The organism is Ensifer sp. 38_S197 (assembly GCF_056924495.1).
This window is the reverse complement of sequence record NZ_JBXOVZ010000001.1, coordinates 2,565,985-2,623,161: the sequence shown is the minus strand read 5'-3', so window position 1 is coordinate 2,623,161 and position 57,177 is coordinate 2,565,985. Positions and strand designations below refer to the sequence as shown.

The 57,177-nt window shown below is 62.4% G+C and carries 51 protein-coding genes (2 of these 51 cut by a window edge); 25 read left to right on the top strand and 26 right to left on the bottom strand.

Annotated elements, in window-relative coordinates; genetic code table 11:
- From AC1Z3V_RS11980 to AC1Z3V_RS11970, 3 genes are all read left to right on the top strand, one after another.
- On the top strand, positions 1-760 hold the 3' portion of the coding sequence (locus AC1Z3V_RS11980; RefSeq protein ID WP_483499121.1) for a 4-aminobutyrate--2-oxoglutarate transaminase. 509 nt of this gene lie to the left of the window's left edge; only the last 760 of its 1,269 coding nucleotides appear in the window; the start codon falls outside the window, past its left edge; the stop codon is at positions 758-760.
- A gap of 260 nt (positions 761-1,020) precedes the next feature.
- Positions 1,021-2,496 (top strand): NAD-dependent succinate-semialdehyde dehydrogenase, encoded by a 1,476-nt coding sequence (locus AC1Z3V_RS11975; protein ID WP_483499120.1) that lies wholly within the window; start codon positions 1,021-1,023, stop codon positions 2,494-2,496.
- Between the two features lie 83 nt (positions 2,497-2,579).
- Entirely contained in the window at positions 2,580-3,746 is a 1,167-nt protein-coding gene (locus AC1Z3V_RS11970) for an ATP-binding protein (RefSeq protein WP_429811521.1), read from the top strand.
- 151 nt (positions 3,747-3,897) lie between these two features.
- On the opposite strand, the gene kduD is transcribed toward AC1Z3V_RS11970, so the two are convergent.
- The 8 genes from kduD to bglB form a co-directional block, all read right to left on the bottom strand.
- Positions 3,898-4,656, bottom strand: coding sequence for a 2-dehydro-3-deoxy-D-gluconate 5-dehydrogenase KduD (gene kduD / locus AC1Z3V_RS11965; protein ID WP_483499119.1), 759 nt, complete (start codon positions 4,654-4,656; stop codon positions 3,898-3,900).
- Positions 4,640-5,725: an ABC transporter ATP-binding protein gene (locus tag AC1Z3V_RS11960; protein WP_483499117.1), complete on the bottom strand. Its 1,086-nt coding sequence runs from the start codon at positions 5,723-5,725 to the stop codon at positions 4,640-4,642. Before AC1Z3V_RS11960 ends, kduD begins: the two co-directional genes overlap by 17 nt.
- 9 nt (positions 5,726-5,734) lie before the next feature.
- Complete coding sequence (locus AC1Z3V_RS11955; RefSeq protein WP_483499116.1) at positions 5,735-6,787, bottom strand: carbohydrate ABC transporter permease; 1,053 nt, start codon at positions 6,785-6,787, stop codon at positions 5,735-5,737.
- Complete coding sequence (locus tag AC1Z3V_RS11950) at positions 6,784-7,812, bottom strand: carbohydrate ABC transporter permease (protein ID WP_483499115.1); 1,029 nt, start codon at positions 7,810-7,812, stop codon at positions 6,784-6,786. Before AC1Z3V_RS11950 ends, AC1Z3V_RS11955 begins: the two co-directional genes overlap by 4 nt.
- A 209-nt stretch (positions 7,813-8,021) precedes the next feature.
- Complete coding sequence (locus AC1Z3V_RS11945; protein ID WP_483499113.1) at positions 8,022-9,290, bottom strand: ABC transporter substrate-binding protein; 1,269 nt, start codon at positions 9,288-9,290, stop codon at positions 8,022-8,024.
- 94 nt (positions 9,291-9,384) lie between these two features.
- Positions 9,385-11,871 (bottom strand): hypothetical protein, encoded by a 2,487-nt coding sequence (locus AC1Z3V_RS11940; protein ID WP_483499111.1) that lies wholly within the window; start codon positions 11,869-11,871, stop codon positions 9,385-9,387.
- Complete coding sequence (kduI, locus tag AC1Z3V_RS11935; RefSeq protein WP_483499109.1) at positions 11,868-12,704, bottom strand: 5-dehydro-4-deoxy-D-glucuronate isomerase; 837 nt, start codon at positions 12,702-12,704, stop codon at positions 11,868-11,870. Before kduI ends, AC1Z3V_RS11940 begins: the two co-directional genes overlap by 4 nt.
- Positions 12,701-13,801 carry a beta-galactosidase BglB gene (bglB, locus tag AC1Z3V_RS11930; protein ID WP_483499107.1) on the bottom strand — a complete coding sequence of 367 codons (1,101 nt, stop codon included), beginning with the start codon at positions 13,799-13,801 and terminating at the stop codon, positions 12,701-12,703. Before bglB ends, kduI begins: the two co-directional genes overlap by 4 nt.
- Positions 13,802-13,918: 117 nt before the next feature.
- On the opposite strand from bglB, the gene AC1Z3V_RS11925 reads away from it, so the two are divergent.
- The gene (locus tag AC1Z3V_RS11925) at positions 13,919-14,998 is read left to right on the top strand and encodes a LacI family DNA-binding transcriptional regulator (RefSeq protein ID WP_483499106.1); all 1,080 of its coding nucleotides are present in this window, start codon (positions 13,919-13,921) and stop codon (positions 14,996-14,998) included.
- Between the two features lie 303 nt (positions 14,999-15,301).
- On the opposite strand, the gene AC1Z3V_RS11920 is transcribed toward AC1Z3V_RS11925, so the two are convergent.
- From AC1Z3V_RS11920 to AC1Z3V_RS11905, 4 genes are all read right to left on the bottom strand, one after another.
- Complete coding sequence (locus tag AC1Z3V_RS11920; protein WP_483499104.1) at positions 15,302-15,631, bottom strand: DUF982 domain-containing protein; 330 nt, start codon at positions 15,629-15,631, stop codon at positions 15,302-15,304.
- 20 nt (positions 15,632-15,651) lie between these two features.
- A complete protein-coding gene (locus AC1Z3V_RS11915; RefSeq protein ID WP_483499103.1) occupies positions 15,652-15,963 on the bottom strand; it encodes a DUF982 domain-containing protein in 312 nt (103 codons plus the stop codon).
- A 229-nt stretch (positions 15,964-16,192) separates the two neighbouring features.
- The gene (gene groL, locus AC1Z3V_RS11910; protein WP_429811499.1) at positions 16,193-17,821 is read right to left on the bottom strand and encodes a chaperonin GroEL; all 1,629 of its coding nucleotides are present in this window, start codon (positions 17,819-17,821) and stop codon (positions 16,193-16,195) included.
- 49 nt (positions 17,822-17,870) lie between these two features.
- Positions 17,871-18,185 carry a co-chaperone GroES gene (locus AC1Z3V_RS11905; protein WP_429811497.1) on the bottom strand — a complete coding sequence of 105 codons (315 nt, stop codon included), beginning with the start codon at positions 18,183-18,185 and terminating at the stop codon, positions 17,871-17,873.
- Positions 18,186-18,549: 364 nt separating this feature from the next.
- Here AC1Z3V_RS11905 and AC1Z3V_RS11900 point away from each other — a divergent pair, with 364 nt between their 5' ends.
- Complete coding sequence (locus AC1Z3V_RS11900) at positions 18,550-19,011, top strand: Hsp20 family protein (RefSeq protein WP_429811495.1); 462 nt, start codon at positions 18,550-18,552, stop codon at positions 19,009-19,011.
- A 93-nt stretch (positions 19,012-19,104) separates the two neighbouring features.
- Entirely contained in the window at positions 19,105-19,611 is a 507-nt protein-coding gene (locus AC1Z3V_RS11895) for an Hsp20/alpha crystallin family protein (protein ID WP_483499100.1), read from the top strand.
- 474 nt (positions 19,612-20,085) lie between these two features.
- Here AC1Z3V_RS11895 and AC1Z3V_RS11890 read toward each other — a convergent pair whose 3' ends face one another.
- The 5 genes from AC1Z3V_RS11890 to AC1Z3V_RS11870 all read right to left on the bottom strand — a co-directional run bounded on the left by AC1Z3V_RS11890 (position 20,086) and on the right by AC1Z3V_RS11870 (position 25,728).
- Positions 20,086-20,388, bottom strand: a complete 303-nt coding sequence (locus AC1Z3V_RS11890) for a DUF982 domain-containing protein (RefSeq protein WP_429811491.1) — start codon at positions 20,386-20,388, stop codon at positions 20,086-20,088.
- A gap of 157 nt (positions 20,389-20,545) precedes the next feature.
- Positions 20,546-21,331 carry an enoyl-ACP reductase FabI gene (gene fabI / locus AC1Z3V_RS11885; protein ID WP_483499099.1) on the bottom strand — a complete coding sequence of 262 codons (786 nt, stop codon included), beginning with the start codon at positions 21,329-21,331 and terminating at the stop codon, positions 20,546-20,548.
- 17 nt (positions 21,332-21,348) lie between these two features.
- Entirely contained in the window at positions 21,349-22,533 is a 1,185-nt protein-coding gene (locus AC1Z3V_RS11880; RefSeq protein ID WP_483499097.1) for an acetate/propionate family kinase, read from the bottom strand.
- A 2-nt stretch (positions 22,534-22,535) separates the two neighbouring features.
- On the bottom strand, positions 22,536-23,474 hold the full coding sequence (locus tag AC1Z3V_RS11875; protein WP_483499650.1) for a phosphate acetyltransferase: 939 nt from the start codon (positions 23,472-23,474) through the stop codon (positions 22,536-22,538).
- 37 nt (positions 23,475-23,511) lie between these two features.
- Positions 23,512-25,728, bottom strand: coding sequence for a DUF3141 domain-containing protein (locus tag AC1Z3V_RS11870; protein WP_483499095.1), 2,217 nt, complete (start codon positions 25,726-25,728; stop codon positions 23,512-23,514).
- Between the two features lie 361 nt (positions 25,729-26,089).
- Between AC1Z3V_RS11870 and htpG the strand changes: the two genes are divergently transcribed.
- Positions 26,090-27,982: a molecular chaperone HtpG gene (gene htpG, locus AC1Z3V_RS11865; protein WP_483499093.1), complete on the top strand. Its 1,893-nt coding sequence runs from the start codon at positions 26,090-26,092 to the stop codon at positions 27,980-27,982.
- 92 nt (positions 27,983-28,074) lie between these two features.
- Here the strand turns inward: htpG and AC1Z3V_RS11860 are convergent, their stop codons facing one another.
- The gene (locus AC1Z3V_RS11860) at positions 28,075-29,259 is read right to left on the bottom strand and encodes a CaiB/BaiF CoA transferase family protein (RefSeq protein WP_483499091.1); all 1,185 of its coding nucleotides are present in this window, start codon (positions 29,257-29,259) and stop codon (positions 28,075-28,077) included.
- 11 nt (positions 29,260-29,270) lie between these two features.
- Entirely contained in the window at positions 29,271-30,458 is a 1,188-nt protein-coding gene (locus AC1Z3V_RS11855) for an acyl-CoA dehydrogenase (protein ID WP_483499089.1), read from the bottom strand.
- 236 nt (positions 30,459-30,694) lie between these two features.
- On the opposite strand from AC1Z3V_RS11855, the gene AC1Z3V_RS11850 reads away from it, so the two are divergent.
- The gene (locus AC1Z3V_RS11850; RefSeq protein WP_429811477.1) at positions 30,695-31,648 is read left to right on the top strand and encodes a LysR family transcriptional regulator; all 954 of its coding nucleotides are present in this window, start codon (positions 30,695-30,697) and stop codon (positions 31,646-31,648) included.
- A 95-nt stretch (positions 31,649-31,743) separates the two neighbouring features.
- Entirely contained in the window at positions 31,744-32,871 is a 1,128-nt protein-coding gene (locus AC1Z3V_RS11845) for an NAD(P)/FAD-dependent oxidoreductase (protein WP_483499087.1), read from the top strand.
- Between the two features lie 60 nt (positions 32,872-32,931).
- Here AC1Z3V_RS11845 and AC1Z3V_RS11840 read toward each other — a convergent pair whose 3' ends face one another.
- On the bottom strand, positions 32,932-33,663 hold the full coding sequence (locus AC1Z3V_RS11840) for a GntR family transcriptional regulator (protein ID WP_429811473.1): 732 nt from the start codon (positions 33,661-33,663) through the stop codon (positions 32,932-32,934).
- 252 nt (positions 33,664-33,915) lie between these two features.
- Between AC1Z3V_RS11840 and AC1Z3V_RS11835 the strand changes: the two genes are divergently transcribed.
- Entirely contained in the window at positions 33,916-34,929 is a 1,014-nt protein-coding gene (locus AC1Z3V_RS11835) for an SIS domain-containing protein (RefSeq protein ID WP_483499085.1), read from the top strand.
- 186 nt (positions 34,930-35,115) lie between these two features.
- The gene (locus AC1Z3V_RS11830) at positions 35,116-35,928 is read left to right on the top strand and encodes a PfkB family carbohydrate kinase (protein WP_483499083.1); all 813 of its coding nucleotides are present in this window, start codon (positions 35,116-35,118) and stop codon (positions 35,926-35,928) included.
- 99 nt (positions 35,929-36,027) lie between these two features.
- Here the strand turns inward: AC1Z3V_RS11830 and AC1Z3V_RS11825 are convergent, their stop codons facing one another.
- From AC1Z3V_RS11825 to AC1Z3V_RS11815, 3 genes are all read right to left on the bottom strand, one after another.
- Positions 36,028-36,999, bottom strand: a complete 972-nt coding sequence (locus AC1Z3V_RS11825) for an amino acid ABC transporter permease (protein ID WP_483499082.1) — start codon at positions 36,997-36,999, stop codon at positions 36,028-36,030.
- Between the two features lie 17 nt (positions 37,000-37,016).
- Positions 37,017-38,297, bottom strand: coding sequence for an NAD(P)/FAD-dependent oxidoreductase (locus AC1Z3V_RS11820; protein ID WP_483499080.1), 1,281 nt, complete (start codon positions 38,295-38,297; stop codon positions 37,017-37,019).
- A 71-nt stretch (positions 38,298-38,368) separates the two neighbouring features.
- A complete protein-coding gene (locus AC1Z3V_RS11815; RefSeq protein ID WP_429811463.1) occupies positions 38,369-39,196 on the bottom strand; it encodes a transporter substrate-binding domain-containing protein in 828 nt (275 codons plus the stop codon).
- 133 nt (positions 39,197-39,329) lie between these two features.
- On the opposite strand from AC1Z3V_RS11815, the gene AC1Z3V_RS11810 reads away from it, so the two are divergent.
- The 14 genes from AC1Z3V_RS11810 to AC1Z3V_RS11745 all read left to right on the top strand — a co-directional run bounded on the left by AC1Z3V_RS11810 (position 39,330) and on the right by AC1Z3V_RS11745 (position 53,865).
- Positions 39,330-39,638 (top strand): hypothetical protein, encoded by a 309-nt coding sequence (locus tag AC1Z3V_RS11810; protein ID WP_483499078.1) that lies wholly within the window; start codon positions 39,330-39,332, stop codon positions 39,636-39,638.
- A 27-nt stretch (positions 39,639-39,665) separates the two neighbouring features.
- Positions 39,666-40,049 (top strand): YciI family protein, encoded by a 384-nt coding sequence (locus AC1Z3V_RS11805; protein WP_483499076.1) that lies wholly within the window; start codon positions 39,666-39,668, stop codon positions 40,047-40,049.
- A 255-nt stretch (positions 40,050-40,304) separates the two neighbouring features.
- A complete protein-coding gene (gene phnC, locus AC1Z3V_RS11800; RefSeq protein WP_483499074.1) occupies positions 40,305-41,147 on the top strand; it encodes a phosphonate ABC transporter ATP-binding protein in 843 nt (280 codons plus the stop codon).
- Positions 41,148-41,233: 86 nt separating this feature from the next.
- A complete protein-coding gene (phnD, locus tag AC1Z3V_RS11795; protein WP_483499072.1) occupies positions 41,234-42,139 on the top strand; it encodes a phosphonate ABC transporter substrate-binding protein in 906 nt (301 codons plus the stop codon).
- Between the two features lie 200 nt (positions 42,140-42,339).
- Entirely contained in the window at positions 42,340-43,302 is a 963-nt protein-coding gene (gene phnE, locus AC1Z3V_RS11790) for a phosphonate ABC transporter, permease protein PhnE (RefSeq protein ID WP_483499070.1), read from the top strand.
- 9 nt (positions 43,303-43,311) lie between these two features.
- Positions 43,312-44,829 (top strand): phosphonate ABC transporter, permease protein PhnE, encoded by a 1,518-nt coding sequence (gene phnE, locus AC1Z3V_RS11785; protein ID WP_483499068.1) that lies wholly within the window; start codon positions 43,312-43,314, stop codon positions 44,827-44,829.
- Positions 44,830-44,956: 127 nt separating this feature from the next.
- Positions 44,957-45,664, top strand: a complete 708-nt coding sequence (locus AC1Z3V_RS11780; protein WP_483499066.1) for a DUF1045 domain-containing protein — start codon at positions 44,957-44,959, stop codon at positions 45,662-45,664.
- 1 nt (position 45,665) lies between these two features.
- The gene (locus AC1Z3V_RS11775; RefSeq protein ID WP_483499064.1) at positions 45,666-46,805 is read left to right on the top strand and encodes an alpha-D-ribose 1-methylphosphonate 5-triphosphate diphosphatase; all 1,140 of its coding nucleotides are present in this window, start codon (positions 45,666-45,668) and stop codon (positions 46,803-46,805) included.
- Positions 46,802-47,386, top strand: a complete 585-nt coding sequence (gene phnN, locus AC1Z3V_RS11770; RefSeq protein ID WP_483499062.1) for a phosphonate metabolism protein/1,5-bisphosphokinase (PRPP-forming) PhnN — start codon at positions 46,802-46,804, stop codon at positions 47,384-47,386. The genes AC1Z3V_RS11775 and phnN overlap by 4 nt, the downstream gene beginning before the upstream one ends.
- Positions 47,387-47,684: 298 nt before the next feature.
- The gene (gene hutI / locus AC1Z3V_RS11765) at positions 47,685-48,929 is read left to right on the top strand and encodes an imidazolonepropionase (protein ID WP_483499060.1); all 1,245 of its coding nucleotides are present in this window, start codon (positions 47,685-47,687) and stop codon (positions 48,927-48,929) included.
- The gene (hutH, locus tag AC1Z3V_RS11760; protein ID WP_483499058.1) at positions 48,926-50,461 is read left to right on the top strand and encodes a histidine ammonia-lyase; all 1,536 of its coding nucleotides are present in this window, start codon (positions 48,926-48,928) and stop codon (positions 50,459-50,461) included. The genes hutI and hutH overlap by 4 nt, the downstream gene beginning before the upstream one ends.
- Position 50,462: 1 nt before the next feature.
- Entirely contained in the window at positions 50,463-51,281 is an 819-nt protein-coding gene (gene hutG, locus AC1Z3V_RS11755) for an N-formylglutamate deformylase (RefSeq protein ID WP_483499057.1), read from the top strand.
- Between the two features lie 2 nt (positions 51,282-51,283).
- On the top strand, positions 51,284-52,957 hold the full coding sequence (hutU, locus tag AC1Z3V_RS11750) for a urocanate hydratase (RefSeq protein WP_483499648.1): 1,674 nt from the start codon (positions 51,284-51,286) through the stop codon (positions 52,955-52,957).
- 269 nt (positions 52,958-53,226) lie between these two features.
- A complete protein-coding gene (locus tag AC1Z3V_RS11745) occupies positions 53,227-53,865 on the top strand; it encodes a hypothetical protein (protein ID WP_483499055.1) in 639 nt (212 codons plus the stop codon).
- A gap of 4 nt (positions 53,866-53,869) precedes the next feature.
- On the opposite strand, the gene AC1Z3V_RS11740 is transcribed toward AC1Z3V_RS11745, so the two are convergent.
- The 3 genes from AC1Z3V_RS11740 to AC1Z3V_RS11730 form a co-directional block, all read right to left on the bottom strand.
- A complete protein-coding gene (locus tag AC1Z3V_RS11740; RefSeq protein WP_483499053.1) occupies positions 53,870-55,087 on the bottom strand; it encodes an MFS transporter in 1,218 nt (405 codons plus the stop codon).
- A gap of 183 nt (positions 55,088-55,270) precedes the next feature.
- A complete protein-coding gene (locus tag AC1Z3V_RS11735) occupies positions 55,271-56,713 on the bottom strand; it encodes a M81 family metallopeptidase (protein ID WP_483499051.1) in 1,443 nt (480 codons plus the stop codon).
- An 11-nt stretch (positions 56,714-56,724) separates the two neighbouring features.
- Positions 56,725-57,177, bottom strand: partial view of a beta-N-acetylhexosaminidase gene (locus AC1Z3V_RS11730; RefSeq protein WP_483499049.1) — the end only. The gene runs 1,467 nt beyond the window's last position; only the last 453 of its 1,920 coding nucleotides appear in the window; its start codon lies beyond the right edge, outside the window; its stop codon occupies positions 56,725-56,727.

Sequence of the window (57,177 nt, the reverse complement as noted above, 5' to 3'; positions counted from 1 at the left end):
CGAACTGCACGGAATCACCGTCGAACAGTCGCTAGCGGCGCTAAAGAAGCTCTTCGCCGCCGACGTCGATCCGGGCCGCGTGGCCGCCATCATCCTGGAGCCGGTACAGGGCGAAGGCGGATTCTACCCCGCTCCCACCGCCTTCCTGAAGGCACTGCGCGAGATCTGCGACCAGCACGGCATCCTGCTCATTGCCGACGAAGTGCAGACCGGCTTTGCGCGTACCGGCAAGATGTTCGCAATGGAACACCACGACGTCGCGCCTGATCTCATCACCATGGCAAAGAGCCTCGCCGGCGGCTTCCCGCTGGCCGCCGTCACCGGCCGCGCCGAGGTCATGGATGCGCCGGCACCCGGCGGCCTTGGTGGCACCTATGGTGGCAATCCGCTCGGCATCGCGGCTGCGCATGCGGTGCTTGACGTCATCGCCGAGGAGAAGCTGTGCGAACGGGCCGAGCAACTCGGCGGCCGCCTCAAGCAGCGCCTCGCCGCCATCCGCGAGCAGGCACCGGAGATCGCCGACATCCGTGGCCCCGGCTTCATGAACGCCGTCGAGTTCAACGACGTGAAGACCAACCTGCCGAGCGCCGACTTCGCCAACAAGGTGCGGCTGATCGCGTTGGAAAAGGGACTGATCCTCTTGACCTGCGGCGTGTACGGCAACGTCATTCGCTTCCTGGCGCCGATCACCATCCAGGACGAAGTCTTCGCCGAAGCACTCGACATTCTCGAAGCGTCGATCCTCGCGGCGCGTGGTTGACGCCCGACCGGGCGACCGCTAACGCGGTTGCCCGGTGCATAATTCCTTGGATCGGGATCGACTTAGGGACAAAATTATGCAGCAATTCAAAGGACTACAGCGGCGACCTTAGTGCGTCTTGAAAGACGCGCCGCGCTGTGGGTGCTGTGCGCCAATTCAGGCGCGCAAAGCTCGGGTGCCGGCGTCGATCGGCACTCGCAAGAACAAGCAAAAGCGGGCCTGCCGCCTCGCGGTGGGCCATCGCCGGAGGATGCCTGCCAATGACCTTGACTCCCGCCTTGACCAAGCACTTGCGCGCCGCCGAACTGTTCGCGCCGCTTCCCGCCATCGCGCATGCCGCCAAAGGCTGGACCGGCGCAACCTTCGACGTCTTCAACCCCTCTACCGGCGAGCTGCTGGCAAGGCTTCCGGACATGGGCATCGATGAGGCCCATGTGGCGATCGAGGCTGCCGCAAGGGCACAAATCCTCTGGGCGGCAAAACCAGCCAAGGACCGAAGCGCCGTGCTTCGGCGCTGGCATGACCTGATCGTCGAACACGCCGACGATCTCGCCGCCATCCTGACGGCCGAGATGGGCAAGCCGATCGCCGAATCGAAGGGCGAGGTGCTGCACGCAGCCGCCTATGCGGAATGGTATGCCGAAGAGGCGAAGCGCATCTATGGCGAGACCTTTCCGGCACCGGCAAACGACCGCCGCATGCTTGTCATCAAGCAGCCCGTCGGCGTCGTCGGCACCATCACGCCCTGGAACTTCCCGGCCTCGATGGTGGCACGGAAGATCTCGCCGGCCCTTGCCGCCGGCTGCACGATCGTCTTGAAGCCCGCCGAACAGACCCCCCTCGTTGCCGGCGCCATGTTCGTGCTTGCCGAAAAGGCCGGCTTCCCCGCGGGCGTCGTCAACCTTATCTATGCCTCGGAAGGTGCCGCGATCGGACGCGAACTCTGCAGCAATCCGAAGGTACGCAAGATCAGCTTCACCGGTTCGACCGAAGTCGGGCGGCTCTTGATGCGACAATGCTCCGACCAGATCAAGAAGGTCAGCCTGGAGCTCGGCGGCAACGCCCCCTTCATCGTCTTCGACGACGCCGACATCGACGAGGCGGTAGATGGCGCAATCCAGGCGAAGTTCCGCAATGCCGGCCAGACCTGCGTCTCGGCCAACCGCATCTATGTGCAATCGGGCGTGCATGACGCCTTTGCCGAGAAATTCGTCCGGCGCGTCGCCGAACTGAGCGTCGGCGACGGCTTCACCCCCGGCATTACCATCGGCCCGATGATCGACAAGCACGCGATCGAGAAGATCGAGGCCCACGTCGCCGACGCCGTTGCCAAAGGTGCCAAGGTGCGCGCCGGCGGCCATCGGATCGGCACGTCAGGCACCTTCTTCGAGCCGACCGTCCTCACCGGCATTTCAACCGACATGCGCGTTGCGCAGGAAGAGACCTTCGGTCCGATCGCCCCGATCATCCGCTTTGAAACGTCCGAGCAGGTGATCGCCGAGGCCAACGACACGATCTATGGTCTCGCAGCATACTTCTATGCCGAGAACCTGAAGCGGGTCTGGCATGTGGCCGAGGCACTGGAATACGGCATGGTCGGCATCAACACAGGCCGCATGTCCTCGGAGGCCGCCCCCTTCGGCGGCATCAAGCAATCGGGCATCGGCCGCGAAGGCTCACGCCACGGGCTCGAAGACTATCTTGAGATGAAATATCTCTGCATGGGCAATATCTGATCTACCCCGCAAATAGACGGGCAAGAGCTGAAGCACGAGATATTTACCTTGCAATTCTGGAATCAAACTCCATAAATGCAGGGATGATCGAGCGTCAGATAACCACCACGCTAATAGACCTCATCGACACCAACGCTGCGGTGGCACTTATTGGGCCGCGCCAGGTTGGGAAGACCACGCTTGCACTTGCGATCGCTAAGCAGCGTGCATCGATCTATCTTGATCTCGAATCCGAGGCAGATCGGGCCAAGCTCAGCGAACCAGAACTCTACCTTGAGCAACACATGGACAAGTTGGTCATCCTTGACGAAGTCCACCGGTTGCCGAACCTCTTTCAAAACTTGCGTGGTCTGATCGATCGCGGCCGAAGATCTGGCAGACGATCTGGACAGTATTTGCTGCTAGGCTCCGCATCAATCGATCTACTGAAGCAAACTGGCGAGACCCTCGCTGGCCGCATTGCCTATTTGGAAATGCACCCGATCGACGGCCTGGAAGTTCCGGAGACGGATATCAACGCACTTTGGGTGCGCGGGGGATTTCCTGACAGTTTCCTTGCCGCGAGCGACCGGGCCAGCCATCGCTGGAGGCAAGACTTCATCCGAACATACCTCGAGCGAGACATCCCGCAATTTGGTCCCCGCATCCCGGCCGAGACGCTTAGGCGCTTCTGGACGATGCTTGCGCATCATCAGTCGAGCCTCCTCAACGCTGCGGATTTTGCCCGCGCGTTGGGCGTCGACGGCAAGACCATTGCGAATTACCTCGACTTACTTGTGGATCTCCTATTGGTCAGACGGTTGGAACCCTGGCACTCCAATGTCGGTAAGCGCCTCGTCAAGTCACCCCGCATATACGTGCGCGACAGCGGGATTGCCCATACTCTTCTAGGACTGACAAACCAAGAACAGGTCCTTGGCCACCCCGTGGCGGGCGCCAGTTGGGAAGGCTTTGTCATAGAAACACTTTCTGGAGTCGTGCCCTACGGCACGCAAATGAACTTCTACCGTACGGCAGCAGGCGCCGAAATCGACCTCCTGATAACACCCGCGGGTCGGCGTCCGTGGGCAATCGAGATCAAACGCAGCCTCACCCCAAAACTCGAAAAGGGCTTCTACCTCGCTTGTGAGGCAATAGATCCCGAACGACGGCTTGTCATATATCCTGGCTCGGGAGTATTTCCACTAAGCCAGAACGTCGAGGCAATGCCGCTCGCTGCCGCTGGAAAGCTATTGCGTGATCTTGCTTGACTCTGTCTGAGCAAGCAGCGCCTTCCTGCGCCGAACATCAGAGCAGCCCGAAGTTCATCCAGCGATGATCTTGACTCTGCGCTTCTTCCTGCAAACCGGCAGGGCTTGGGCAGATTTTGCGCCCATCTCTCCGGCCGCCGATCCCGATTGCCTACCGGACCAACCAGCCGCCGTCGACGGGTAACACCGTTCCGGTGACATAGCGGGAGGCAGGCGCGGCAAAGAAGAGCACGGCCGTTGCCAGGTCGTCCGGTGTGCCCCAGCGCCCCATCGGAATTCGGGCGGAGATCTGGACGTTGCGGTCGGGGTCGTTGCGTAGCGCCTCGGTATTGTCGGTGGCCATGTAGCCCGGCGCTATCGCATTGACGGTAATTTCGTGCCGCGCCAACTCGTTGGCCATGGCCTTCGTGAGACCGGCAATTCCGTGCTTCGAGGCGGCATAGGCCGGCACGCGGATGCCGCCCTGGAAGGTCAGCATCGAGGCGACATTGACGATCCGGCCTTCCCGCCCGGTTTCCACCATGTGTCGCGCAACGGCCTGCGACAGCAGAAAAGCCGCCTTCAGGTTGACGTCGAGCACACTGTCCCAATCCTCCTCGCGATAATCGAGCAGGTCGGCGCGGCGGATGATGCCGGCATTGTTGACGAGGATGTCGATACCGCCGAGGGCGGCGACAATCTCGGAAATGGTTGCGGTCGCATCGAAGGGCTTGGAAAGGTCGACCGTCAGTTCGTGAAAGCGCACGCCCGCTTCGTGGACCAGCGCCGCCGTCTCGGGCATCGGCGAGGAACCGAGAGCGGCGATATCGGCGCCGGCGCGTGCCAGCGCGAGCGCCATGCCCTGGCCAAGGCCAGTTCGGGCGCCGGTAACGAGAGCGATCTTGCCGGTGAGATCAAACAGCGCGTTCAAGGCGAAGCCCCTTGTCGTTGAAGAAATGGATGGGCGCGGCGGCCAACGATAGCCTGACGTCGGCACCGGGGGCGAGATCGTGCTGCCCGGGAGCGACGACCAGCAGCTTCTGACCGGCGACATCGGCATGCAGCACGGTTTCGGAACCAAGCGCCTCGACGAGGCGTATCTTCGCTGGGATGCTGTTTTCGCCGGCATCAAGCGTGATGTGCTGAGGCCGAACGCCGAGGGTAACCGGCGCGCCGGTTGCGATCGCGGCCCCATCGATCGGCACCTGCAGTCGGTGGCCACCCTTCAGCGTCGCGACAGCCCTGCCGGAACCGGCTGCTTCGAGCGTACCTTCAAGGAAGTTCATGTGCGGCGAGCCGATGAAGCCGGCAACGAAACGGTTGGCAGGCCTGTTGTAGAGTTCGAGCGGCGTGCCGATCTGCTCGATGCGGCCGGCGCGCAAGACGACGATGCGATCGGCCAGCGTCATCGCCTCGACCTGATCATGCGTCACATAGATCATCGTCGCCGAGAGCCGCGCGTGCAGGGCCGCAAGCTCAGCGCGGGTGGAGCCGCGCAGCTCGGCGTCGAGGTTTGACAACGGCTCGTCGAGCAGGAAGGCGACCGGGCGCCGCACGATCGCGCGGCCGATTGCAACGCGCTGTCGCTGGCCGCCCGAGAGCTGGCCGGGACGGCGTTCGAGATAGGCTTCGATCTCCAGCATGCGCGCGGCTTCCGCGATGCGCTCGGCGATTTCCGCCTTTGGCATCCGGGTGTTTTCGAGGCCGAAGGCGAGGTTCTGGCGTACGCTCATATGCGGATAGAGCGCATAGGACTGGAACACCATGGCAAGGCCGCGGTCGGCGGCCGGTACGTCGTTGACGACCTTGCCATCGATCGAAAGTTGGCCACCGGTCGGCTTTTCCAGCCCGGCGATCATGCGCAGGAGCGTGGACTTGCCGCAGCCAGATGGGCCGACGAAGACCACGAACTCGCCGTCCTTGATCTCCAGGTTGATATCATGAAGCACGTCGACGGCGCCGAACGACTTGGTCACATTGGTAAGCTTGATGTGGCCCATGGTGCCCCCCTATTTCAGTCCGGTGCCGGCGATGCCGGTGGTGATGAAGCGTTGCAGGAAGATGAAGACGAGCACGACCGGGATCATGGTCACGACCGTCATGGCGAGGATGAAATGCCACTGCACGTTCAGCTCGCCGGAATAGATGCTCAAGCCGACCTGCAGCGTATAAAGCTCCTTGCGCGAGAGCACGATCAGCGGCCAGAGGAAGTCGTTCCAGCGCCAGACGACGGAGAAGATCGCCAGCACGGCGAGCGCCGGTGACGTCAGCGGCAGAATGATGCGCCAGTAGATCTGCCACTCCGACGCCTTGTCCATCCGTGCCGCGTCGATCAGTTCGTCTGGGATTGTCAGCATGTATTGCCGTAGGATGAAGACTCCGGTCGGTGTGGCGACCGTCGGCAGGATCACGCCCCAGAGATTGTTGAAGAGGCCGAGCGCCGAGACGATCGAATAGAGCGGCACCATGATCACCGAGAGCGGCACCATGAGGGTGGCGAGGATCAGCAGCATCGCGAAGGTGCGGCCGCGGAACTCGTATTTGCTGAGCGCGAAGGCGGCCATCGAGTTGACGACGAGGGTGATCAGCGTCGCCGTCACCGTCACGAAGACCGAGTTCCAGAGATAGCGGACGAAGTCGAAATGGGTGAAGGGCTCGCTATAGTTCGACGTCGCGAAGGACATGGTGCGCACCGGCGCCCGCTCGGCGATCTTGACCTTGACGATCTCGGTCGGCTTGTCGGGGGCCACCATCTGGCTGACAATGCCGATGCGACGGACTTCGGCGAGCACCTTCTTGCTGCCATCCGGCATCGTCACCTCGTAGAGGTCGAGCGGCTTGTCGTAGCCTTCGACCGTCGCCTTCTGCGTCACATAGGGCATGATCGAAGGCGGGAATTCGGCAAGGGCCGCCGGCGACTTGAAGGAAGAGCCCACGAGCCAGACGGCCGGACCGAACATGATGAAGAGACCGCCGATCAGCCAGACCCACGTGAAGATGTCGGTCCAGTGCCAGCCGTTGCGGCCGCGGCGGCGGAAGATGAATTCGGCGACACGGCTCATTTGCGGGCTCCCTTCTTCTCGCCCTTGCGGCCAAGTCCGAGCTGGACCAGCGTCAGCACCACCAGCACGGCACCCATCAGGATCGAGGCCGCTGCCGCAAGGCCTGGATTGCGCAACTGCGTCGCAAAGCCGGTCTCGTAGATGTATTGCGTGATGTAGAGGGTGCTCGTGCCCGGCCCGCCTCCGGTCAGCACATAGACCTCGTCGAAGATCTGCACGGCGCGGATCAGGACGAGCACGATGACGACGAGCAGGTTGGGCATCAGGAGCGGCAGGGTGATGCGCCAGAAGGCGCGCGCCGGACGGGTGCCGTCCATCTCGGCCGCCTCATAGAGATCCTTCGGGATCGCTTGCAGGCCGGCAAGCAGGATCAGCGTGTAGAAACCCATATGCGCCCAGATCGAAACGCCGATGGTCGCCGCGAAGGACCAATTGCGGTCGTTCAGCCAGGCGAAGGGCTCAAAGCCCAGGCCGTAGAGACCGAAGTTAAGCAGGCCCTGGCGCTGCAGGATCCACTTCCAGATCAAGCCGACGACGACGGGCGACAGCAACACGGGAAAGAAGAACACCGCCCGCCAGAAGCTGCGCGCCATCAGATCGCGATTGAGGATCAGGGCGGTCACCAGCGAAAACAGGATCATCAGGGTGACCTGCAGCACCACGAACCAGGCGGTGTTGCCGACGGCCGTCCAGAAGGTGTCTTCCGCGCAAGAGTTCGGGTCGGCGTAGTTCACGCAATCGAAGAGGCGCGCATATTGCTCGCCACCAACGAAGCTCCGGTCGGGCAGGAAAAGCGCCGTGCCGCCGGTCATGGAATAGGCGAAGTTGATAAAGAAGGGCAGCAGCACGAATATGCCGAAGATCAGCATGTTCGGCAGCAGGAAAAAGGTCGCCATACCGCCGATGCCGAACCGGCGCTGCACAAAGCGCAATGGCGCATCGATGGCGGCCATCGCCAGGCGAACGGGTACCATCGCCGTTTCCACCAGGCCGGATCCGCTTCGCTTTGGAACATCTGTCTTCATTCCTGGTTCCTCACCCACCGATCGCGCGCTACTACGTATGCAACTATCGCTGCCGGAATATGATAAATTTCGGTTTGCCGAAGGGCGGACTGTCGGGGCGTGTTGCTTGAGCGCTTACGCAAGACCGCGACGCCGCCCGCTGTGATACGCGAGGGGACCCGCCGGCACTGTGCTTCATGCCGGCGGATATCGGGTATCGATTGCTCCGGTCAGTTCCCGCTATCTTTCACCTTCGTGGCGATATCCGAGTCGATGCGGGCAAAGGCCTCGTCGACCGTCATCTCGCCGGCAGCCGCCTGGCTGACACGCGTGACCAGCGCGCCATAGACGGCGTCAGACCACAGCCAGCCGGGCAGCTTGCGCGCAACGTCGGAAAGCGACTTGCTCGCTTCGACGAAGGCATTGAGCGCGGCCTTCGCCTGGGCGTCGTCAGTCTTGAAGTCGAGCCCCTTGGCGAGAACACCCTTGTGTGCGGGCAGGAACAGGGTTCGCTCGGAAAACTCCTTCACGATCGGTTCGCTCGCAAGGTAGTCCATCACCTTGGCGACTTCCTTCGGGTTCTTGGTGTACTTGACCGCAACCAGACCGGCGCCGCCGGTCATGCCGGTGCAGTTCGCCGGGCCGCAGGGGCTACCGGTCGCGACCCAGTCGAAGTTGGTGCCGATCTTCGTCGAGAAATTCGGAACCTGCCAGGAGCCCGAATAATAATAGACCAACTGACCGTTGATGAAATCGTCGGCAGCCGCTCGATAGGTCGAGCCCGCGGCCGAAACCCAGACGTCCTTGCTCATCGTGCCGTCGGCAACCCAGCCGACAAAGGTCTTCAGGAAGTTCTTCGTGCCTTCGTCCAGCGGCGCCGGCTTGCCGTCAGTGCCGATATAGTTGCCGCCATAGGCGAGGTTCGGGCCGCTCAGGCGATGGCCAGAGCGGTCGAGCGCCATTGGGAAGGGAACCTGCTGGTTTTCGGCCACCTGCTTGGCCGCCTTCGCCCAATCGTCCCAGGTCGCGTCCTTGCCGGGGATCGCGACGCCGGCCTGTTCGAACAGCGTCTTGTTGGCAAAACCGCCAGCGATCGTGATCTGGGTCATGAAGCCGGAGATCTGGTTCGATCCGTCAGGGCGCATCCAGTCCGCCTGCTCGCCGAAATTCTCGTCCCAATAGGCGGGATCGGCGACCAGCGGCCTAAGGTCGAGCCAGTGCTGGCTCTGAGCCTTGAGGTTGGTGACGCGGGCAATATCCGGGCCGTTTCCAGCTTCGAGCTGTACCGGCAGTTGCTCCTTGACGACGCTGTAGGAGACGTTGTCGAGGATCACGTTGATCCCCGGGTTCTCCTTCATGAAGCGATCGAGCAGGTCCTTCAGCACCTCGCCCTCGACGCCATCGGAATACCACATGATGCGCACGTCGCCGGCCATCGCTGCTGTCGACGTCAGAAGCCCGACGGCGAGCGCCGCGAACATCGTTTTGGTCTTCTTCATTGTCCTTCTCCTCCACATATCCATAGACGAGCGTCCTCCCGCTCGTTTTGGGATGGCGCCGGCTTCTCCCGGCCGGCGCAATTCCTGGGTACCTTTACCGGGCGGCGAGCATGGTCGCCTCGCCGGCAACGGTGAAATCCTTGGCCGCAATCGTGCGCCCTTCCGCTTCCGTCGAACCGTCGTGGCGGAACACGACGCGGCCATAGTCGGGATCGTTGACGACGAAGGCGCCGTCGGCGGTTTCCTCGACCGCAAGAGCTGCAAATCTGGCTTCCACGCCGGCGAGATCGGTGACCTCGCAGACCCGAACAATCCAGCGCGTTTTGTGTCCGGCCTGGCGCAGCTCCGCGTTTGCCGACGGACCGTCGGTCACTGGGCCCAGCTCACTTGCGCCAATCAGGACAACGGCGCCGCGGCCGCTGCGCGCCAACGCGAGCCTGCCCTCGACCTTGCTTTCATCGAACTCGGTGACCGGGAACCACGCATGGGTGAAATCCGGCTGTTCGCTGACGGTCGCAAACTCGAGTACGGCCAGCCCCCTGTACTGGTGGGCACGAGGGAGGGTGCCGCAACCACCCCAATAGGATGGCCGGCCGTACCCGAACTGAATGGTTTCGCCCGGATGATTGATCCAGATCGCCGCCTCGGGACGCTGGCCAAGGCGCAGATGCAGCACCGTTTCCTGGTAGCCCCACTCGTTCCAGCGATAATGCGCAGCCGAGCCCATGGCGAAGTGGCGGCCCTTGTAGTGGTAAAGCGCGGCAAAGCGGTTTTCGCCCTGGGCGAAACGCCACTCCTGGTGAAGGGCCTCGTCCTGGTGGCAGGCGACAGCCGCCAGTGTTTCCGGCACGACAAGACCGTGATCGCGCAGGCAGACGGCAAGCTGCGGCAGCGCGTGCACGCGTCGGCCGTACCAGCCCTTGCCCCAGAGCAGGCGGGCGACGCCCGAAAGTTCAAGCGAACGGCCGGCGCAGAGCGTGTGCTCGTAGGAACGACCTTGGGCTGCCGTTACCATGCCATGATGAGCCGAGCGGGCGATGATCTCGCAGAGACGGACAATGCCTTTCTTGGCGCGCTCGGCGATATCGGCATCCGGCGAGAGTGCGGCCAGCGCCGTCAGGCCCTTGAGATCGATCGGGAAATAGGGCGCGGAGTTGAACTCCGCCATTTCCCAGGCCTCGAAGTGATCGAGCCAGGCACGGACGCGGGCAGCACCGACGGCGCTCTGCTCGCTTCCCTTGCGGCCCGAGCGTCGGAAGGTCGCCTCGGGGAAGAGGTGGCCGGCAAGATAGGCCGAGGTGTGGAACAGTAGCGCGTGGTTTTCGGAGAAGTACCACTGCACGTCGTTGCCCGGTTCGTCCATCCAGTAACGGAAATTCAAGATCGCCTGATCGATGCGGCCGCGGGTCGTCTCTCCAATGTCGCCGCCCCAGGTGGTGCGCGACCAGATGAGCGGCACAAGCGAGAAGTCTGCGCAGTCATGGCAATCCTCGATCGAGGGCAAAATCTCCTCGATCATCGCATCCGTGTCGGCACCGCCGCGGCCGCTGGCGAGCCGCGCAAAGGCGCGGACCGTGTCACGTTCCGAGAAATCGGAAATCTCATCGAGCGTCTCGGTGATGCGGGCGGCGAGCGTTTCGGGAGATTTGCCCTGGCGGCCGGCATGGCAGATCTCGACACCGAGCGAGCGCGAGGCGACGAAACCGTCGGCATTGAGCGTGATGCGGAAATGGCGGAAATCCGCCGGGGTCTCCTCAGATGGGGCGATCGTCAACTTCTTGTCGCCGGCCTTCATCACGAAGTCGTGGTCGAAGCGTTCGGTCGACATGAAGTCGCCTTCGACCGCCACATTGACCTTCACGTCGAGCGGCAGGGCGGCGGCGAAAAGAAGCGTGATGTCGCCCTCGAAATAGGCGGTACGGTCAAAATGCATGCCGTCCAGTACAGCTTCGATGTCGGCCGCCGCTTCGCTCGGGCATGGGACAGGAAGCGCCACGCGCGCCACCGGGCCTGAAAGATAATCGAACTGGAAGACGTAGCGCGCGTCGCGTTCGGCGAGATCGTCGAAGAAGATCGTGACCTCGTTGAGACCGGCGTTGAGCGGCAGCTCGAATTCAGCCTTGGCCTCGAGATTGCGGCTATAGGGCGCCATCCAGCCGATTTCGGTGCCGTTCAGGAAAAGCACCGCGCCGCCGCAGGTGCCGAGGCGGATCGTGGCGGTGCCCGCCGTTTCTGCCTCGATCGAGGTGCGGGCCCAGGTCGCAAGTCGTGTCGGCCTGAACCAGAAACCGGAAAGATCGAGCCGCGGTGAGCCGAAGGGCAGCCACCAGCGCGTGGCTTCGAACGAGCCGCGAACCTCCGGCCGCTTGCCGCGATACTTTTCGGCAAAGATCGTGCGGCAAGGATATTCGTGCGGAATGAAGTTCTTGTGTTTGGTCAGGAAGAAGAAGGGGTCCATTTCGCCCTTCATCGGCTGATCCGGCACGTCGAAGCGTTCCTCTGCGATCGCGCCAAGCTGCCAGTAGCCGATGGCCTGCCCCGGAACGAGGCTCTTCTTCAAATGGAAAATCGTATCGCTCATTTCAGCTCAGCCAAGGCTACGGGGGTAACGTCGTTATATTCCTGGTTTTCGCCGGTCATGCCCCAGACGAAGGCATAGGGGCCGGTGCCGGCGCCCATATGGATAGACCAGGCCGGTGACAGCACCGCGTCACCGTCGGCGACAATCAGGTGCCGCGTTTCGTCAGGCTCTCCCATCACGTGGACGATCCGGTCCTCGGGGGCCATGTCGAAGTAGCAGTAAGCTTCCATCCGTCGCTCGTGCACATGCGGCGGCATGGTGTTCCAGGCGCTGCCTTCGGCCAGATCGGTAATGCCCATCAGAAGCAGGCAGGAAGGCATGACCTCCGGATGGATGTACATGACGAGGCGGCGCTTGTTCGAGCGCTTGACGTCGCCAAGCTCCAGCGCCTTTGCTTCCGCCCTCTTGATCAGCCGGTGCGGCAGATCGGCGCCGGCGGGCACGCAGTTCATGTAGAAGCGTGCCGGTCTATCGGCGATTTCGCTCGAAACGACGATCTCCTTCGCGCCGCGCCCGATATAGAGCACGTCGCGGTTTTCGAGCACGAAGCTCTTGCCGTCGACGGTAATCGTGCCCGTGCCGCCGAGATTGGCAATGCCCATCTCGCGGGCCGAAAGCAGATAGGGCGTGCCGATATCGGTGCCGGCGCCGAAGGAAACGCTCTTCGTCTTCGGCATCGCGCCGCCGAGGATCAGCCGGTCGACATGGGTATAAGTGAAGTTCACGGTATCCGCGGCAAAAAGGTCGCTGATCAGGAACTCGCGCCGAAGCCGCGCCGTGTCGTAAGTCTTGATGTCTTCGGGATTGGCCCCGTAGAGAACCTTCATCGTCATGCTGCCTGTCCTTCCGCGCCGACGTGCTGCAAGGCCTCGGAGAGGCACAGTATTGCCAGTGCCTGGCCATAGCCGGTCGGCTGAATTGGGATGTCCTTGTAGAATTGCAGGTCGTGGCCCATGCGCGTTCCATAGGAGACGTTGAGCACAGTGCCGCTTTCATCGATGTTGTGCATCACCGCCTCGAGCGCACGCAGGCCGGCGGCTCTCCAGGCAGGCGTGCCGTAGCCGAGGCGATAGCCCTTGAGCAGGCCGTAGCCGATGCCGGCCGTCGCGGAGATCTCTTCATAAGATGAGGCGTCGTCGAGCAGTGTACGCCACGCCCCGGATGTCGCCTGCAGCGGCAGCAGCGCCTCGACTTGAGTGACGAGCACCCCGCGCAGGTACTCCTTGACCGGTGCGGCGATCTCCGCGAGGTCGAAGAGGTCGAGCATGCCGGCGGTGATCCAGGCGTTGCCGCGGGCCCAGCGGGCGCGGGCGAAATTGTGCCGCCCGTCGAAGGTCCAGCCGTGGAACCAGAGGCCCGACTGGGTATCGGCGAGATAGCGGGCATGGACAAGGAACTGCCGTGACGCCTCGTCGACGAGTTCACGCCGGCCGCTTGCCTGGCCATAGGAAGCGAGGAAGAGGGCGACCATGTAAAGCGTGTCGTCCCAGAGCTCGTTGTCATTGACCTTGTCGGAGACGTGATGCTCGAAACCACCTTCGGGCGTCCGGCCCATTTCGTTCATGACGCGGTTCGCCCACTCGTCGAGTAGCGGCTTCCAGCGCGGGTTTCCAGTTTTGGCCCAGAGCACAGAAAGGCCGAGCATGGGTGCGGTGGTATTGACATTGAGCTCGGGAAGGCCGGCGGCAAGGCGCCCTTCGTACCAGCCCTCGATGAGCTCACGGATGTCGTCGCGGCCGGTAAACAGCCAGAGCTTGATCAGGCCGTAAAGGCCGACGCCCTGCGGCCACTCCCAACTGTCGAAACTGATGTAGTCGCCTGCCGTCCCATCGAGGTTCGGCTCGTCGAAGCGGCCATCATGCTTGAGACCGGTCATGCCGCCGACAAGACGATCGAGACCCATGCGAATATCGCGGGCGTTGAGGCCCATGGCACTCCTCCTCCTTAAGCCGCTCTTCCCTCGGCTTTCTTGGAGAGATAAAGGCATGACGTTTTTTTCTTGCGCAACATGAAAATTTTTCTCATTATTGCGACTATGGAGGATCGCATGGTTGCAAAACCGTTGCCGGGCAAGCGTGGCAAGAAAAGCAAGAAGGTTCGGCTAGAGGATATCGCCGAAGCCTGTGGTGTTTCCTTGAGCACCGCTTCCCGGGCGCTTGCCGGGGAAAAGGGCGTGCGCGCGGAAATCCGCCAGCGGGTGCTGGAGGCGGCGAAGAACGCGAACTACATGATCCCGACGGCGGTCGCCGGACAGAAGGTCATCGTCGCCGCATCGAGCGCCGCGATGATCGATTATGTCCGCAACCAGTTCACCCACTACGTACTTGAGGGGTTGAAGGAGCGAGCCCACACGCTCGACCTAGAAATCGTCACCCGGCCTATCGCGAACCAGAGCGAAGAACTGGCGGTTCTCGCCGAGGCAGAGGAGGATGAACAGGTCGCAGGCCTTCTGTTTCTCACGATCGACGACGAGGGAATGCTTGCCGCCACCCGCGGTTTCGACAAGCCGGTCGTGCTCTTGAACAGCGACGACCCTTATATGCGGCTATCGAGCGTCACCCCCTGCAATCGCTCGAGCGCGCGGCTTGCGACCGACCATCTGATCGAGCTTGGGCACGAGCGCATCCTGTTCCTGATGCGGCCGGGACGGCGTACGATTGAGCGGCGCTACGAAGGCTGGCGCGATGGACTGCTGGCAAAGGGCTTGCCTGTCGATGACGACATGCTCGTCACCGTCGAAGACTGGCTACCGGAACTGGCAATGCAAGCGATCATGCAGCGGATCGGCGACCGGGGCCTGGATTTCACCGCGGTGCTCGCCGCCGGCGACAGCCTGGCCGTCGGCGCCATGCTTGGCATTCAGCAGAAGGGCTTTTCGGTTCCCGGCGACGTCTCCGTCATGGGCATGGACGACCTGCCACAGGCGGCGTTCCTCAACCCACCGCTGACGACGATGCATATCCCGATGCGCGAGATCGGCTCGGTCGCGCTCGATCTTTTGCGCGACACACTCTCTGGCATTCCGGCACCGCCGCGGCGGGTGGAGCTTGCCTGTCATCTAGTCGAGCGCTCCTCCACCGGCACGGCTCGATGTATTGGTCGAGCCTGCCGGGACTCAACTGCCTAAGATCTTCGTGCGTCTTTGCAATCTGGGCGCCCGCTCGATCCATGGGCACACCTCACATTCGTCTCGCGAACGGGAGGACGGTCTTAGTTGCCAACGCCACCCTTCACCATTTCGCGCAACTCATCTTCACCTCTGACGCCGGTTCGAAAGAGCTCGATGAGAGTTCGAGCAAGTATGTCCGCTTCGTCACTGTCGCTTGCTATCTGTCTCGCTTCCAATTCACGATCCAATATTCGTTGGAGTGTGTCGAGATCATCGGACGAGAGTGGAAGGGAATAGAAGCCGGTGCTGGGGCACATAATGCTACCTCCCTTTGGTCAATCGAGTTGCGCGATGCGTACGGCGACCCCGTTTCGCTCTTGCGTTGTTTGATGGGGAAATCAACGCTTTGTCCTCTAGCAGCCCCGCGCGGCGGGCCGCCCTCACAAATACGCGCCTTGCTTCGTGCGGCTGCCTCCAGCCATCCAGGACGTCGCGGCAGACCCGATAGGCTGCGCGATAGGTTCGCCCCCGCGCGCCTTCGGGCCACTGGTCGCGAAGACACTCCAGTGCTTCCCAGGAATTGGCGACAACCCGCTCGCCGGTTGAGCTCAGACGCAGTCTCACTGGAACGGGAAACTGAATATCGCTCATCGTCTACTTGGCCCCAAAGGTTACATCGTTTTGCTATTTCCGGTTTGCGCACTCGCACCGACCTCGCAACCGGCGACGATTGCCTCCGCATCTGGTGCGAGAAGGTTGGCCCGCTGCGCGAAGGCGACAAATGTTCCGCGAGCGGTCTCGACATCGATTTCGCCTGCAAGTGCTGCCTTGCAAGCATTGAGCGCTACGGCGTGCTTCGCATTTCGCTTCGATGGCGGCCACTCGTGCAGCCAGGCATAGGCCTCTCTCACGCTGCGGATCTCAGCCGGAAATCCGAGCCCGACGAGGATCGTGACCGGGTGTCGAAAGCAATCGTGTGTCATCGTTCTTCTCCACGCGACATTGACTTTTAACGTCGTGCGTTGGCCGACCTCCTACCGGGTCGCCAGCAAGTGTTTCGACCCGGCGTGAGACAGATCGAGCGCCGCCGTGCCACTGGTTTGCCGGCCACATCCTAGCCCCGATCGCCGCACCAAAGATTCGGGCGCAACGCATCTCGCAACGGTGCTAATCGACTGGCCGCGCCCGTCGGGCGCGGACCTATCGCTTCTGTCAGAAGTCCATGCCTCCAGGTGGCATCGGTGGAACCGGCGCTTCCTTCTTCGGCTTCTCGGCAACCATTGCCTCGGTGGTGATCAATAGGCCAGCCACAGAGGCAGCGTCCTGCAGCGCGGTGCGAACGACCTTCACGGGATCGATCACACCCTGATCGTAAAGGTCACCGAACGCGTTCGTTTGAGCGTTCCAGCCATAGCCAAAGTCGCTCTTCTCGCGCAACTTGCCGACAATGATCGAGCCTTCGGCTCCCGCATTCTCGGCGATCTGGCGCACGGGCGCCTCGATCGCACGGCGAACGAGATCGACGCCGTGCCTCTGGTCGGAATTCTCGGCCTGGATGTTGTCAAGTGCTTTGACGGCTCTCAGCAAAGCAACACCTCCGCCCGGCAGCACGCCCTCCTCGACGGCCGCCCGCGTGGCATGCATGGCGTCGTCGACGCGATCCTTGCGTTCCTTCACTTCGACCTCGGTCGAGCCGCCGACGCGGATGACGGCAACGCCGCCAGCAAGCTTGGCCAGCCGCTCCTGCAGCTTCTCTCGATCGTAGTCCGATGTCGTTTCCCCTATCTGCGCCTTGATCTGCGCAACGCGGCCCTGAATCTCTGTCTTCGAGCCGGCTCCGTCTACGATCGTCGTGTTTTCCTTCTCCACAACAACCTTCTTCGCACGGCCAAGCATATCGAGCGTTACGTTCTCAAGCTTGACGCCGAGGTCTTCGGATATTGCCGTGCCGCCCGTCAGGATGGCAATGTCTTCGAGCATGGCCTTGCGGCGATCGCCGAAGCCTGGAGCCTTGACAGCAGCGATTTTCAGTCCGCCACGCAGCTTGTTGACGACGAGCGTTGCGAGCGCTTCTCCTTCGACGTCCTCCGCGATAATCAGCAGCGGCTTGCCTGATTGAACGACCGCTTCGAGGATCGGCAGCAATGCCTGCAGATTCGCGAGCTTCTTCTCATGGATGAGAATGTAGGGTTCCTCGAGCTCAACCCGCATCTTGTCCGGGTTGGTGATAAAATACGGCGACAGGTAACCGCGGTCGAATTGCATACCTTCCACGACCTCCAGCTCCGTCACCGCGGTCTTGGCTTCCTCGACAGTGATCACCCCTTCGTTGCCGACCCTTTCCATCGCTTCCGCGAGGAAGCGGCCAATCTCTGTGTCGCCATTGGCCGAGATGGTACCGACCTGGGCGATCTCGTCATTCCTGGTGACTTTGCGGGCGTTCCGCCGCAGTTCCTCGACCACAGCTTCGACTGCTTTGTCGATACCACGCTTGAGGTCCATCGGGTTCATGCCCGACGCCACGGCCTTCGCCCCTTCCTTGACGATCGCCTGCGCGAGGACCGTCGCGGTGGTGGTGCCGTCACCGGCGATGTCGCTGGTTTTCGACGCCACTTCGCGCACCATCTGGGCGCCCATGTTCTCGAACTTGTCTTCAAGCTCGATCTCCTTGGCGACAGTGACGCCGTCCTTGGTGATCCGGGGGGCGCCATACGACTTGTCGATGACGACGTTGCGGCCTTTGGGACCGAGCGTGACCTTGACGGCGTTGGCGAGAATATCGACGCCGCGCAGCAATTTTTCACGAGCATCCGTATGGAATTTCACTTCCTTGGCAGCCATTTTTCTTCTCCTTCCTGAGGCAGCATTCCTTGTCCGGTATAGGGCGGCACTAGGCTGCGTTTCTCGCTGCGGCGTCGACCTCGATTACGCCCATCACGTCGGATTCCTTCATGATCAGGAGATCCTCGCCGTTGAGCTTGATCTCGGTGCCCGACCATTTGCCGAACAGAATGCGGTCGCCCGCCTTCACATCGAGGGGTCGCAGCTGCCCGCTATCATCGCGCGCACCAGGACCGGCGGCAACGACCTCGCCCTCCTGCGGCTTTTCCTTCGCGGTGTCTGGGATGATGATGCCGCCGGCCGTTCTTTCCTCGGCCTCGAGGCGGCGAACCAGGATACGGTCGTGCAAGGGACGGAACATCATGTCGCTCTCCTCATAGACAAAGAGAATTTCGAGAGGTCCTCCGCGCCGCATTCGGAACGAAACCGACGCGGGGAGCCGATGCCTTCGGCACCGCTCGAACATCGATCTGGTTTCTGATTTTTCGAGTTTCAAGAGGGCGGCTCGAATTTTTTAGCACTCGTGCCTATCGAGTGCTAACGCTATGAATTCACAGCGCCATTTTACGCCGATCCCGCTCGACTTGGCTTCACTCCCCTCTTGACGCCGTAAAATGGCATCCCCAAATCATTTTTGTCGACGCCCATGTGGGGTCGGCATGGTCAGGGAGCGCCAAGCTTCTTGGCGTTCCCTCGTAAGTCTATGTTGCTCTACGGAGGATGTAGCTATGAGAACAAACCTCGACTTTACCCCCTTCTACAGGTCAAGCATCGGCTTCGACCGCATGTTCGACCTGCTCGAAAACGCCAGCCTCAACGCTGACAATTGGCCGCCTTACAACATTGTCAAACTCGGCGAAGACGCGTACCGCATCGTCATCGCGGTGGCAGGTTTTGCCGAGGACGAACTGACGATCACCCACGAGGCGAACATGCTCGTGGTCAACGGCGCGAAGTCGGAGGATGAGGAAGTCCAGTACCTGCACCAGGGCCTCGCTGTGAGGCCGTTTGCGCGCCGATTTGAACTCGCCGATCACGTCATCGTCGAGGGGGCAAAGCTCGAAAACGGGCTTCTGGTCATCAATCTCAAGAAGGAAGTCCCTGAGGAGATGAAGCCGCGTCGGATCGCCATCCAGGCCGAGCCGACGAAGCCCGCTTCGAAGCAGATCGAAAGCGACAAGGCAGCCTAGTGTGACGCGCCCTGCTCGATCCTCGGCTGTTGCCGAACAGCCGAGGAAGCAGTTGACAAAAGGAGACAAAGAAACCGAAGAAAGGGTCAAGCCATGAGTGTACGTGATCTGATCCCCTGGAGCCGTGGCAGCAGCCAGGTTCCAAGCGTGTATCGCGGCGATGACATGGATCCATTCCTGTCGCTGCACCGCAATGTCAACCGTCTGTTCGACGAAGTCTTCCGCGGTTTCGGCTCGCCATCGTTGTTCGGTGATACGCCCTTCAATGGCGCGTGGCCGCACGTGGAGATAGAGGAGAATGACAACGAGATCCGCATCACCGCTGAGGTTCCGGGCACCGATCCAGACGCCGTTGAGGTGCTGCTGGAAGACGGTCTGCTTACGCTTCGCGGCGAAAATAAAAGGGAGACCGAGGACAAGGATCGCCGCTTTAGCGAGCGCTACTACGGGCGCTTCGAACGGCGGCTGGCTCTTGGTTGTCAGGTCGATGAGGATAAGGTTACCGCTACCTTCAAGAACGGTCTGCTCACAGTGACTCTTCCGAAGGCCGAAAAGGCGCGAGCCAACGTCAAGCGGATCACGATCGATCGCACCAAATAATACCGCTCGCCGCATACCAGCCGGGTGGAGACGTGCCCGGCTGGTTACGAGCGCGAAGCGACGACGTCGATGCCGTAACCACTTGCTAGAGATAGATAATTCGGTCGTTCCGAGCGAAAGTTCGCGGAGCACGTCGGCAACTGCCCTGGCGGTTGGCATCAACCCGCCACGACTGAATATCGGTCGGGCGGGAGTACACATTTTTCGCCCGTCACGCTCGAAGACCTAGTTGCTGGCTTTGGGAAAAATGCGCTGCACTATCGGCGTATCCACCGCACAGCGAGGGAAGGGCCCCGCTGGGCAGAACCCACTAGGCCTCCAGACAAGTGTGAAGGCAGCCGAAGGCGAACGCTGGCTTAATGGGTCGCCGAGCGGCCTTACGACCTATCAAGCGCGACGGCGAACCGCGCTGGCGCGTCACGGAGCGTATACTCCAAAGGCTGGGGCAGTAAGCGTGCCCCAGCCCGAGCCATTCTAGGCTGGCGAGTGGTGACCGCCGGCGCCGGTCATCGTCCCGAGTTGTTCATCCGCGGCCGTCGACATGCCCGCATCTCGGCAGGCGTCAATGAACGCTTCGCGCGCGATCGCGACTGGCGTCATTCGATTTAGAGCGCGGCGGCACGTTTGAACTGCCCGATTGTATTTTCTGCCTCGATAGATATTCCAGTCCCCTTCGAGGAAATCGAGCACGTCGTTGACAGAAGCGAAGACCTGTCGCGTCCCGTCCTTCATTTGAACGGTAACGGACGTCATCCATACCAATTCCGGGTTGAGCATGATGTCCTCCTTTCGCATTCAACCGGATGAAAAAGAAGTGAAGAAAATATCGGGCCCAAGAGCGCGGATTTCAAGAACTGCCGTATCGCCGCCTTGACGCGGGCATGCACTCCCGTCGAGCCGACTTCCCCGAGAAAACGGGAGGTCACAGCGACGGCTAGTCGACGATGTGGTAGCCGCCGTCGACATAGAGCACCTGGCCCGTAATCAGCCGCGCGGCATCGTGGGCCAGGAAGGCCGTGGCAACGCCGACATCGTCGATGTCGACGAGTTCGCGCGACGGTGACTTGACCTTCGTCTTTTCGAGCAGCGCGTCGAATTCCGGGATACCGGAGGCGGCGCGGGTCGCAAGCGCTCCCGGCGAAATCGCATGGACGCGGATCCCCTTCGGGCCGAGTTCCGATGCAAGGTAGCGGACCGCACTTTCGAGGGCGGCCTTGGCGACGCCCATGATGTTGTAGTTCTCCACCACCACTTGTGAGCCGTGATAGGTCATGGTGAAGAGCGTGCCGCCGTTCTTCATCAGCGGCTCGGCGAGATGGGCCATGCGGATGAAGGACCAGCAGGATATGTCCATAGTCTTCAAGAACCCCTCGCGCGGGACATCAACCACGCGGCCGCCGAGCGCATCCTTCGGTGAAAAGGCGATCGAGTGCACGAGGAAATCGAGTTCTCCCCAGGTCCTGCCGATTTCCTCGAAGACCGCCTCCATCTGACCGGGAACAGCGACGTCGAGCGGCAGGAAAATCGGCGCTTCGATTTCACGCGCCAACGGCTCCACATAGGGCTTTGCCTTGTCGTTCAGATAGGTGACGGCGACTTCCGCTCCGAAGGCGCGAAAGGCGCGGGCGCAGCCCCAGGCGATCGACCGATCATTGGCGATGCCGACGATCAGACCTTTGCGGCCGTCCAGAAGTTTGGCCTTTGCGACAGGAATGGACATGAATTGTCTCCGATGGATCAGGCAGCACGAGTTTTAAGGAGTGCCAGTGTGTGGCGCGCGATCATCAACTCCTCGTCGGTCGGGATGACATAGAGCGCGACGCGGCTTGAAGGCCTAGAAATCAGCGTGGCACCCGCCTCGTTCGCGGCCGGATCGAGTTCGGCGCCGAGCCAGCCGAGGTTCTCCGCGATACGCGCGCGGATCGCGGCGGAGTTCTCACCGACACCCGCCGTGAAGACGAAAGCATCGATGCCGCCGAGCGCAGCCGCAAGCATCCCGACATTGAGGCCGCAGCGATAGAGGAAATGATCGATAGCGAGCTTGGCGTGCGGATCCTCGCTTGCAAGAAGATCGCGCATGTCGTTCGACACGCCGGAGAGCCCCTTGAGGCCTGCCTCATGATAGAGCAGATCCGAAACGGCCTTTGCGCTCATGCCGCGCTGAAGGATCAGATAGAGCACCACGCCCGGATCGAGCTGGCCGGGCCGCGTTCCCATCGGCAAGCCGTCAAGCGCGGTGAAGCCCATGGTGCTCTCGATACTATGTCCGTCGCGCAGGGCACACATCGACGCACCACTGCCGAGATGCGCAACGATGACGCGGCCGCCTGCTACCTGAGGTGCGACGTCGCGCAGGCGCTCCGAGATGTACTCGTAGGAGAGTCCGTGGAAGCCATAGCGCCGGACGCCGTCGTCGTAGAAGCTGCGCGGCATGGCGTAGCAATTCACCGCTTCCGGATGGCCGTGGTGGAAAGCGGTATCGAAGCAGGCGACCTGCGGCACGTCCGGATTGATCGTCATCGCCTGGCGGATCGGCGCCAGGTTGTTCGGCTGGTGCAGCGGCGCGAGGTCCTGGTAGCTCGCCAGGCGTTCGAGCACGGAGGCATCGATCAGCACCGGCTCGGCAAAGTCAGGGCCGCCATGCACCACCCGATGGCCGACTGCACGCAGCGTGAAGCCTTCGAGGGTCAACAGCCAGTCCCGCGCCGCGGCAATGGCCGCCGGCAAGTCACCAATGACGTCGGCTTCATAGCTTCGATCGACGAGCACGGTTCCGTCGGCCGCTTTCGCCTGCAGGCGTGGTCGCGTACCGATGCCGCCGATCTGCCCCTTCACCCGGCGTTCGAGGCCAGCATCCGTGATCCCGAAGACCTGAAACTTCAGGCTTGACGATCCGGCATTGACGACGAGAAGCGCGTCCATGGTCACACCGCCGCGACTTCTGGCGTGCGGCGCCGTGCCGCGTAGAGCGAGGCGACGGCACAGGAAGCGAGACGCGTCCGCACCGAGTCCGCCCGCGAGGTCAGCACGATCGGCACCCGTGCGCCAAGCACGATGCCGGCGGCGTCGGCATGAGACAGGAAGGTGAGGTTCTTCGCCAGCATGTTGCCGGCCTCAAGATCGGGCACCACGAGGATTTGCGCTCGGCCGGCAACAGGGGAAACTATGCCCTTGATTTTCGCGGCCTCCGGATCGATCGCATTGTCGAAGGCAAGCGGGCCCTCGAGAACGCCACCGGTGATCTGGCCGCGCTCCGCCATCTTGCAGAGCGCAGCTGCCTCGATCGTCGAGGGGATCTTCGTCGTCACGGTCTCGACGGCAGAAAGAATGGCGACGCGCGGCTCGCCAAGACCGATCGTCACCCAGAGGTCGATGGCGTTCTGCACGATGTCGCGCTTGGCCTCAAGGTCCGGGAAGATGTTGATGGCGGCATCGGTGATGAAGAGCGTCTCGGCATGGCCCGGCACGTCCATGATGAAGACGTGGCTGATCCTTCGATCGGTCCTGAGGCCGGTCGCGGAGGCCGCGACCTCGCGCATCAACTCGTCCGTATGCAGGCTTCCCTTCATCAGCAGTTCGCCGCGGCCCTCACGGATCATCGCCACCGCCTTCGCCGCCGCCGCATGGCTGTGGGGCACGTCGACGATCTCGTAGCTTCCAAGCTCGAGCCGGTGTTCGGCAGCGACGCTACGGATCTTCGCTTCCGGGCCGACGAGCACGGGCTTGATCAATCCCGTTTCGGCAGCCTCAAGCGGTCCACGCAGCGAGGTCTCGTCGCAAGGGTGTGCGACGATGGTGACCGCCGGCGTTTCCTCTCGCGCGGCGGCAATCAGGCGATCGTATTTGGACTGCTGGAGTGGCATTGCGGCTACCTCGGACACGTCGAAACTCCTTCTTCAATCAGGATGCGGCACGCGTGCGGGCGGGTTTGCCCCCATTGATCGCCACCGGCGGCTCGCTTTCCAACTGGAAAAGCGACGCCACCCGTTGCAGCCGCTCGGCCGCGAGACCAGTCAGCGCACCGGAGGCTTCAAGGACCTCGCGAAGCGCGGTGAAGGCGGCGCGACGCTGCTCGACTGCTTCCGGCAACAACTTCGGCAGCGCCGCAAGGGCAGCGTCCTCGTCAATCAGCAGCATGAAGTATTGCTCGCGCATCACCGCCTTGAATTCGGCAAGGCTCAACTGCTTGGCCGAGGGGTGCGCACGGCGAAGCCTGCGAACGGCCTCAAGTCCGCGTTCGTCCGCACCGCCACGTGCCATGCCGACGAAGATCAACGCCCGGGCAAGCCCCTCACACGTAGCACCGTTCGCCAACTTGGCCCTAAGCTCGGCGATCCGCGCCTCGACGAGCGCTTGATGCAGCAGGCTCTTCTCGGCCTTGCGCGGCGGCTGGTTCGAATTTCTGTCGATCCCGAGTGCCGCCTGCAGGGTCGGCGATCCGTAGATGGCGTGGAAACTCTGCTCCGAAAGATATTCGGCTGTCCGCCGCCAGGCGTCGAGCCCGTCCACGATCTGGTGCGACAGGGCCTCCTGCCAGGCGATGAACGGATTGCCTGCGTCCGCCGGTTCGCGGTTTTCGCGAACAAGGTCGGCAAGCGCTGAAGTCCAGGCCATAAAGGGATTGTCCGGCCCGAACAGCGCATATTGCAGCCGCAACGGATGCATGTTCCGTATCGCCTCTGCGACCGGTGGCGTCGCTGCCGCCTTGACCATCGGCTGCAGATAGGTGCGGTAGAGCGCCAGATTGACTTCCGAAAGTTTCGCGGCGGCGGCGAAACGACGCTCGTCCTCGATGTCGTTGCCGCCAAGGGCACGGATGTCGTCGAGCGTTCGCGCCTCGCAGCGCATCAGCCATTCACCGGAAACGAGGTCCCTGCCCTCCGCGACATCGCCCGCCGGCGTCAGCACCGCTTCGTATAGGCCGGGGGGCAGCACGTCGATGAAATCGATGTTGGAGGCAAATTCGTCATGTTCCTTCCGGGCGACGCCGGCGGACACGAAGATGCCGAGATGCCCGACTGTCTCGTGAACGGTATAGACGATCGTCTGGCCGTAGGCGCGGATCTCGTCGACGCTGTCGTAGAGGTCGAGGATCCAGCCGAGCGCCTGTTGCGGCGGGGTGATGTTGTCTCCCTTGGAGCAGAACACGACGATTGGCGAGCGGACGTTGCGAAGGTCGATCGCAGTGCCGTCCGACGTCCGGATTTCGCCGGCGGCAAGCTTGTTGCCGACGAAGAGTTCATCGACGATGAACTGCATCTCCTCGGCATTCAGCGTCACGTGCCCACCCCACCAGCGCTCGAAGCCGAGGTAGCGGGCGGCCTCCGTGTCGATCTTCGAATAGAGATTGTATTGCTTGGTCCAAAGCGTATTGGCCGGGTTCTGGTTCTCGAAATTCTGCACCAGCCAGGCCCCGTCGAAGACACCGGCGCCAAGATCTCCAGTCAGTGCCGTCAGCCAGCTTCCCCCCAAAAGCCCGCCGGAATAGCGCATCGGGTTCTGCCCTTTGACGCCGGCCCAGTAGGAGAGTGGCGCGCCGGCAATGATGATCGGGCCGAAGAGCTCCGGCCTCAGCGCGGCGACCATCATCACGGCCCAACCCGCCTGGCAATTGCCGATCACACAGGGCTTGCCGTCCGCCTCCGGATGGCGAGCGATCACGGTTTCGAGGAAATGGGCTTCGGCAAGAACGATATCCTCGATCGTCTGCCCAGGAACGGGATCGGGAAGAAAGCCGATGAAATAGCAGGGATGGCCCGCCTTCATCGCCACGCCGATCTCGCTGTCCGCCTTGAAACCGCCGATCCCCGGGCCATGACCGGCACGGGGATCGACAACGACGAAGGGGCGCTTCGACGGATCGATCACGACGCCGTCGGGCGCGACGATGCTGACCAACGCATAATTTACCGGCTGCGCGAGGCTGCGTCCGTCGCGAACGAGCCGGGCCTCGAACTCCAGCACGTTCGGCGCCGTCTGCGTCCTGTGCTCCTCGTATTGCGCACCGCGCTGCCGCATCACGTCAAGAAAGAGGATCGAGCGCTGCCAGGCATCGAGCGAATAGGAATAGGCATCGGCAAACGTCGGTAATGTCGGGATCGTGGGATGCTTGGGCATGATGTCCACTCCTCGGTGCGATTGAAGGCCAGCCCCGTTCCAAGGCCAATAGAACAACGCAATTGGTCTCGCATTGACCTTAGTCAAAGAGACAGGCGGCATGGCCGCAATATGAACTCGACATAGATGACCCGAGAACGTCTAACCGGGCTGCAGCAGCATATCAGTGGAGTATTACGGCAATTTGTCGCCGTAGCGATTTTCCCGCCCTAAACCCATCGAGGACGCATGCGCATCGCCAACCTTTGGCGTTTCTTCGCAGTGCAGCATTATACAGAAAACGGTACCACGCAAGACGGCCCTTGAAATTCGGGACGGAGCTTGCCAATTGGGGCGAAAACCACAAGGAGTTGCCAAGGCAATGAGCGAAACCGAAATGTCCGTAGAGAAACATGTCTTCGAAGCCGATGTGGCACGACTGCTCCATTTGATGGTGCATTCGGTCTATTCCGACAAGAACGTCTTCCTCCGCGAACTGATTTCGAACGCAGCGGATGCCTGTGAGAAACTGCGCTATGAAGCGATCGTCTCGCCCGAGCTGCTTTCCGGCGGCGATCCGACCCCACGCATCACCCTGACGCTCGACGAAGCAAACAGCCGCCTTGTCGTCGAAGACAATGGCATCGGCATGAGCCGCGATGAGCTCGTCGAAGCGCTCGGCACGATTGCTCGCTCCGGCACCCGCGCCTTCATGGAACGCATCGAGGCCGCGCAGGGCAAGGAAGGCGCACAGCTTATCGGTCAGTTCGGTGTCGGCTTCTACTCCGCCTTCATGGTCGCCGATAAGGTCGACGTCGTGTCGCGCCGCGCAGGTTCTGAACACGCCTGGCTGTGGTCCTCCGACGGCAAGGGCAGCTACACCGTTTCTGCAGCCGAACTTGCGGACGCTCCGGCGCGCGGCACGCGCATCACGCTCCATCTGATGGACGATGCCAAGACCTATACGTCGCGCTGGACGGTCGAGCGCATCGTCAAGGATCAATCAGGCCACGTACCGGTGCCGATCTCCATACTGGAAAAACCCGGCGCGGAACCCGTTCAGGTCGGCGACGGCACGGCGCTCTGGACCAAGCAGAAGAGCGAGATCAGCAAGGAAGACTATGCGGACTTCTACCGCGGCGTTGCCGGGCAGTATGACGACCCTGCCCTGACGGTACACTTCCGCGCCGAAGGCCGGCATGAATATACGGCCCTTGCCTTCGTGCCGGGCTCGAAGCCCTTCGACCTCTTCGATCCGGATCGCAAGGGAAGGATGAAGCTCTACGTCAAGCGCGTTTTCATCACCGACGAGGCGGAATTGCTGCCACGCTACCTGCGTTTCGTGCGCGGCCTCGTCGACACCTCGGATCTGCCTTTGAACGTCTCGCGCGAAATGATCCAGGAAAGCCCGCTGCTCGCAAGCATCCGCAAGGGCGTCACCAACCGCGTGCTGACTGCGATCGAGAAGCTGGCGGAGAGCGAGCCAGAGACCTTCGACAAGGTTTGGGAAAACTTCGGCAGCGTGCTGAAGGAAGGCATCTACGAGGATTACGAGCGCCGCGAACAACTGGTCGCGCTGTCACGCTTCCGGACCACCACCTCGGACGAAGGCCGGCGCAGTCTCGCCGACTACGTCAAGGACATGAAGGAAGGCCAGTCGGCAATCTATTATCTGACGGGCGACAATCTCGGCCAGCTCAAGGCCTCACCGCAGCTCGAGGGCTTTCGCGCTCGCGGCATCGAGGTCCTGCTTTTGACTGATCCGGTCGACAGCTTCTGGGTGACGTCCGCCCCCGACTTCGAAGGCAAGCCCTGGAAGTCAATCACCCAAGGCGCTGCCGATCTCAGCCATATCGCCAAGCCCGAAGGCGGCAAGGAAGAAACGCCGAAGGCCAGCCAGTTGGTCATCGACTTCGTCGCCTTCGCCAAGGAAACGCTCGGCGCGGCCGTCTCCGACGTCCGCACGTCCGACCGTCTGACGGAAAGCGCCGTCTGCCTGGTCGCGCCGGAGCACGGCCCCGATCGCCAGCTCGAAAAGATGCTTCAGGGCGCCGGCCGTCTCGAAGACACGGCCAAGCCGATCCTCGAAGTCAATCCGAACCATGCGCTGATCACAGCGATGGCCGCAAGCCCAGCCGGTGATACCGCGTTCCGGACGGATGCGGTTCAGCTCCTGCTCGACCAGGCGCGCGTGCTCGACGGCGACAAGCCGCAGGATCCGCGGGCCTTTGCCGAACGGCTGTCGCGCGTCTTCGATCGCGCCCTCAAAGCCTAAAACAAAGCCCCGGAAATCTCCGTGATTTCCGGGGCTTTTTGCCGTTTCCTTCAGCAGCGCCTTAACTTGCGCCTTTGACGCCTTACGTAGCGTTAGTTCGCCTTCGCGACTTGCATCCCAATCTCCGCCAGGACCTCGTCGGTGTGTTCTCCTAGCCGCGGCACGCCGCGCTCAAGCGCAAGTTCGGCACCGGAAAAGCGGATCGGAGTCCTGACGCCCGGTGATGTGCCGGCAGCAGCGCCCGAGTGCGGCGTATCCACTCGCATCTGCCGATGCGCGATCTGCGGATCGGCAAAGACATCGGCAACGGTGTTGATCGGCCCGCCGGGCACGCCGGCATCTTCCAGCATCTTCAACAGCGTGTCGCGTTCGATCTTTGCGGTCTCCGCGGCCAGCTCCGGGGTCAGCGTGTCGCGGTTTTGCACCCTGAGCGCGTTGGTCAGATAACGTTCGTCTGTCGCCAGGTCGGGACGCCCGAGCAATGCGCAGAACTTCACGAACTGCCGGTCGTTGCCGACAGCGACGATCAGGTGACCATCGGAGGTCGGAAAGACCTGATAGGGCGCTATGTTCGGGTGCGCATTGCCGAGCCGGCGCGGCGCCTTGCCGGAGACCAGGAAGTTGAGCGCCTGGTTGGCAAGCACACCGGTCATGCAGTCGAGCAGTGCCATGTCGATCTGCTGCCCCTCGCCGGTGCGTTCGCGTTGGGCAAGGGCCGCCTGCACGGCGATCACGCCGTAGAGTCCGGTGAAAATATCGGCGAAGGCGACGCCGATCTTCTGCGGCTCGCGATCCGGTTCGCCGGTCAGGTCCATGATGCCGCTCATGCCCTGGACGATATAATCGTAGCCGGCACGGTGGGCATAGGGACCATCCTGGCCGAAGCCGGTGACCGAGCAATATATCAGCCGCGGATTGATCTTCCTCAGGCTCTCGTAATCGAGCCCATATTTGGCGAGCCCGCCGACCTTGAAGTTTTCGAGCAGAACATCCGACTGCGCCGCCAGCCGGCGCACCGCCTCCTGCCCCTCCTCGGTCGTGAAGTCGAGCACCACCGAGCGCTTGCCGCGGTTGCAGGCGTGAAAGTAGGCGGCGTCGAGCTTCTCGCCATCTTCGCCCGCGACAAAGGGCGGGCCCCAGGTGCGGGTGTCGTCACCCGCCGGGCTTTCAACCTTGATGACGTCGGCACCGAGATCGGCCAGCGTCTGGCCGATCCAGGGGCCCGCGAGGATGCGGGCCAGTTCCAGGACACGAATGCCTTTCAGCGGCGCTTCCATGATCGTGCCGCTCAGAAGAAGGCCTGGAGGCCGGTCTGGGCGCGACCGAGGATCAGCGCATGAACATCATGCGTGCCCTCATAGGTGTTGACGGTCTCGAGGTTCACCATGTGGCGCATGACCTGGTATTCCTCGGAGATGCCGTTGCCGCCGTGCATGTCGCGCGCCATGCGGGCGATATCGAGCGCCTTGCCGCAATTGTTGCGTTTGACGATCGAGATCATCTCCGGGGCCATGCGGCCTTCGTCCATCAGCCGACCGACACGGAGCGATCCCTGCAGGCCGAGCGTGATCTCGGTCTGCATGTCGGCAAGCTTCTTCTGGAAGAGCTGCGTCTGTGCCAGTGGACGGTTGAACTGCTTGCGGTCGAGGCCGTACTGGCGCGCGGCATGCCAGCAGAATTCAGCGGCGCCGAGCGCGCCCCAGGAAATGCCGTAGCGAGCACGGTTGAGGCAGCCGAACGGACCCTTGAGGCCCTCGACATTCGGCAGCAGCGCCTCTTCGCCGACCTCGACATTGTCCATGACGATTTCGCCGGTGATCGAAGCGCGCAGCGACAGCTTGCCGGCGATCCTCGGGGCGGAAAGACCCTTCATGCCCTTTTCGAGCACGAAGCCGCGGATGGCACCGCCATGGGCTTCCGACTTCGCCCAGACGACGAAGACATCGGCGAGCGGCGCGTTGGAGATCCACATCTTCGAGCCGACGAGACGGTAGCCGCTCTCCGTCTTGATGGCGCGGGTCTTCATACCGGCCGGATCCGAACCGGCATCCGGCTCGGTCAGGCCGAAGCAGCCGATCCACTCGCCGCTGATCAGCTTCGGCAGGTACTTCTGCTTCTGCTCTTCGGAGCCGTAGGCATAGATCGGATAGATCACCAGCGAAGATTGTACGCTCATCATCGAGCGGTAGCCGCTGTCGACGCGTTCGACTTCGCGAGCAACGAGGCCGTAGGCGACGTAGGAAGCGCCGACGCCGCCATAGGTGTCAGAGACGGTGACGCCGAGCAAGCCGAGCTCGCCCATTTCGCGGAAGATCTCCGGGTCGGTCAATTCTTCGCGGTAGGCGTCGATGATGCGCGGCTGCAGCCGGTCCTGCGCATAGGCCCGCGCGGTGTCGCGGATCATACGCTCGTCCTCGGTCAACTGATCTTCGAGGAGGAACGGATCATCCCATTGAAATTGCGTCTTGCCGGCCATGTGTCTCTCCCATCGGATTATTCGGCTGATGTTATCGCAAGGGGTGCAGGCCGTTTCAAACGAAATTGAGGCACCGCCTCATGCGTCCGGGGAATGGCCCCTGCTCCGACCCGGGACACGCGCCCCGTGTTGCAAAATCGCTGAAATATGACGACAAGAACTGAAGTCCTTCGGGCCGCCAATCCTCGCTGCCGAGCGGCCCAGTCAACGCAAGAGACCAAAAGCAAGCCACGACCATGGCCAACGACCGCCTCGAACGCTTCGCCCACAATCTCGACTGGAATCTGCTGCGCACCTTCGTCGTGCTTGTCGAGGAAGGCAGCATTACCGCAGCGGCAAACCGGCTGCTTCTGCAGCAGCCGGCCGTCAGCATGGCGCTGAAGCGGCTGGAGCAAACGGTCGGCCAGAAACTCATCGACCGGCGTCCCGGGCGCTTCAACCTGACAGATGCCGGCGCCCGCCTGCATGCCCAGTGCCGCGACATCTTCGCAGCCGTCATCCGGCTGCCGAACGTTCTGGAAACCGCCGGCGAGGAAATCACCGGCCACCTCAACATCCATTCTGTCAGTCACGCCCACAATCCTGCCTGGGACCGCAAGCTCGAAAGCTTCTTCCGGCTGCACCCGAAAGTGACGCTGTCGGTCACCATCGCGACAACTGTCGACGTGCTGAGCGCGGTCGAGCGCAACGTTGCGACCATGGGCCTTTGCGACGGTAACATACCCGAATGGCTCAACAAGCGCTTCCATGTGCGCGAGCGCTATGCCCTCTATTGCGGGCGAAGTCATCCGCTGTTCGGCGTCGAGGGCATCGACTTCAACGACCTCAGGGGCAATCCCTATATCGCTTTCATCGCCGACGTGCTGGGCGGCCAACACATGAACTCGGTGACGGCGGTGCGTGCAATCGGCTCATTCGGTCAGCAGGTCCGCGCCGTTTCCTGCAATGTCGAAGAGGTCATGCGGCTGATCGCCTCCAATGTCGGCATCGGCATGTTGCCCGATCACCTGGCGGCGGCGGCCGCCGCGAAGGGCCAGCTTTGGCAGTTGCCGCCCTACACCGACCTGCCGACGACCGATGTCTTCCGCATCTCCAACCCCAACGCGATCCTCAATCCGGCTGAAACTGCGTTTCTGGCCCATGTCGCCGACACCGAGCCACTCGACCACTGCCTCGATGAGATCGTCTGACCATTATCAGAATTGATAGCCACCTTTCCGGTTATAAATTTGAACGCGGATGGCAGCTTGCCTATGGTCCCGCCAACAACCAACGGAGGCGGGACATGCGCGAATACGATGTGGCAATCATTGGCGGCGGCATCGCCGGGCTGTCGCTCGCCTATTTCCTGGCGCCACATCGCTCCGTCGCGGTGATCGAGCGGGAGGATGGGCTCGGCTACCACAGCACCGGTCGCTCGGCAGCAGAGTTCGTGCTGCGCTACAACGCGCCCGAGGTCTGTGCGCTCGCGACCATATCCAAGTCCTTTTTCGACAATCCGCCTGAAGGATTCTCAGAGGTGGCGCTGCTCAAGCAACGCGGCGGCGTCACGATCGCCAATGCCGAGAAGGCTGAGCGCTTCGAGGAGGTCCTCCTGGCGGAACACCGCGCCAATCCTGAAATCCGGAGACTGACCGTCGACGAGGTGATCGCGCGCGTGCCGATCCTCCGGCGGGACTATGTTGCCGCTGCCTATTACGATCCGCATTTCTGGGACATCGAGGTGGAAAACCTTGTGCAAGGCTATGTCCGGGGCGCGCGCCGCCAGGGTGCGGCGGTCATCGAACGCTCGGACGTGCTGGCACCGCGCCGGGACGGCGACCGCTGGGTGCTGACGACGAGTGCCGGCGATCTCAGCGCACAGACGATCGTCAACGCCGCTGGCGGCTGGGCCGATCCGGTTGCCAACCTGTTCGGCGTCTCCCCCGTTGGCATCGTGCCGCATCGCCGCACGGCGATCACCGTCGATCTTCCCGAAGGGATCGACGCGCTCACCTTACCGGAAATCAACGAGATCGATGAAGACTTCTACATGAAGCCCGAGGGCGGGCGGCTGCTCGCCTCGCCAGCCGACGCCACCCCTTGCGAGCCGGCCGACGTCCAGCCCGAGGAAATCGATGTCGCCTGGGCGGCACATTATATCGAAGAGGCAACGACCGTCCCGGTTCGGCGCATCTTCAAGAGCTGGGCCGGCATGCGCAGCTTCTCACCCGACAAACTGCCGGTCATCGGTTTTGCCCGCGACCGGCCGGATTTCTTCTGGCTCGCCGGCCAGGGCGGCTATGGCATCTTGACCTCGCCCGCGCTTGGCGCCCTTGCCGCGAATCTCGTCATCGGCGCCGCAGCGCCGGGAGGCTTTGACGCCGTCGGCCTCAACCCATCGAAATTCAGCCCCGCACGCTTCGAGAAGTAACGGGATCGGTTTGTCGTCGGTCACGAGCCGATCGTCAGCAACCGCCAACGGCCGGCCGGATCACTTGCGCGCCAGGCTAAAGGAAAAATGGCTGCCGCGGTGATAGTCGAGCGCGTAGACCACCGGCAAGCCTGCCGCATTGAAACAGGTCTCGCGGATGAGCAGCGCCGGCCCGAAGTCGCGCAAATCATTGCGCTCCACCACATCGTCGGGAAGCATGACGGCAGAGACGATCGCAGCCGACATCCGGGGCCTGCTCCTGTGCTGATCCAAAAGATCGAGCAGTGAACCGGTCCAATCGACATCATAGAGGCGCAACGGGATGATGCTGCGTGGGATAAAGTCGACGCAATAGAGGATCGGCTCGTCCTTGTGCAGCCGCAGCCGTTCGAGGCGGATCACTCGCTCGCCTGGCTGGAGCCGCAACTGCTCCGCCGTGATCGCATCAGGTGTTTCTTCCGCTACGGAGAGAACCTTGTTGGCCGTGGCGTAGCCATAGTGTCGGGCCATGTCCGTGACGCTTTCGAAGACGGTGATCGGGCGATCGACCTGAACAGCGGACATGGCCGAGACGAAGCGTCCCCGCCCGTGCTCGACATAGATGATGCTGTCCTGCTCGAGCAGCTTCAGCGCTTCGCGCAGCGCCGGACGCGAGATCTTGAAGCGCTGCGTCAACTGCGCCTCGGTCGGCAATTTGTCACCGGGATTAAGCCCTTCATCGCGAATCAGATCCGCGATGCGGTCGCGAAGCTGAATGACCAGTGTGCGCGTATCACGAAGGGGTTCGTCCAATTCCTCTCACTCCGCTGAACAATCACAAAGATGTTCTTGTCTGACAAATCCGGGAAGGTCAAGTCTGCCCCGGACCGCCCAGATTTTCGGCGCTTCTCCGCCAGCCTCACGATGCTTAGCGGCGCTGGCAAGATTTCGCCGGAGGACATCTCTCTTGACTCCGCTTCGCATTGTTGTCAGTTGTCTTACAACGATGCAGAGAACGGCGGACACCAAGACCGCCGGCCGAAGCAACCACCGGGAAAGCGTGTCATGCTGAACTTTGACGAACAGAGATTTCTTCGCATCCAGTCGGGCGCGGTCGCGCTGCGCCAACAACTAGACGCCACGATCGCGGCCTGTCTCGCCGCCGGCGCGGAGAACATCTTCTTCATGGGGACGGGCGGCGCCGCCATCCTGATGCAGCCGGCCGCCCAGCTTCTTCAACGCCGGTCCCGCTTCCCCACCTTTATCGACCTGCCGGCAGAGCTCGTCCTTTCCGGATCGGCGAACTTCAATTCCAGGTCCATCGTCGTCATTCCCTCCCTCTCCGGAACGACGAAAGAAAGCGTGGCGCTGCTTGAGAAGGCAAAGGCGGTTGGCGCGACCGTCTTGACGCTCGTCGGACACCGGGACACGCCACTCGGCCAAGGCGGCGACCACGTCTTCGTCAACTTCGCCGAAGACGACACCTCCTGCGAATCCTTCTATCTGCAGTCGCTCTTCATCGCACTTTCGATCATGCGCCACCGCGGGGAGCTCAAAGATTACGCGCGGATCGTGGGCGAACTCGAAACCCTGCCGCAATCGCTGCTGGAGGTGAAGCGCGGCTTCGAAGCCAGGGCAGAGGAATTCGCGAAGGTTCTTGCCGGTTCGAACTATCACATCATCACCGGCGCCGGTAACGCGTGGCCGGAGGCCTTCTACTACGGCATGTGCATTCTCGAAGAGATGCAATGGATCCGTACCCGGCCGGTGCATGCCTCCGACTTCTTCCATGGAACGCTCGAACTGGTGGAACAGGACGTCAGCGTCATCCTGTTCAAGGGCGAAGATGCGATGCGCCCCCTGGCCGAGCGCGTTCAGAACTTCGTGCCGAACTACACAAGCAAGCTGACCGTCCTCGACACCGCGGAGTTTACCCTCCCCGGGCTTTCTCCGGACGTGCGCGGTCTCGTCTCACCGATCGTGCTTGCAACCGTGCTCGAGCGCATCAGCGCTCATCTGGAGGTGATGCGCAATCACCCTCTGACGACGCGGCGTTACTACAAGCGCGTTGCCTACTGAGCATTCGAGACGTAATCGTTCGCCTACAGCGCCGCGCGTCTTATCAGACGCGCAAAGGTCGCTGTCGGACTTTGATTTGCTGCATGTCTTCGTCCTCAAATCGAGGTCGATTTAAGGAGACATGCAGAGCGGTCGCGGATGCGAAAACGCGGTCGCGACCTTTCCATGCGGCTGCCAGGAGACGCCATGACCACCTTCCGCCTTGCCGCCGTAGGCGACAATTGCATCGACCGTTTCGAGGAGCCGGTGGGAGAAGCCTATGTCGGCGGCAACGCGATCAATGTCGCCGTGCAGTGGGCACTTCTTGGGCAGCAGTCATTCTACTTCGGCGCCGTCGGCCGCGACCGCAACGGCGCGCAAGTGCGGCAGCTTCTTAAGCAGAACGGCGTGCGGCTCGACGGCCTCAAGGAGCGCGATATCAACACCGCCTACACCGACATCGGCATCACGCCGGAGGGCGACCGCGTCTTCCTTTATGAGGATTTCGGCGCCTGCGCCGGTTACCGACCCGACGCGGACGACATCGCCCTTCTGAAGACCATGGATCACGTACATATCGGCTGGCTCGACGACGGCGGCGCACTGCGCAAGGCGCTCGTGGCCGCCGGCGTCAGCGTCTCGCAGGACGTCTCCGTCAATGCCGCCCCTGCCGACCTTGGCGTAAAGGGGCTTAGCATCGCCTTCGGGTCCGGCGGCGAGGGCGGCAAGGACGCAGACCAATTGGCCGTCGATTTCCTCTCTCGCGGAGCCGAACTGGCCGTCGTCACACGAGGCGCCCTCGGTTCGCTCGCCACCGACGGCGCCGAACTGGCATCGAGCGGCAGCTGTCCGGTGGACGTCGTCGATACAACAGGCGCAGGCGACAGCTTTATCGCCGGGTTCATTCTCGCTCATCTCGAAGGCCGCCCGCTCATCGAACGGCTGGAGGCCGGGCGCGACCTCGCTGCGCGCACCTGCACCCATGTCGGCGGGTTTCCGCAGCAACCGCACACGCTTTGACGCAATTCGCCCGCCCTACCCGGCCCGGTTCAACACCGGGCCGGGTATATGGCGGGCACCTGCAATCTTTTCACCGCAAGGAATTCGCGCGCACCGTGCTTAGCGGACATCGAACCGCCCGAAGCGGGCTTCGACCCGCGACTGCAGGTATTCGAGACCGATCGAGAGGATCCAGTAGATCATCGAGGCGGTGATCAGCATTTCGATGTGGCGGAACTCGGTCTGGCCCTGGGTGCGGGCGAGATACATGATCTCCCAGACGCCGACGACGGAGACGAGCGAGGAGTCCTTCAGCATGGCGATGAACTGGTTGCCGGTCGGCGGGATGATGACCCGCATCGCCTGCGGCATGATCACCAGCGCCATCGTCTGGCTCGGGCTGAGGCCAAGCGCGGTCGCACCTTCCGTCTGGCCGCGCGGAATGCTCTCGATGCCGGCGCGGAAGATCTCGGTCATATAGGCGCCGTAGCAGAGCGACAGCGCCAGGATGCCCGCCGGCACCGCACCGATGACGTAGCCGACCTGCGGCAGGCCGAGATAGATGATGTAGATCTGCATCAACAACGGCAGGCCGCGGAACAGCGAGGTGTAGAAGGTGGCCAGCCCATAGACGACGCCGTTCTTCGACAGTTTCGCAATGGCGCCGACGAGCGCAATCAGCGTGGCGATCGCGATCGAGAGCACCGAGATGTAGAGCGTCGTGACGACGCCTTGCGAGACCAGGTAGCCGATCTTCTTGGCGATGAAGGCGAAGGACAGATCGAACGAATAGAAGAACAGCATCAGGAGCACGAAGAGCTCGACCCAGACGCCGATCACCTGGCCGCGGCGCGGCAATTGCCGCAAGGCCTTCCAGTTCGCCGCCGCAATCAGGGCGACCATCACGGCGCTCATCAGCCGGCCGAGCGCCGGGTTGGCTTCCAGCCAGCCCGCCGACGTCGGCAGCAGATGGCCGATCCAGGCGGGGCTGATGCCGAGCCCGTAGATCGCCAGCGTGACGAGCGCCAGCATGAGAACCAGGCCGGACCGTCGCGCGACATCCGGATAAGTCAGTATCAGACGACCAATCATCTCAAAATCTCCGGCGTTCAGGCCGCGCGCTCGCGCCACCAGTCCTGTGCCTGCAGTTTCCAATAGGTGAGTTGCGCCACCGCCAGCCCGGCATAACCGCCGGCCCAGACCAGACCGAACGGCCGGAAAAGCTTGTAGCGGTCGGACTGGCCGAGAATGCCTTCGGCCACCAGCTTGCCGCCGATCGCCGTCGTGTTGAGCCCGTGGCCGCCAAAGGCGGTGCAATGCCAGACCCCCGGCCGCATCTCGCCGATCTGGGGCATCAGGTGGCGGGCATAGGACATCAGCCCCGACCAGGCGAGTTCGGTCTTGAGCTCTTTCAGCTGCGGATAGGTGCCGGTCATCTCGCGGCGCAATTCGGCGGCCAGCGCCGCGGGCGACGCCGCCCGCGTGGTGATCCGTCCGCCCCAGAGCAGCCGCTTGCCGCCATCCACCAGCCGGTAATAGTCGCCGGCGCGGCGGTTGTCGCCGATCGCGTCGCTGGTGGCGATGGCCGAGCGAATCAGATCCGGCGCCGCCTCGCTCAGCATCACGTAAGTTGCGATCGGCAGGAAGGCGCGCTTCAGCCGGCCGTTGAGCGGTCCGGTGTAGCCACCGGTGGTGAAAACGACCTGGCGTGCCTTGACGCGACCACGGGCTGTCGACACCGTCTTTTCGGCACCGTCGAGCAGGCTTGCCGTTGCCGCCGAGCCCTCGTAGATCTGCCCGCCCAGCCGCTCGATCTCGTCCGCAACGGCGCGAAGGTAGTTCAGCGGATGCATGTGGAAGGAGCGGCTGTCGCGCAAGGCGTGAAAATAGCGTTTTGACTTCAATACGGAGCGGACACGCTCGGTGTCGAAATACTCCAGTTCGTATCCGTAGTTTTGGCGCATCGCATCGGCATGTGCCTTCAAGCTGCCGCCGTCGTCATAGCGTAGCACGCTGGTGATGCCGGGCTGCGCATGGGCGCTGTCGATCTTCAGTGCCGCAATCGTTTCGCGAACGAAATCTACGCCTTCGATCGACAGCCGATGGATCTGCCGTGCACCTTCGGTACCGGCCATTCGCGCGATATTCTCGCCACCGGTCGCAAACCCCGGGCTGACAAAGCCGCCATTTCGACCGGAAGCCCCGAAGCCGACACTTTCGGCTTCGAGCACGACGACCGATTGCCCGGCGCGTGCAAGCTGAAGCGCCGTTGTCAGACCAGCGAGCCCGCCGCCGACGACGACCGTGTCACATTCGATGGTTTCCGAAAGGACTGGTCTGACCTTCCGGTCGACCATCGTCTTTTTGTAATAGGTATCCGGATAGGACATATTCTCTCGCCCCGCAGACAGCGATTAAGGGTTGCGGGCGGCATGGCTGCCGCCTCGCAGACTTGTCGAGGTCAATCGGCGCTGTAGTCCTTGCCGTACCACTTGGTGGTAAAGCTCGCGAGCGTGCCGTCCTTCTTCATCTCCGCAATGACGTCGCCGATCTTTTTCGTCCACTCCGGATCGGTCTTTTCCGCAATCACGACGAGCGGCTCCTTGAACGCGTATTCGCCTTCAAGCACCTTGAGCGGATAACCGTTCTTGATGGCGTTGAGCGCCGTCTGTTCCGGCGCGATGACGGCATCGAGGCGCACGCCATTGCCGAGGCGCAGGTCGTCGAAGGGAAGCATGGAGTCGGCGAAGGTGCGGATCTCGCCCGGTTCCAGCTTGTATTCGATCGGCGGCAGCCCCGGAGCATCGATTTCCAACTGCCGGCGAATGAAATCTTCCGATGTCGTGGCGGTTTCAACGCCGACGACCTTGCCGTTCAGGTCGGCAACCGACTTCGCCTCGCTGTCCTTGTGAATGACGTAGACATAGGGGCTGTAGTAATAGATGCCGGCAAAATCGATGACCTGGGCGCGCGCCTTGGTGGGGGTGACGGAGCCAACGCCGACGTCATAACGTCCCTGCCAGCGGCCGCCGGTCAACGTGGCCCAGTCCGGCGTCTCGAAGCTGACCTCGACGCCGAGGCGCTTGCCGATCTCGCGGGAGACGTCAATGTCGAAGCCGACCAGTTGGTTGCTGTCGTCGAGATAGCTCTGCGGCGGCCACCCGCTGTTGGTGGCAACCACCATGGCCTTCTTGCTCATGACCCGGTCGAGCGTCTCGCCCGCTTGTGCGGCGGTGGCAAGTGCCAGCGCGGCAGCACCGACGGCGAGCTTTAGAACCAGTTTCCTCACGCGATCCTCCTGTTTGAACGTCAGCAATGGGTTCCCGTCTATGTAAGATGTCTGACAACATAAATTAGAAAGATCGATAAAGATGAGTCAAGGGTCGAAGCACGCACACTCCATGAAACGAAGTGATGGGACCATGCGTCTGCGTGATGAATGCGCCAACGAAGCGCGTTCCAGCACAGAAGGCGCAATCATTCCCGCAAGACGTGCTGGTACTTGGGACGTCTGCGACTTCGGACACGGGCGCGCAGGCCGCGGTTCGACGCGCTCGCGCGGTCTGATCTGGTCTGGTCTAGTGGCGGGCAAGCCGCGACACGCGGCGAACTCAAGCGTCGCTCCCCGGATCGCGGCGCAAGCCTGCCGTTGGGCCGCAGCGTTCCTGGGGCTGATTTCGAGCAATCGCAAAGCCATCGCCGAGCCGATTGAAGCCTTCGGCGAAACCTGACAGGAATACGTGCGGGAGGACGGTCCAATGTATTACGCGATCTTGGCTTATCATACGGCAGGCGTGGTCGAATCGTGGAGCAAGGAGGAGGACGCGGCCTTGATGTCCGACCTACTCCAGGTTCACGATCGCTTCGTTCAACAGAAATCCTTTGGCCCGGCGGCGCGGCTCGGCCCCGTGGAAGGCGCGGTGACGCTGAGGGGCAAGGGCGAAGGTATCGTCACCGACGGCCCCTTCGCCGAAACCAAGGAGCAGCTTCTGGGCCTTTACGTCGTGGACTTCCCGACACTCGAGGCAGCCATCGCGGCAGCACAAGAGTTGCGACGCAGCAATCCCACGGCGATCTACGAGATCCGGCCGATTGCGCTCTATATTCCCGGGACGACCTTGGAACCTGGCCCAAAGAGCTAGGATCAAGCAGCGATATTGCACCATGACCGGATCGGGCGACCGCCCTCGATCCGCTCCAAATCAACCTGGCAATCCCGTCGGAGGTGACCGATCGCGCACCTGCCGGCGCGATGCCGTTCACATTTGATTAACCGAGCCCGCGCAGGTGTGAACTGTAACAGAACTTACAACAAACTGACATTTCGCTTTCATGAAGCGCCGATATGGCAGGTGTCATACCGATGACCGGTCTCCCCGAAAGAGGACCTGCTAGAAATGTTTCAGTTGAAGAGTGTAACCCGCCAATTCGGCAAGAAGACAGCCGTGAGTTCGGTTACCTTCGACATCCCGCAAGGGCAGATGGTCGGCGTGATCGGCCGTTCGGGTGCCGGCAAGTCGACGCTGCTGCGCATGATCAATCGTCTTGTCGATTTGTCCTCGGGCTCGATCGTCTATGACGGTACCGAGGTCTCGTCGCTACGCGGTGCTGCTCTTCGCAACTGGCAGCGCGACTGCGCGATGATCTTCCAGCAGTTCAACCTGGTGCCGCGCCTCGACGTGCTCACCAACGTGCTGCTCGGCCGCCTCAATCACCGCTCGACGGTCTTGAGCATCCTCAACATGTTCACCCGCGAAGAACGCATCATGGCGATCGGCGCGCTCGAGCGCCTTGGGATCGAGCAAACCGCGCTTCAGCCCGCAGGCACGCTCTCTGGCGGCCAGCAGCAGCGCGTCGCAATCGCCCGTGCTCTGATGCAGCAGCCGAAGGTGCTGCTCGCCGACGAGCCGATCGCCTCGCTCGATCCGCTGAACGCCAAGATCGTCATGGATGCGCTTCGCGACATCAACGAGCGCGACGGCATCACGGTCATCACCAACCTTCACACACTCGACACCGCGCGCAACTATTGCGAACGCATCATCGGCATGGCGCACGGCCGCGTCGTCTTCGACGGCCAGCCCAAGGATCTGACTGCGGCAGCGGTTGCCGAGATCTATGGCGCCGATACGGGCATCGAGGAATCGATGACCTCCACCAGCATCAACATTCCCGCGGCCGAACCGCAGGAAGAAACGGCATCGGCCGGCCTCAAGCCGCTGGCACTGGTCGGCATCTGACGCCCGCCAGGATCGAAAGCCCGCGTCAAGGGCACCTCTTTGAAACCGAATAGGATCCGGCCGAGCCGGACACACGGGAGAACCTTATGCTGAAGAAAGCTCTTCTGGGCGCCGTCGCGCTCCTCGCCCTCGTCGGCCACGCTCAGGCTGAAGACCTCAAGGAATTCCGCATCGGCATCCTCGGCGGCGAGAACGAAGCCGACCGCCTGCGCAACTTCCAGTGCCTCGTCGACAAGCTGCCGGCCGCCATCGGCGTCGAGAAGGTCTCGCTGTTCCCTGCCGCCGACTATGACGGCGTTATCCAGGGCCTGCTCGGCGGCACGCTCGACTACGCCGAACTCGGCGCTTCCGGCTACGCCAAGATCTACCTCGCCAAGGCTGACGCCGTCGAGCCGATCCTGACGACCGTCCAGACCGACGGTTCGACCGGCTACCACTCGATCATGGTCGCCCGCAAGGATTCCGGCATCACCAAGCTCGAAGACCTGAAGGGCAAGAAGCTCGGCTTCGCCGATCCGGACTCCACCTCGGGTTACCTCGTTCCGCTCGTCACCCTGCCGGAAGCAATCGGCGCGCCGGTCAAGGAATTCTTCGGTGAGACCGGCTTCGGCGGCGGTCACGAAAACCTCGTTCTCGAAGTCGTCAAGGGCACCTTCGATGCCGGCACGACCTTCGGCTCGGGCGTTGGCGAATTCAAGGACGGCTACACCTCCGGCAACCTGCGCAAGATGGTCGACAAGGGTATCCTCGACATGAACGACCTCGTCGAGCTCTGGAAGTCGCCGCTGGTCCCGAACGGCCCGATTGTTGTCCGCACCTCGATGAATGACGACATGAAGGCAAAGTTCAAGCAGTTCATGATGGACCTGCCGAAGACCGACGCTTCTTGCTTCTCGGCCATCCAGGGCGGTGATTTCACCGGCTACACGGAAGTCAACTCCGACTTCTACAAGCCGATCATCGACGCCCGCAAGGCGACGATCGGCGGCTGATAGACCGCACCTCCCGGGAACGCTGGCCGCCCAAACGGCCAGCGTTTCACTGTTTGAAGGGGTGTCCGGCACCTGTCCCGACTGCATGTCTCGCGCCGCACTGCTGAGCATGTCCATCGCTTGTTCACGCATTTCCCGACGGAAAGCCGCTTCGCACTTTCCAGGAAATGCCAAAGAGGCCGGTGTAAGCCGGAATGATCATGGCAACTTCCCTGCTCCCGCGGCATCTGAGCGACAACGGCGCCATCATCGAGCGCCATTGGCAGGAACTCAGTTCCCGCCGCCGTCTCTATTCCTGGCTCGGATTCGGCCTTCTCTTCCTGACGCTCTCGGGTTCGCTCTGGTTCGCCAACGATTCCAACGCCGGCAAGTTCTTCGATCGCCTGCCGCATTTCTTCGACTTCGTCGGCGATCTCGCACCGCGTGACGGCCTGGAAATATTCCGCGCCATGTTCGACCTGCCCTCGCCCTATGACGACGGCAGCTTCAAGTACAACTACCCCGAAGGCCGGCTGTACCTGGCCGACAGTTTCTACATCCCCGAATATGTCCACAAGATGCTGGAGACCGTGAACATCGCGATCTTCTCGACCGTCATCGGCACGGCGCTCGGCTTCGTGCTCTGCTTCCTTGCCGCGCGCAACCTGATGCCCAATCCGTGGATACGCGGCGCCGTTCGCCGCTTCATGGAAATCCTGCGCGCCTTTCCGGAAGTGGTGATTGCCGGCTTCTTCCTGGCAATCCTCTCGCTGGGGCCCATTCCCGCGATCGCCGCGGTCTCGATCCACACGATCGGCGCGCTCGGCAAGCTTTTTTACGAAGTGGTCGAGAACGCCGACATGAAACCGGACGAGGGCCTGCGTGCTGCCGGCGGCAATTGGATCGAGCGCGTCTGGTTCGGCATGGTGCCGCAGGTGCTGCCCAACTTCACCAGCTATTTCCTGCTGCGGCTCGAAATCAACGTGCGCGCCTCCACCATCATCGGCGCCGTCGGTGGCGGCGGCATCGGTGAGCTTTTGCGCCTTTCGATCGGCCAGGGCCACCAGGCCAAGACGCTGGCGATCGTCATCCTGCTGTTTGCGACCATTTTCGCCGTCGACCAGTTTTCCGCTTGGCTTCGCCGCCGCCTTGTCGGCGAGCAGGCATTCCAGCTTGCCCAATAGGTGCGCGCCATGACCACGACCACACGACTGAGCCCGATGGAGATGGACGCGATCGCGACCCGCCATCCCGAGCTCCTGAAATCCTCCACCACCAAGCGGGTACGCACGGCAGCGATCGCCGGCGGCGTCATCGTTTATCTCGTCTTCAGCTGGTGGTTCTTCTCGATCGGCCAGGTGCTCGGCAACGCCAATTGGGGCATCGCCGGCACCTATCTCGCCGACTGGGTCTCTTACGAAGTGCGTCCGCAGATCCACATCGCTTCGGACCGGACGATGAGCCTCAACTATCAGCGCAATTCGCCGCTTGGCCCCAATCCCAAGCCGGATTGGGTGGAACTCGACAAGGCGACGGTGACGCGTCGCGTTGAAATTCCGACGTCAACGACGCAGGCAGCCAAGCCAAAAGCAAGCTCGTCCTTCAGTTTCATGGCGCCGGGTTCGGCCCTTGGCGGCGGCTCGACAGCCGAGGCGCAGAACCGTGTCGAAACCCGTACGGAAGAGGTGCTGACGCGGATCGTCGTGACCTACGACCGCTCGACCAAGATCGAGATCGCCGACGGCATGGTGAAGGCGACCCATGACGGCAAGACGCTGACGATGGCCGTCGACGGCACGGACACGGTGACACCGCAGGGCGCTTTGCCGTCCTGGGCGACGCAGAAGCGTCCCGGTGAGAAGATCGTTCTGGCTTTTGGCGCCACTGGCTGGGCCGAAGTCGAAGGCGACGAGGTCTCCGTGCGCAATCGGTTCTTCGGTTGGGCGAATTTCCTCTTCGACACCAACTCACCGTTCTTCGGCAAAAGCTATGGCGAGGTCGCCTCGCTGATCGCCGCCGGCGAGCGCATCGATCCGGCCCGCTCGAACCTTTCGCTTGCCTGGAACAACATTCTCTACAATGCCGAATGGCAGCATCTGGATGTGTGGACGAAGCTGCTGCAGACGGTTGTCATGGCCTTCGTCGGCACGCTCTTTGCGTCGCTGATCGCCTTCCCGCTTTGCTTCCTGGCCGCCCGCAACATCACACCGAACTTCATGGCCAATCAGTTGGCCAAGCGCTTCTTCGACTTCCTGCGGTCGGTCGACATGTTCATCTGGGCGCTGTTCTTCACCCGCGCCTTCGGCCCCGGACCGCTTGCCGGTATCTCGGCGATTTTCTTCACCGACACCGGCACGCTGGGCAAGCTTTATTCCGAAGCGCTGGAGAACATCGACGACAAGCAGCGCGAGGGCGTCAAGTCGGTGGGTGCCGCGCCGCTTGCCGTACAGCGCTTTGGCGTGCTGCCGCAGGTGCTGCCGGTCTTTGCCAGCCAGGCGCTCTATTTCTGGGAATCGAACACCCGCTCGGCGACCATCATCGGCGCTGTCGGCGCGGGCGGTATCGGTCTCAAGCTCTGGGAAGCGATGCGCACCAATTCCGATTGGGAAAATGTCGCCTACATGGTGCTTCTGATCTTGCTGGTTGTCTTTATTTTCGACAGCATCTCGAACGCGTGCCGTTCGCGCCTGATGGGTCGCAAGGCACATTGACGACAGCCAAGCATTTGCGCGCCCGCCATCATGATGTTGTCATGGAAATCGGTTAGCTGCGCATCGCATCCCGCAAACTATCGACCCGCCGCCCTGGCGGGCCGGTCGCTACAAGAAAGTGAAGACCGTGCGTTATGCAATCTACTTCGCGCCGCCGGCGGACGACCGGCTGTCGCAGGTCGCGTCCCGTTGGCTCGGCCGTGATGCCTTTACCGGCCAGGACCTCGATACCCCGCCGGTCGCGGGCCTCGACAAGGACACGCAGCGCGCACTGACAGCCGACCCGCGGCGCTACGGTTTCCATGGCACGCTGAAGGCTCCGTTCGAGCTTGCGGAAGGCCGCGACGAGGAAGAATTGCTCAGCATCTTCGAATGCTTCGCGGCCGACCTCGATCCCTTCGAAATCCCTGAAATCGTCCTTTTCCAGATCGGTCCATTCTTTGCCCTTGTGCCGTCCGCCCCTTGCGCCGAACTGCAGGATCTGGCCGATGATGCCGTTCATCGCTTCGACCCGTTCCGTGCCCCCCTGTCGGAGGCGGACTCTGCCCGGCGCAAGCCGGAGAGCCTCCCAGAGCGCCAAAGGCGCTACTTGAGGGAATGGGGCTATCCCTATGTATTCGAAGAATTTCAGTTCCATCTGACCTTGACCGGTCCCGTGCCCGCCGAAGCGAGCAGCGTCATGCGCTCCGTCCTCGAAACCACCTTTGCCGAGCACATCGGAAAGCCACTTCACGTAACGTCAGTCGCGCTCTTCGTCGAACCGGAGCGCGGCGCCCCTTTTACTGTCCGCTCGCTGCTGCCGCTTGGCAGCGACACCCAACGAAAGATTGCATGAGATGAGCAAAGAACAGGTTCTAACCAATGCCCGCATCGTTCTGGAGGATAGTGTCCTCGACGGTTCGGTGCTGATCCGCGACGGCAGGATTGCCGATATTTCCGAGGGAACGGTTGCCGGCGGCGAGGACTTCGAAGGCGACTATCTGATCCCCGGCCTCATTGAACTGCACACTGATCACCTCGAAGCCCACTATTCGCCGCGACCGGGCGTACGCTGGCTGAAGATCGCAGCGATTCAGGCGCATGACGCACAGGTCGTCACCTCCGGCATCACCACGGTGTTCGACTGTCTGCGTCTCGGTTCCGACGAAGACGGCGGCTTCCAGAAGGGCGAGATGCGCAGCATGGCCGATGCCCTGGCGCAGGCCAAGGAAGAAGGCCGGTTGCGCGCCGATCACCTGATCCATCTGCGCTGCGAAGTGTCCACCTCCGACGTGCTCGACCACTACGAGGACTTCCAGAACGATCCGCAGGTCAAGCTCGTCTCGCTGATGGACCATGCGCCCGGACAGCGCCAGTTCCAGACGATGGACCAGTACACACTCTACTACAAATCCAAGCGCGGCCTCTCGGACGAAGAATTCGCCCGTTTTGTCGAACGTCAGCAGGCGCTTTCGGCAAAATACGCCGGCCCGCACCGTACCGCGCTTGCCCAGGCCTGCGCCGCCCGCGGCATCACCATCGCCAGTCATGACGACGCGACCGTCGACCATGTCGAGGAATCGATCGGCTTCGGTATCAAGCTCGCCGAGTTCCCGACGAGCTTTGAAGCGGCGGAAGCCTCGCACCGCGCGGGCTTGAGCGTGCTCATGGGCGCACCGAACATCGTGCGCGGCAAGTCGCACTCGGGCAACATCGCCGCACGCGACCTTGCAGAGCGTGGTGTCCTCGACGTGCTGTCGTCGGACTATGTGCCTTTCAGCCTGATCCATGCCCCCTTCGTCCTCTCCGACGAGATCGCGGCGATCGACCTGCCGAAGGCAATCGCGATGGTGACCTCGACGCCGGCACGCACCGTCGGCCTTAACGACCGCGGCCGCGTCGCGGTCGGCCTGCGTGCCGATGTCGCCCGCGTCCACCGCAAGGAAGGCATTCCGGTCGTGCGCTCCGTCTGGCGCGAAGGGCGGCGTGTCGCATGAGCGCGCGCGAACAGGGTGGCGCGCTCGTGGTCGTCGTCGGACCGAGCGGCGCCGGCAAGGACAGCGTCATGGGCTTTGCCGCCCGGCACTTTGCCGACTGTCACGACGTGCACTTCGTCCGCCGCGTCATCACGCGCCCTTCGGACGCCGGTAGCGAGGTGCATGAAAGTGTCTCGGAAGACGAATTCGTCGGCATGCAGAAGGACGGCGCCTTCGCCGTCTCATGGGACGCGCATGGGCTGAAATATGGCATCCCCTCCGCGGTACTCCAGAATGTCAGGAACGGCATGACGGCGATCGTCAACGGCAGCCGTAGCGCCTTGCCTGCGTTCCGGGAAGCCTTCGGAGAGATCGCGGTCGTGGTCGTCACGGCGGAAACGCCGGTGCTCGCGAAACGCCTTGCCGAGCGCGGCCGCGAGAGCGAGGAAGAGGTGCTGCGGCGGCTCAGCCGCCAGGTCCCCGACGTCACGTCGGGGCCCGATGTCAGCGTCATCGACAATAGCGGCAGGCTCGAGGTCGCCGGCAACCGCTTCGTCGAGGTCGTGGAGCGGCTGCGCATCAAGGCGGATCACGCCGCTTAGCGTGATCCATTTTTGCCCCAGCAGGGCTTCGACTCGCCAAGACGCTCGCGCTTATCCTTTCCTATAGACATAAACGGCGGCCCCGAGCCTTAAGGTTTCGGGGCCTTTCTTTTTTGCGCTCACGAAACCCGAAGTCGGCCAAAAATTCCCAACAAATCAAATTTCTAAAGCGATCTGCTCAGATGTCTCATCGCTCTTCGGCGACCCGGTCGCCCTTTCCTTTTCCTCCAGTCTGCCAATTTTCCTCTTGTGGAGCGAATTAATATGTATATACATTATATCCAGTGGAGGCGACCTCATGAACCAACTCTCGACCCGCAAGCAGGCATCCGGCATCTGGCGCAACGTGCGTCTCGTGACGCTCCGCGAAAACGTCGACGGACTTGATGTCATCGAGGATGCCGCCGTTGCGGTCGTCGACGGCCGTATCGTCTATGCCGGTGCGGAGCGTGATCTTCCTGCAGACTTCGCGCGCAGCCTAGAGGCCACCGACTGCAAGGGGCGCGTCATGACGCCCGCCCTCATCGATTGCCACACCCATCTCGTGCATGGCGGCAACCGCGCCCGAGAATTCCAGATGCGGCTCGAAGGCGCGACCTATGAGGAGATCGCTCGCGCCGGCGGCGGCATTGTTTCCTCGGTGAAGGCGACCAATGCGCTGACGGTGGATCAACTGGTGGACAGCGCCGTGCCACGGCTCGATACGCTTCTGTCCGAAGGTGTCTCGACCGTCGAAATCAAGTCGGGCTACGGGCTCAACGTCACGGCCGAGCTCAACATGCTGCGCGCGGCCCGCAAGCTCGAAACGCTCCGTCCGGTGCGTATCGTCACCAGCTACCTCGCCGCCCATGCGACACCGGCCGACTACAAGGGCCGCAACGGCGACTATATCTCCGACGTGGTCCTGCCCGGGCTCGATGCGGCTCACGCCGAAGGGCTGGTCGACGCGGTCGACGGCTTCTGCGAGGGCATTGCCTTTTCGACCGCGGAAATCGTCCGGGTCTTCGACTACGCCAGGGCGCTCGGGCTGCCGGTGAAGCTCCATGCCGAACAGCTCTCCAATCTCGGTGGCGCCAGACTTGCAGCTTCTTACGGCGCGCTTTCGGCCGACCATCTGGAATATCTCGACGCCGAAGGTGCCGCAGCTCTTGCCAAGGCGGGGACCGTCGCGGTGCTGCTGCCCGGCGCCTTCTACGCACTGCGCGAAGAGCGCCTGCCGCCGGTTCAGGCGCTGCGCGATGCCGGCGCGCATATCGCGATCGCCACCGACTGCAACCCCGGCACCTCGCCGCTGACCTCGCTGCTCCTCACGATGAACATGTCGGCGACCTTCTTCCGGCTGACAGTTGCCGAGTGCCTTGCCGGTGCGACGCGCGAAGCCGCACGCGCCTTGGGCCTGCTCACTGAGACCGGCACGATCGAGGTCGGCAAATCAGCCGACCTCGCGATTTGGAACATCGAGGATCCCGCCGAGCTCGTCTATCGCATCGGCTTCAACCCGCTTCATGAACGCATCTTCAGAGGGCAAAGGACTGGTCAATGACCATTATTCTACATCCGGGCTCCGTGCCCCTTCGTGACCTCGAAACCATCTACTGGACCGGTGAACCCGCCCGTCTCGACCCGTCTTTTGACGCCGGCATTGAGAAGGCCGCACGCCGCATCGCCGACATCGTCGCCGGCAACGCGCCGGTCTATGGCATCAACACCGGCTTCGGCAAACTGGCTTCGATCAAGATCGACAGCGCCGACGTCGCGACGCTGCAGCGCAACCTGATCCTGTCGCATTGTTGCGGCGTCGGCGAGCCGCTTGCCGAAAACGTCGTGCGCCTCATCCTGTCGCTGAAGCTCGTCTCGCTCGGTCGCGGCGCCTCCGGCGTCCGCCTCGAACTCGTGCGGCTGATCGAAGCCATGCTCGAAAAGGGCGTGATCCCCGTCATTCCCGAAAAGGGATCGGTCGGCGCCTCCGGCGACCTCGCGCCGCTCGCCCATATGGCAGCGGTGATGATGGGCCATGGCGAAGCCTTCTTCGAGGGACGTCGCATGTCGGGCGCCGAAGCGCTTTCCGCTGCGGGCCTGACGCCCGTCGTGCTTGCCGCCAAGGAAGGCCTGGCGCTGATCAACGGCACCCAGACCTCGACCGCACTGGCACTCGCCGGCCTCTTCCGCGCCCATCGTGCCGCGCAGGCCGCGCTGATCACTGGCGCCATGTCGACCGATGCGGCGATGGGGTCCTCCGCGCCCTTCCATCCCGACATTCACACGCTGCGCGGCCATCGTGGCCAGATCGACACGGCCGCAGCCCTGCGTGCACTTCTTGCCGGCTCGGCCATCCGCGAAAGCCATATCGAAGGCGACGAGCGCGTGCAGGATCCCTATTGCATTCGTTGCCAGCCGCAGGTCGATGGCGCTTGCCTCGATCTCTTGCGCTCCGTTGCCCGCACGCTCGAGACCGAAGCCAACGCTGTCACCGACAATCCGCTGGTGCTCTCGGACAATTCCGTTGTCTCCGGCGGCAACTTCCACGCCGAACCGGTCGCCTTCGCTGCCGACCAGATCGCGCTCGCTGTCTGCGAGATCGGCGCGATCTCGCAGCGCCGCATCGCGCTGCTCGTCGATCCCGCCCTCTCCTATGGCTTGCCGGCCTTCCTCGCCAAGAAGCCGGGCCTCAACTCCGGCCTGATGATCGCCGAGGTCACCTCCGCTGCGCTGATGTCGGAGAACAAGCAGCTCTCGCACCCGGCCTCGGTCGACTCGACACCAACATCGGCCAACCAGGAAGACCACGTTTCCATGGCCTGCCATGGTGCTCGCCGCCTGCTGCTGATGACCGAGAACCTCTTCTCGATCGTCGGCATCGAAGCACTCACCGCGGTCCAGGGCGTTGAATTCCGCGCGCCGCTCACGACGAGTCCGGAACTCCAGAAGGCCGCCGCCGCACTCCGCGCCGTCTCGCCGACGATCGAAGAAGACCGCTACATGGCCAACGACCTCAAGGCTGCGGGCGACCTCATCGCTTCCGGTCGCCTGAATGCTGCGGTTTCCGCCGGCATTCTTCCCAGCCTGGAGGGCTGAGATGGCGGTCTTCGAAGTCAAAAGGGGAAACTCCCCGGTCATTCTCGGATTTCCGCACACGGGCACTGACGTGCCGGGTGCGATCTGGGATCGGCTCAACGACAACGGTCGGATATTGGCCGATACCGATTGGCACATCCACCAGCTCTATGATGGCCTGCTGCCGGAGGTGACCGTCGTTCGCGCCACCTTCCACCGCTACGTGATCGACGCCAACCGCGATCCCGCCGGCATCAGCCTCTACCCCGGCCAGAACACGACCGGCCTCATCCCGGAAACGGACTTCGACGGCAAGCCGATCTGGAAGGATGGCGAGGCGCCAACCGACGCCGATATCGCCGAACGTCTGCGGACGTTCCACGCGCCCTATCACGCGGCACTCGCCGCCGAGATCGAACGTGTCAAGGCAATCCACGGCATCGTCGTGCTCTATGACTGCCACTCGATCCGCTCGCACATCCCGTTCCTTTTCGAAGGAAAGCTGCCGGATCTCAACATCGGCACCGACATGGGCAAGACCTGCGCGCCAGAGATCGAGAGGGCGACTGCCGATATCGCTGCTGCGGCAGAGGGTTACACCAGCATTCTCAACGGTCGCTTCAAGGGTGGATGGACCACCCGCCATTATGGCCGGCCGGAAACCGGCGTGCATGCGATCCAGATGGAGCTCGCGCAATCGACCCATCTCGCCGCAGAAGAGCCTCCCTTCGCGCTCGACGCCGCCCGTAGCATCCGGCTGCGCGAACCGCTGAAAGCCATCCTGAACCGCATCGAAACCATCGCATTTGACCTCAAGACACAGACAGGGAGCGAGGCATGACCATGAACAATCCGCGCCACAACATTCGCGACGTGCGCGCCCCCCAGGGCACGACGCTCAATGCCAAGAGCTGGCTGACCGAAGCGCCGCTGCGCATGCTGATGAACAACCTCGACCCGAACGTTGCGGAAAACCCGCACGAACTGGTCGTCTATGGCGGCATCGGCCGGGCGGCGCGCACCTGGGCCGATTTCGACAAGATCGTCGAGACGCTCAAGGACCTCAACGACGATGAGACACTGATGGTGCAGTCCGGCAAGCCGGTTGGTGTCTTCCGCACCCACAAGGACGCCCCGCGCGTGCTGATCGCCAACTCGAACCTCGTGCCGCATTGGGCGACCTGGGATCACTTCAACGAGCTGGATAAGAAGGGTCTCGCCATGTACGGCCAGATGACCGCCGGCTCCTGGATCTATATCGGCACACAGGGCATCGTTCAGGGCACCTACGAGACCTTCGTGGAGGCTGGCCGCCAGCACTATGGCGGTAGTCTTAAGGGCAAGTGGGTACTGACCGGCGGCCTCGGCGGCATGGGCGGCGCCCAGCCGCTCGCCGCCGTCATGGCCGGCGCTTCGTGCCTCGCCGTCGAGTGCAATCCGGACTCGATCGATTTCCGTCTGCGCACCCGCTACCTCGACGAGAAGGCCGAAACACTGGACGAGGCGATGGAGATGATCGCCCGCTGGACCAGGAATGGCGAAGCGAAGTCCGTCGGCCTGCTCGGCAACACCGCCGAGATCCTGCCGGAAATGGTCCGCCGCGGGATCCGTCCCGACATGGTCACCGACCAGACCTCGGCTCACGACCCGGTCAACGGCTATCTGCCGAAGGGCTGGACGATGGGCCAGTGGAAGGAAAAGCGCGTCAGCGATCCGAAGGCGGTCGAAAAGGCTGCGCGCGCTTCGATGCGCGATCATGTCGAAGCAATGATCGCCTTTAAGGACATGGGCATTCCGACCTTCGACTACGGCAACAACATCCGCCAGATGGCCAAGGAAGAAGGCCTCGAGAACGCCTTCGCCTTCCCGGGCTTCGTACCGGCCTATATCCGTCCGCTCTTCTGCCGCGGCATCGGTCCGTTCCGCTGGGCGGCCCTGTCAGGCGATCCGGAAGACATCTACAAGACCGACGCCAAGGTCAAGGAACTGCTGCCCGACAACAAGCACCTGCACAACTGGCTGGACATGGCGCGCGAGCGCATCTCCTTCCAGGGCCTGCCGGCACGCATCTGCTGGGTCGGCCTCGGTGACCGCCACCGCCTCGGCCTCGCCTTCAACGAAATGGTCAAGAACGGCGAACTGAAGGCTCCCGTCGTCATCGGTCGCGACCATCTCGACTCGGGCTCGGTCGCCTCGCCGAACCGCGAGACCGAAGCGATGAAGGACGGCTCGGACGCCGTCTCCGACTGGCCGCTGCTCAACGCCCTGCTCAACACCGCATCGGGCGCCACCTGGGTGTCGCTGCATCACGGCGGCGGCGTCGGCATGGGCTTCTCGCAGCACTCGGGCGTCGTCATCTGCGCTGACGGTACCGACGACGCAGCCAAGCGCCTGGAGCGCGTGCTCTGGAACGACCCAGCAACCGGCGTCATGCGCCATGCCGATGCGGGTTATGAGATCGCGCTCGATTGCGCCAAGGACAAGGGCCTGCGCCTGCCGGGCATTCTCGGCAACTGATACGCTCTCAACCGACATACTCAACGGACATACTGATTGGGGCGCCGAAAGGCGCCCCAATCACTTTTTGATGAGACACGTACCAGGACTCCGTCTTCCTTACCTCCGCGCCTTGCAGCTGTTGATTGCGATGCTAGAAAAAATGGAGATGCTATCGCATTGCTGGCGACGCATTGCAGAAGATCCTTCTCGCTCATGCGAGCGCTGACTTCTTATGAGAAGGCTTCGTGTGTTGGGGCAGAAACAGGAGAAGAACCATTAGACATCTTATGTTTACCGCGGGGCTTCTGACGAGCGTCTTTATTGCTTCACCTTCGGTCGCCCAGAACGTGGGCTTCTTCGGCCCTGTTCGCAACGGAGAGCGGCATTTTACCGCCTTCCCGGATTTTGTCGGCGTAGGAATGAGCCAAGGGGAGAGCAAGAAGAGGGACGTCGTCTTCTCAACAATTCAAATGCTCGCCATCACTGCCGGAATTGAGGTGAGAGCCCAACCGGGCCTCGGGAGAAACACCATCGGCGTGATCTTCAGAAAAGACGTCGTCCAGAATGGCCGGGTCGACGTCAGCAAAATTGAAGATTTCGGCTTCGACCCCTACTATGAGAGGCTGCTGAACGATAGTGCGGCAACTGGTGCAGCAAACTGCGCTTCGGCCGTGAACTATTTTGCGGAAGGACGGTTTGACAGAGCCGTCGTCGTTGCAAACAGCGACGTCCCCGATCAGGAGTTGGCGACCTGCGTGGCTCAGGCCCAGGCGCACGCTCTGGGGATAGCCACGTTCAACTCCAGCAAAACCGATTTTTCGCGCTTCATCACCAGGATTATGATCCTCATCGATCAAAAGAAGAGATGTCTCCAAGACAACCAAACAAAATTGACCTGCAAATTTGTCGATGAGCCCTGGGACTAGCCAGTTAGCGGCGGACTGTCCTCTTTCCTGTTCGATCGCCATCGAGCACCAACAGCAGCACCAACCCGGAAAATCCTGCTACACCGCCAAGCAACGCCGTGCCCGAATAGTCGCTGATCCGGGTGCCGAGCGCAAAGAGCCCGGCGCAAAGCCCGCCGCTTAAGAAGAGGTTTACGGCGATCAGCGAGCTTCCCAGTCCCGGCCGGTCGGCAATCAGGTCCTGAAGATAGCTGATCGGAATGGTGATCAGTGCCGCAGCACCGAAGGCGCTGACCACGGTGAGTGCATAGATCTGCCAGGTGGCGGCGGAAAAACCGAGCAGCAGCATGTAGCCGATATAGATGGCCGTCCCCAGCGCCAGCGCCTTGAAGGGAACGAGGCTCAACTGAATGCGCGCCCAGACGAAGATGAAGACGACTTCCAGGAAGGCGACGATGCCGACGATGATGCCGATATCGGTGACGCTTCCGCCGATTTCGTCGGTCATGATCAGAGGCAGCACCGCCGCATTGACATGCAACGTCGACGTGATCGTCGCAACGGCAACGACCCGCAGGAAAATGCGCGGCGTCAGGATTTCCCGGAACGATGTCCAGTAGGACAGCCGCTTTCCGAGTGACGGATCGACGCCGCCCTCATTGGGGAGCGAAAAGAAGACGATCAACAGATTGACGGTGCAGCCAAGACAGGCAAGCAGATAGGCAGGCAACATGCTCTCTCCACCCGCCAGCGCAAAGCCCACCAGTCCCGGCACCAGCACCCAGGCAAGCGAGATGGCCGCACGTGCGCCCGTCGTTAGTGATGCCGCATCATGCCCGCTCATCCGCCGCGCAATGCTGCGCACGTTGGCGAAGAGAAGCGTATAGAGTGAGCCGTAGATCGGCAGCAGCAAAAGGACGCTGATGACGAAACTCATCTGGTGCGGCAGCGCATAGACGATGCCATAGCCGACGACACCGAAGAGGATCGCCGTCGACATCAGCACCCGGTAGTTGCCGACGCGATCGGCCAGGATGCCAATCGAAACGCTGACGATGACATTGACCGTCGAAGCAAGGAGGATCAGCAACGAATAGACGGCGTCGCTGAGCCCCAGTTCATTGATGCCGACGACCGACTGGTAGGGCGAGGTTGCTGCCCCCGCAAAGCCGAACAGGAAGATTGCCAGCATGCTGATCCGCATCGCCGGGTTGCGCATGGCGCTGAGAATGGTGGAAGTCATGCCAGAACGTATCCGCGAAGCGGGTGGAGGGCGCTGCACAATTCCTTAGATCGGCATCTATCCAAGGAATTGTGCAGCAACTTGAAGTATCGCTGCGACCTTGGCGCGTCATCAAGAGACGCGCGGCGCTGCAGCAGAAGGCCTACCCACGAGTCGGGTAGGAATAATGCGGACAGCTCGACCTCAGTCGTCGCTCGACCAGCGGGCCGAGAACCGCGCAGCCGGCTCGAAGGCGAAGTCCTGATCGAAGGGATAAACCGGCCGCTGGCGGCGGAGGCTTGCCAGGCCGGCGATGCCCTGATTGACGACGCCCTCGGTCAAGGCCATCAGATTGGGGTTAGCGATCGGCGCCAGCTCCGGCGACAGGTAACCCGACTTGACGACCAGTAACCGCACCGCCTGGGGATCGAGCCCCAGCCGACGGAAGTCCTCGATATCGTGATAGGGCCTGCGGCGCGCGGCAATGACGATATCAATCTTGCCGACGCGCACCACCGCCTGCCGTTCCCTCTCAGCGCCTGGATCGTCGAGCCTGACGACCTCCACCAGCATCTCGGCGCTTGGGCTTGCCGGATCGAGGCTTCCGCCGATCTTGAGCATCAGCGTTTCGCCGACACCCGCGTCGAAACACGCCTCGACAGCGGGCCGGTCGGTGATGCCGGCAATCAGGGCGCCGCGCCAGTTGCGTGCGAGCAGCGCCTTCAGTACATCGGCGCGGTCGCCGGCGCCGCCGCCGGTCGGGTTGTCGCCGGAGTCGGCGAGGATGATCGGCGTTGTCGTCGCCCGCTCGGCGATTTCGAGCATCTCGTCGAGCGGTCCCGTCATCGGACCGAAGCGGAAGTTGTTCCGCTCCGCCCAGTAGCCAGCGGCGATCTCTTCGACCGTCTGCTTGGCCGCGGCCCTATCCGTCGCGGTGACGACTGCGCAGGCGGTAGCCCGCGGCTCATCGGCCCAGACGTAACCGACCATCAGGTTCGCGTCGAGGATCCCCCGCCGCTTGTCGATCTCTGGCAGTTGCGCATAAAGCGACTTCGCCGGTTCGTCCTCGGTCGAGGTGCATTCGCCGGGCAGCAACACCGGAATCGGCGCCCAGGCGATACCCGGGCGCGCTCCGTCATTGAGCGCCGAGACGAGCATTGACCAGGCACGGGCCATGGTTTCCGGCGTATCGATATGCGGCGCGGTGCGGTAGGCGGCAAAGATGTCGAGCTGATCGATGATCTTCTGGCTGACATTGCCGTGCAGGTCATAGCTCGCCGCGATCGGGCACTCGGGGCCGACGACGGCACGGGCGGCCGAGATCCAGTCGCCCTCAGCATCGTCCATGCCGTCGACCTTGATCGCTCCATGCATGGCGAGATAGAGGCCGTCGATCGGCAGAGCTTCCTTGAGCTTTTCAAGGAACTCCACCTTGAACGCCTCATAGGTCTGGCGCGATACGGGTCCCCCCGGCACGGCGCGCGCATGCAAGAGCGGCAAATGCTCGACGCCTTCGGCTTTCATGAAGCTGAAATAGTCTGCGTCCAGCAGCGCCTGCCCGCGCAGGACACGGAAATCGTCTTCCGTCATCAGAACCGGTGAATAGGTGCTGCACTCGGTGTGGATGCCACCAACGGCAATGCGCATGGGTTTTCCTCTCAGAGGTTCGGGCTGAGCGGCGCGATTGCCGCGAAGCGCAGCCAATCCTTCGCCGACTTGGGTGTCCAGGCCGCCTCGGCGATCGCCGGAAGCCGCGGGAAGACCAAACGGTTGAAGTAGCCGCGCGAGAGGAAGTGCTCGCACCAGATGCAAGCCTGGACGCCCTTGAGGCGCGGCTTCAGCTCCTCGGGAAACTCACCTTCGGCCTCATAACCATAGGTGTGGGCGGGCGTGGCCGTGCCAGCCCAGCTCGCACCCGGCTCCTGCCACGCATCGGCCTGCGCCATGTCGAGATAATAGGCCTGTCCGGGCGTCATCACCACGTCATAGCCTTCACGCGCGAGCTCGATGCCGACCTCCGGCCGCTCCCAGGCCATCAGCAGCGTATCTTCCGTCGAGACACCGCCGCCATGCGCCACCTCGTTCCAGCCGGCGAGCTTGCGGCCACGCGC

Excerpts from the sequence above, each read along its gene's own strand:
- AC1Z3V_RS11855 (WP_483499089.1), bottom strand. The coding sequence starts at position 30,458 with ATGGCCGGCAAGACGCAATTTCAATGGGATGATCCGTTCCTCCTCGAA.
- AC1Z3V_RS11825 (WP_483499082.1), bottom strand. The coding sequence starts at position 36,999 with ATGATTGGTCGTCTGATACTGACTTATCCGGATGTCGCGCGACGGTCC.
- AC1Z3V_RS11895 (WP_483499100.1), top strand. The coding sequence starts at position 19,105 with ATGAGTGTACGTGATCTGATCCCCTGGAGCCGTGGCAGCAGCCAGGTT.
- bglB (WP_483499107.1), bottom strand. The coding sequence starts at position 13,801 with ATGGGCCTCAACGCCCGCGATATTCGCATGGGTCTCGATCGTCTTGTC.
- fabI (WP_483499099.1), bottom strand. The coding sequence starts at position 21,331 with ATGTCCATTCCTGTCGCAAAGGCCAAACTTCTGGACGGCCGCAAAGGT.
- AC1Z3V_RS11960 (WP_483499117.1), bottom strand. The coding sequence starts at position 5,725 with ATGGGCCACATCAAGCTTACCAATGTGACCAAGTCGTTCGGCGCCGTC.
- AC1Z3V_RS11880 (WP_483499097.1), bottom strand. The coding sequence starts at position 22,533 with ATGGACGCGCTTCTCGTCGTCAATGCCGGATCGTCAAGCCTGAAGTTT.
- AC1Z3V_RS11925 (WP_483499106.1), top strand. The coding sequence starts at position 13,919 with ATGGTTGCAAAACCGTTGCCGGGCAAGCGTGGCAAGAAAAGCAAGAAG.
- AC1Z3V_RS11875 (WP_483499650.1), bottom strand. The coding sequence starts at position 23,474 with ATGCCACTCCAGCAGTCCAAATACGATCGCCTGATTGCCGCCGCGCGA.
- groL (WP_429811499.1), bottom strand. The coding sequence starts at position 17,821 with ATGGCTGCCAAGGAAGTGAAATTCCATACGGATGCTCGTGAAAAATTG.
- AC1Z3V_RS11810 (WP_483499078.1), top strand. The coding sequence starts at position 39,330 with ATGCGTCTGCGTGATGAATGCGCCAACGAAGCGCGTTCCAGCACAGAA.
- AC1Z3V_RS11740 (WP_483499053.1), bottom strand. The coding sequence starts at position 55,087 with ATGACTTCCACCATTCTCAGCGCCATGCGCAACCCGGCGATGCGGATC.
- AC1Z3V_RS11970 (WP_429811521.1), top strand. The coding sequence starts at position 2,580 with ATGATCGAGCGTCAGATAACCACCACGCTAATAGACCTCATCGACACC.
- AC1Z3V_RS11830 (WP_483499083.1), top strand. The coding sequence starts at position 35,116 with ATGACCACCTTCCGCCTTGCCGCCGTAGGCGACAATTGCATCGACCGT.
- AC1Z3V_RS11860 (WP_483499091.1), bottom strand. The coding sequence starts at position 29,259 with ATGGAAGCGCCGCTGAAAGGCATTCGTGTCCTGGAACTGGCCCGCATC.
- AC1Z3V_RS11915 (WP_483499103.1), bottom strand. The coding sequence starts at position 15,963 with ATGACACACGATTGCTTTCGACACCCGGTCACGATCCTCGTCGGGCTC.
- AC1Z3V_RS11835 (WP_483499085.1), top strand. The coding sequence starts at position 33,916 with ATGCTGAACTTTGACGAACAGAGATTTCTTCGCATCCAGTCGGGCGCG.
- AC1Z3V_RS11890 (WP_429811491.1), bottom strand. The coding sequence starts at position 20,388 with ATGCTCAACCCGGAATTGGTATGGATGACGTCCGTTACCGTTCAAATG.
- hutG (WP_483499057.1), top strand. The coding sequence starts at position 50,463 with ATGGCGGTCTTCGAAGTCAAAAGGGGAAACTCCCCGGTCATTCTCGGA.
- AC1Z3V_RS11940 (WP_483499111.1), bottom strand. The coding sequence starts at position 11,871 with ATGAGCGATACGATTTTCCATTTGAAGAAGAGCCTCGTTCCGGGGCAG.
- AC1Z3V_RS11955 (WP_483499116.1), bottom strand. The coding sequence starts at position 6,787 with ATGAGCCGTGTCGCCGAATTCATCTTCCGCCGCCGCGGCCGCAACGGC.
- kduI (WP_483499109.1), bottom strand. The coding sequence starts at position 12,704 with ATGACGATGAAGGTTCTCTACGGGGCCAATCCCGAAGACATCAAGACT.
- AC1Z3V_RS11850 (WP_429811477.1), top strand. The coding sequence starts at position 30,695 with ATGGCCAACGACCGCCTCGAACGCTTCGCCCACAATCTCGACTGGAAT.
- AC1Z3V_RS11905 (WP_429811497.1), bottom strand. The coding sequence starts at position 18,185 with ATGATGTTCCGTCCCTTGCACGACCGTATCCTGGTTCGCCGCCTCGAG.
- hutH (WP_483499058.1), top strand. The coding sequence starts at position 48,926 with ATGACCATTATTCTACATCCGGGCTCCGTGCCCCTTCGTGACCTCGAA.
- AC1Z3V_RS11950 (WP_483499115.1), bottom strand. The coding sequence starts at position 7,812 with ATGAAGACAGATGTTCCAAAGCGAAGCGGATCCGGCCTGGTGGAAACG.
- phnE (WP_483499070.1), top strand. The coding sequence starts at position 42,340 with ATGGCAACTTCCCTGCTCCCGCGGCATCTGAGCGACAACGGCGCCATC.
- AC1Z3V_RS11945 (WP_483499113.1), bottom strand. The coding sequence starts at position 9,290 with ATGAAGAAGACCAAAACGATGTTCGCGGCGCTCGCCGTCGGGCTTCTG.
- AC1Z3V_RS11820 (WP_483499080.1), bottom strand. The coding sequence starts at position 38,297 with ATGTCCTATCCGGATACCTATTACAAAAAGACGATGGTCGACCGGAAG.
- hutU (WP_483499648.1), top strand. The coding sequence starts at position 51,284 with ATGAACAATCCGCGCCACAACATTCGCGACGTGCGCGCCCCCCAGGGC.
- phnE (WP_483499068.1), top strand. The coding sequence starts at position 43,312 with ATGACCACGACCACACGACTGAGCCCGATGGAGATGGACGCGATCGCG.
- AC1Z3V_RS11845 (WP_483499087.1), top strand. The coding sequence starts at position 31,744 with ATGCGCGAATACGATGTGGCAATCATTGGCGGCGGCATCGCCGGGCTG.
- AC1Z3V_RS11745 (WP_483499055.1), top strand. The coding sequence starts at position 53,227 with ATGTTTACCGCGGGGCTTCTGACGAGCGTCTTTATTGCTTCACCTTCG.
- AC1Z3V_RS11900 (WP_429811495.1), top strand. The coding sequence starts at position 18,550 with ATGAGAACAAACCTCGACTTTACCCCCTTCTACAGGTCAAGCATCGGC.
- phnC (WP_483499074.1), top strand. The coding sequence starts at position 40,305 with ATGTTTCAGTTGAAGAGTGTAACCCGCCAATTCGGCAAGAAGACAGCC.
- hutI (WP_483499060.1), top strand. The coding sequence starts at position 47,685 with ATGAACCAACTCTCGACCCGCAAGCAGGCATCCGGCATCTGGCGCAAC.
- phnN (WP_483499062.1), top strand. The coding sequence starts at position 46,802 with ATGAGCGCGCGCGAACAGGGTGGCGCGCTCGTGGTCGTCGTCGGACCG.
- phnD (WP_483499072.1), top strand. The coding sequence starts at position 41,234 with ATGCTGAAGAAAGCTCTTCTGGGCGCCGTCGCGCTCCTCGCCCTCGTC.
- AC1Z3V_RS11775 (WP_483499064.1), top strand. The coding sequence starts at position 45,666 with ATGAGCAAAGAACAGGTTCTAACCAATGCCCGCATCGTTCTGGAGGAT.
- AC1Z3V_RS11870 (WP_483499095.1), bottom strand. The coding sequence starts at position 25,728 with ATGCCCAAGCATCCCACGATCCCGACATTACCGACGTTTGCCGATGCC.
- AC1Z3V_RS11920 (WP_483499104.1), bottom strand. The coding sequence starts at position 15,631 with ATGAGCGATATTCAGTTTCCCGTTCCAGTGAGACTGCGTCTGAGCTCA.
- AC1Z3V_RS11735 (WP_483499051.1), bottom strand. The coding sequence starts at position 56,713 with ATGCGCATTGCCGTTGGTGGCATCCACACCGAGTGCAGCACCTATTCA.
- AC1Z3V_RS11805 (WP_483499076.1), top strand. The coding sequence starts at position 39,666 with ATGTATTACGCGATCTTGGCTTATCATACGGCAGGCGTGGTCGAATCG.
- AC1Z3V_RS11975 (WP_483499120.1), top strand. The coding sequence starts at position 1,021 with ATGACCTTGACTCCCGCCTTGACCAAGCACTTGCGCGCCGCCGAACTG.
- htpG (WP_483499093.1), top strand. The coding sequence starts at position 26,090 with ATGAGCGAAACCGAAATGTCCGTAGAGAAACATGTCTTCGAAGCCGAT.